Genomic DNA, 57453 nt, shown 5'->3' with positions numbered 1-57453 from the left:
GATGAACTCGTGCAGATTCTGGAACGGCTCGTTGCTGGCGCCGAGTTCGACGTTCCGTTCCGGCCGGATGCGGGGCGCTTCGTTCATCGTTGTCCTCCCGAGAATTTGAAGTCTTATCGCCATCGCCTATCGCGTCTGGTCCTCCAAAACCATCCTAAAATCGCATAGCTGCGAGGCGTGGACGGCCCGACCGGTTTCCGCTTTGCGCGACACAGTTTCGGAACGTTGCCAAAAGTTTAGCCCAAGGCGAAGGGATTTCTCCGGCGTAGCCGCCAGGACGGCATCCCGGCCTTGAAGAAACCGGAATGGTATTGTGAGAAGCGGGCTGGATCGCCATTTGCATGGCGCTTCCCAAGCCCCAAGAGTCAAGTCCCAAGAGAACCGCCAAGCAAAAGGCTACCTCATCCATGCGGAAAAACCTGCTGTTCCCCCTGGGCGCGCTCACCGGAGCGTGTCTGACCCTTCTGGTAGCGAGCCCGCACGGCGGAGTATGGGCGGCACGGGCGGCAGCGAGCGCGGATGATGCCTATTCCCAGCTCAACTTGTTCGGCGCGGTGTTCGAGCGCGTCAAGGCCAGCTATGTCGAGAAGCCTGACAATGCCAAGCTGGTCGAGGGTGCGATCACCGGCATGGTGACCTCGCTCGATCCGCATTCGCGCTACATGAACGCCAAGGCCTGGACCGAGATGCAGGAGACCACCTCCGGCGAGTTCGGCGGCCTCGGCATCGAGGTCACGATGGAGGACGGCCTGGTCAAGGTCGTCTCGCCGATCGACGACACGCCGGCGTCCAAGGCCGGCATCATGTCCGGCGACCTCATCAGCAAGATCGACGGCGAGGCCGTGCAGGGCATGACGCTCGAGCAGGCGGTCAACAAGATGAAGGGACCGGTCGACACCAAGACCAAGCTGACCATCGTGCGCAAGGGCGCGGACGCGCCGCTCGATGTCGCGATCACGCGCGAGATCATCCATGTGCGCCCCGTGCGCTTCCACGTCGAGAACGGCGACATCGGCTATATCCGGATCACCTCCTTCAACGAGCAGACCACCGATGGGCTGAAGAAGGCGATCGCGTCGATCTCCAAGCAGGTCTCGCCGGAGAAGCTCGCAGGCTACGTGCTGGATCTGCGCAACAATCCGGGCGGCCTGCTCGACCAGGCCGTGTCGGTCTCGAGCGCCTTCCTGCAGCGTGGCGAGGTGGTCTCGACCCGCGGCCGCAATCCGGAGGAGACCCAGCGCTTCACCGCGCATGGCGGCGATCTCACCAAGGGCAAGCCGCTCGTGGTGCTGATCAACGGCGGCTCGGCCTCGGCCTCGGAGATCGTGGCCGGTGCACTGCACGATCACAAGCGTGCGACGATCATCGGCACGCGCTCGTTCGGCAAGGGCTCGGTGCAGACCATCATTCCGCTCGGCGCCGGCAATGGCGCGCTGGCGCTGACCACGGCGCGCTACTACACGCCATCAGGCCGCTCGATCCAGGCCCAGGGCATCGCGCCCGATATCGAGATCCTCCAGGACGTGCCGCCCGAGCTGAAGGGCCGGATGGACACCATGGCGGAGTCCCAGATGCGCGGGCATCTGCAAGCCGCCGACGGCACCGAGCAGACCGGATCGCAGTCCTACGTCCCGCCGGAAGAGAAGGACGACAAGGCCCTGCACTCGGCCTATGACTTCCTGCATGGCGTCACCGCGAATGCGGTCGCCGCCAAGCGCGCGACGAAGGCTGCGGTTCCGAACTAATTCCTTGCGACCTCCAGACAATCGCCCGGGCGTGGATGACCACTCCCGGGCGAATTCGTTTGTGGCGCTGCCTCGAAGACCTAACCCGCCTCACGGCGGCGGCTCTCGCTGCCTTCGCGTCGGGCGAGCCGGCTGCGATGCAGCGCGAACAGCTCCAGCATCTTGTCGGCCGGCTTGGCGGCGCTGAACAGATAGCCCTGCATCTCGGAGCAGCCGAGCGTGCGAAGCAGGCGCTGCTGCTCCTCGGTCTCAACGCCCTCGGCCGTGGTGGTCATGCGGCGGGCGGCCGCCAGATTGACGACGGCCTGAACGATGCTGGCGGAGCCGTCGGGGCGGACGATGTCGTCGACGAAACAGCGGTCGATCTTGATCTTGTCGAAGGGGAAGCGGTGCAGATAGCTCAGGGATGAGTAACCGGTGCCGAAATCGTCGAGCGCGATGCGCACGCCGATGGCGCGGAGCTGGTGCAGGATCGCGAGCGCGGCATCGTCGTCGCGGATCAGGACCGCCTCGGTAATCTCGAGCTCGAGCCGGCTCGCCGGCAGGTTCGACGCGGCGAGCGCCGCCATGATCTTCAGCGCCAGCGTGCCGCTCTTGAACTGCACCGGCGAGACGTTGACGGCGAGGCGGATGTCGTCGGGCCAGGTTGCTGCGTCGCGGCAGGCGGTCGCCAGCACCCATTCGCCGATCTCGTTGATCAGGCCGGTGTCCTCGGCAATCGGGATGAATTCGGCCGGCGAGACCCAGCCGCGCTCGGGATGGCGCCAGCGCACCAGCGCCTCGCAGCCGGTGATGCGATCGTCCTTGAGGCCGAGGCAGGGCTGGTAATAGACCTCGAGCCCGCCTTCGAGCCCGCCTTGGACGATGGCGTGGCGCAGGTCGCTCTCGAGCTGGCGGCGCTCGCGGACCTTGGCGTCCATGTCCGGCTCGAAGAAGCGGTAGGTGCGGCGTCCGGCCGACTTGGCCGCGTACATCGCCATGTCTGCGTTCTTCAGGATCTGGTCCAGCGCCGTGCCATGTTCCGGCGCGAGCGCAATGCCGATGCTGGCATCGGTGGTGAGATGGTGGCCCATGCAGTCGAACGGCCTGCGGATGGATTCGAAGACCCGCGCAACGAGCTCGTCGACCTGGTCCAGCGACGTCACCGCGCTCTGGACGATGGCGAATTCGTCGCCGCCGAGCCGCGCCACGAAGTCCGCCGGGCCCGCACAGCGGCGGAGGTTCGCCGCGACCGATTTCAACAGCTCGTCGCCGACGAGATGGCCGAGCGCGTCGTTGACGCCCTTGAACTCGTCGATGTCGATGTAATGCACCGCGATCTGTTCGCCGCCGCCGACCGCAGCTAGCTCGTGGCGCAGATGCTCGTGGAACATGGCGCGGTTGGGCAGGTCCGTCAGCGCGTCGTAATGGGCGAGGTGGGTGATGCGCTCCTCGATGCGCCGGCGCTCGGTAACGTCCTCGTGCGTCGCCACCCAGCCGCCGTCCGCGAGCGGTTCGTTGAGGACCTGGATCGAGCGGCCGTCCGCGGTGTCCACCACCATGGAATTGCGTACATGAATGTCGCGCAGCACGCGTTCGACATACTGATCGACGTCGCCGGTGAACGAGCCGGTCGTCTTGCGATGGGCAATAATGTCGTGGAAGCTGGAGCCGGGCCTCACGATCTCTGCCGACAGTCCGTACATGTCGATGTAGCGCTGGTTGCAGACCACGAGCCGCTGGTCTGCGCCGAACAGCAGCAAGCCCTGGGTCATGTTGTTGACGGCGCGGTCGAGACGCTGCTTCTCCAGCGTCAGCCGTTCGCGCGACAGGCGGTGCTGCTCCAGCAGCTTGCGCACAATCGCGATCAGCACGCCGGCGATGGCGAGTGCCGAAGAGGCGGCGACCGAGATCAGGATGCCGATCTGCTCACGCCAGTCGGTCAGGGCCGCCGCGCGTGTCGTGGTGGCCATCATCAGGATCGGGAAGTGGGGCAGGGCGTGCGAGGCGATCAGGCGGTCCTCGCCATCGACCGGGCTCATGAAGCGTCCGGCGAAATGATCGAGCCCGAAGACCCGCTGCTGCTCGAACGGGCCGGTCTTGAAATTCCGTCCCATCAATTCGCTGGAATGGGGATAGCGGGCGAGCAGCGTGCCGTCCCGATGCAGCATCGAGATCGTCGCGCCTTCGCCGAGCACGACGGACTCGAAGAACTTCTCGAAATTGGCGGGCTCGATGCCGCGCCCGACCACGCCCATGAATTCGCCGTTCGGGCCTACGATCTTGCGAATGATCAGGATGGTCCAGGCGCCGGAGATGCGGCTGTGCAGCGGCTCGATCAGGACATCGGGCGAATAGGGGTCGTATTTGAAGGTGCGGAAATAGGCGCGATCGGCAAGATTCACCTTGGGGGCCGGCCACGCTGTCGACGAGTTGATCAGATTGCCGTCGGCATCGATGACGTTGACGCCGCCCATGTAGGGCAGCGCCTCGATTTTCGAGCGCAGCATCCGATGGATGTCCTGCCCGGAGAGGCGCTTGCGATAGTCATCCGCGCTCGCGATGCCGATCGCGCGGACGTGATCGACGAAATCCTTCTGGATGACCGCGAAATCCTGCAATTGCTGATCGAAATGGTGCGCGAGCAGCAGCACGGTGTTTTCCAGCTCGCGGCCGGAGTTGCGCAGCGCCCGCTCCCGGAAGTTCTGCGCCATCAGGACCGAACCTATGGCGATGGCCGCGATCAGCAGCGTGCCGCCTACCACCAGCCAGCGGATCGGTCCGCTGCGCACGAAGGCCTGGTCAAAGAGGCGACTGCCGAATCTCGTCATCATGCTGGGTCATTGCCGTGCACACCTCAGGATCAATTCTTGGCCCCGATAACATCCGTTGGTTTACGGGAACGGTGTGGAGGCAAAGTTAGGAATCGCGGTTAACGCAACGTAAATGGCTGCGCACAAAGGCAATCGATGTGCGCCGCGCAAGAGTGGTTCGTTGAAGCAAGCGCGCTTCAGGCGCGGTAATGGCCGGACTTGCCGCCGAGCTTCTCGACCAGATGGATGCCCTCGATGCGCACGCCGCGCTCGACCGCCTTGATCATGTCGTAGATGGTGAGGCAGGCGACCGAGACGGCCGTGAGCGCCTCCATCTCGACGCCGGTCGGGCCCGTGACCTTCACGCTGGCGCGAACGAGGCAGCCCGGCAGTTTTGCGTCCGGCTCGATGTCGACCGTGACCTTCGACAGCGCGAGTGGATGGCAGAGCGGGATCAGCTCGGAAGTGCGCTTGGCGGCCATGATGCCGGCGATGCGCGCGGTGCCGAGCACGTCGCCTTTCTTGGCGTTGCCGGACACGATCAGGTCGAGCGTTGCCTTGGTCATGACGACGCGGCCTTCCGCGACCGCGAGCCGCTCGGTCGCGGGCTTGTCCGAGACGTCGACCATCCGCGCCTCGCCGGAGGCACCGATATGGGTGAGGGCGGGGCCGGCCTTGGATTTGGCCGCCTTCGTCTTCGCAGGCTTGCGCGCCATGTCAGCGGGTGCCCGTCGCGCGCGCCGTCGTCTCGCGCGCGAGCAGTGCGCGGGTCGCCGCGGTGACGTCGGCCTGTCGCATCAGGCTCTCGCCGACCAGGAACGTCGACATGCCGACGCGCTCGAGCCGGGCGAGATCTTCTGGCGTGAAGATACCGCTCTCGCCGACCATCAGCCGGTCACCGGGGATCAGCGGTGCCAGCGCCTCGCTGGTCGCCAGTGTGGTCTCGAAGGTGCGCAAATTGCGGTTGTTGACGCCGATCATCGGCGACCGCAGCCTCAGCGCCCGGTCGAGCTCGGCGCGGTCGTGGATCTCGATCAGCACATCCATGCCACAGGCGATGGCAGCATCTTCGATATCCCTGGCAGCGGCGTCATCGAGCGCTGCCATGATGATCAGGATGCAGTCGGCGCCATGCGCGCGCGCCTCGACCACCTGATAGGTGTCGAACATGAAATCCTTGCGCAGCACCGGCAGCGACGTTGCCGCGCGCGCCGCCACCATGAAATCGAGATGGCCCTGGAACGACGGCGTGTCGGTCAGCACCGAAAGGCAGGCGGCGCCACCCGCCTCATAGGCTTTTGCGAGGGCCGGCGGGTCGAAATCGGCGCGAATGAGACCCTTGGAGGGCGAGGCCTTCTTGATCTCGGCGATCAGGGCGTAGTCGCCATCGGCAAGCTTGCTCTTGATCGCACGCAGGAAGCCACGCGGCGCGGAGGCAGCCTTGGCATGCGCCTCCACGGCGGAGAGCGGACGTGTCCGCTTCGCTGCCGCGATCTCCTCGCGCTTATAGGTCTCGATCTTGGTCAGTATGTCGGACATGCGCAATTCAGCTGTTGGAGACCGTGACCAGGTGCTTCAGCTTCGCCTTGGCCGCGCCGCTGTCGATGGAGCGGGCGCCGATCACGACGCCTTCCTTGAGGTCCTTGGCGCGGCCGGCCACGACCAGCGCGGCGGCGGCGTTGATCAGCGCCACGTCGCGATACGGGCTCGGCTTGCCGTCGAGCACGCTTTGCAGCGCGATCGCATTGGCATCGGCGTCACCGCCTTTGAGCGCACCAGCCTCGCAACGCGAGAGCCCGGCTTCCTCCGGCGTCACCTCGAAATTCCGGATCTCGCCATTGTGGAGCGCGGAGACGAAGGTCGGGCCGGTGAGGGTGATCTCGTCGAGACCGTCGGAGCCGTGCACCACCCAGGCGGATTCCGAGCCGAGGTTCTTCAGCACCTGCGCCAGCGGCTGCACCCATTGCCTTGAGAACACGCCGACCATCTGCCGCTTCACGCCGGCCGGATTGGACAGGGGGCCGAGCAGATTGAAGATCGTGCGCGTCGCAAGCTCGACCCGGGTCGGGCCGACATTCTTCATGGCGGGATGGTGGGCGGGGGCGAACATGAAGCCGATGCCGCATTCGCGCACGCAGCGTCCGACCTGCTCCGGCTTGAGATCGATCTTCACCCCGAGCGAAGCCAGCACGTCGGCGGCGCCCGAGCGCGACGACAGCGCGCGGTTGCCGTGCTTGGCCACGGGCATGCCGGCGCCCGAAACGATGAAGGCGGCGCAGGTCGAGACGTTGACCGAGCCAGAACCGTCGCCGCCGGTGCCGACGATGTCGACGGCATCGGGCGGCGCCGTCACGGTCAGCATCTTGGAGCGCATCGCCGCAACAGCACCGGTGATCTCGTCCACGGTCTCGCCGCGCACCCGCAGTGCCATCAAGAGGCCGCCCATCTGCGAGGGCGTGGCCTCGCCGGACATCATGGCATCGAAGGCGGAAGCGGCTTCGTCACGCGACAGGCTGGCGCCGGTCGCCACTTTTCCAATGATTGATTTCAGGTCGTCCATCGCGTGCTTTCAACTCACTGGTTCGCGCCGGTCACCTGCGCGAAGGCGGCCTGATTAATGGTGGTCCCGATGTCGGTTTCAAGCTTGTTGACGTAGGAAGCGACCTGCTCCTCGGTCTGGGCCCGGTCGAGGCTCTCCTTCAGCTTCTTGACCGCGTCGGAGGCAAAGTCGGCCGCGGGATCGACGATGTCGGTGACGCGGAAGACGATGACCTCGCTGCCGCCGCTCACTTGCGTCTGTCCGACGCCGTCCTTGGCTGTGCGGAACGCGGCCGACACGACGGTGGCGGGCACGCCGGCGGGCGAGTCGTCGCGCTTGAAGCCGGTCGCGGTCTCGACCTTGGCGCCGAGCGCGGCGGCCTCGTCAGCGAGCTTGCCGCCCGCTTCGAGCTTCTGCACCATCTCCGTCGCCTTGGCCTTCAGCTTGGTCGCGATCTGGTCCTGCCGCCAGCGCGCCTCGACTTGGTCGCGGACCTCGTCGAGATTGCGGTCGCGCGAGGGCGTGATGGCGAGCACGTCGTACCAGACATAGCCGCCCTTGAACGAGATGGCGTCGTTGTCGACACCGACATCGGTGTTGAAGGCCTGCGACACCACGTCGAGGCCTTGCGGGATGTTGGCGACCGGCTGGCCGTTCGGGGCGCGGCCGGAGCGGTCGACGGCGTCGATGGTCACCGCGGTGAGGCCGAGCTTCTGCGCCGCGTCGATCACGCTGGAGCCGCCGCCGCGCTCGTCTTCCATCTTGTCGCGGAGATCGTTGACCTTGACGCGCGCGCGCTCGGTCGCGATCTCGCGCTTGATGTCGCCGGCAAGCTTGGCGTAGTCGGCCTCGATGCCCGGCTCGATCTTGTCGACCTTGACGATGGAGGTGCCGAGAGCGCCCTGGATCGGCTGGCTGATCTCACCGGCCGGAAGCTTGAAGGCGGCATCGCCAACCGCGGGGTCGAGCGAAGACTTGGTCACGAGGCCGAGGTCGACGTCGGAGGCACTCAGCCCGCGCTCCTTGCCGAGATCCTCGAACGACATTCCGCCGGCGAGCCGCTCGCGCGCGGCCTGTGCCTCCGCGGCATTGGGAAATACGATCTGGTGGATCTGGCGCTTCTCCGGCGTGCCGAGCCGGTCCTTGCGCTGCTCGAACACCTTCTTTGCGTCCTCGTCGGAGACCTCGGTCCACTTGCCGATCTCTTCCGGCGAGATCACGACGAAGGCGATCTTGCGGTATTCGGGCGCGCGGAACTGGACCTTGTGATCCTCGAAATAGGTGGCGAGGGCTTCGGGCGAGGGTGCGTCGATGGTGCCTGCCTGCGCGGCGTCGAGCTTGACGAATTCAATCGCGCGCTGCTCGTTCTGAAAGCGTGTCAGCACGTCGATCATGGCCTTCGGCGGCTCCAGGCCGGCGCCGATCGTGCCGGTGATCTGGCGGCGCAGCGACACCTTGCGCTGCTCGGCGACGTAGCGCTGCTCGGTATAGCCGAAATTGCGGATCACAGCCTGGAAGCGGTTGGCATCGAAATTGCCGCCGACGCCCTTGAAGTTGGGATCGTTCATGATGACCTGGCGGATCTGCTCGTCGGATTGGCCGAGCCCGAGCCGGCGCGCCTCTTCGTCGAGGGCAGCTTCCGCGATGGTCTGCTGGAGCACCTGGCGGTCGAGGCCGAAGGCGCGCGCCTGGTCGGGCGTGAGCGGGCGGCCGAACTGGCGGCTGATCTGCTGCAGGCGGTCGGTGTAGATCTGCCGGAACTCGTTCAGCGAAATCTCCGTGCTGCCGACCTTGGCCACCGTGGACTGCCCGAACCCGCGGAAGATGTCGGCGATGCCCCAAATGCCGAAACTGACGATCAACACGCCCATCACCACGGCCATAATGGTCTTGCCGAGCCAGTTTGATGAGGCCTTGCGCATTCCTCGAAGCATTTGGTCCAACTTGTTTGGTCAGGAGGGGAACGGAGCGCGTCTTAATGCAGATTCCGCAAAAGCGCGTCACCAAATTGATAGATCATCATAAAGTGGCGGCTTTCCCCCCGCAACCTTGCCTCAGGTCCCACTTGAGACCTGCGGTTAAAGGCCTCTAGGTCTGGAACTGCCGCGACAGCTCTGCTAGCGCATGCACAAACCTCATTTTGCTGGACTCCGACATGACCGACGCCATCCGACCGCTGATCGCCGGCAATTGGAAAATGAACGGCCTGAAGGCCCAGGCTGCCGAATTCGACGCCATGCTCAACGGTGCGGCAGACGTGGCCGGCAAGGCCGACCTGCTGGTCTGCCCGCCGGCGACACTGATTGCGGCGTTCGCCGAGAAGGCACGTGGTAAGACGGTCGCCGTAGGGGCCCAGGACTGCCACCCCAAGGCCTCTGGCGCCCATACCGGCGATATCGCCGCCGAAATGCTGGTGGATGCGGGCGCAACCGCCATCATCGTCGGCCATTCCGAGCGCCGCGCCGACCACGGCGAGGGCGATGCGCTGATCCGGCAGAAGGCCGAGGCAGCCTGGCGCGCCGGGGCGACGGCGATCGTCTGCATCGGCGAGACGCAAGGCCAGCGCGACGCCGGCCAGACCCTGGACATCGTGCGCGGCCAACTCGACGGCTCACTGCCTGATAGCTCGACCGCGGCCAATCTGGTCGTGGCCTATGAGCCGGTCTGGGCAATTGGCACTGGGCTGACGCCCACAGCCAAGGATGTCGAGCAGATTCATGGCTTTATTCGGGAACTCCTGACCTCCAGGTTCAAGGGCGAGGGGGCCAAGATGCGGATTCTCTACGGCGGCTCGGTCAAGCCCTCGAATGCAGCCGAACTGATGGCGGTCAAGAACGTCAACGGCGCGCTGGTCGGCGGCGCTAGCCTGAAAGCGGCCGATTTCCTTGCCATCGCCAAAGGCTGTCCTTAGCTAACCCAAAGCGTTGATCCGGACCCGATCGGGGGTGGCAATACCCCTCCCGATCGTGTAACACCGCGCAACTTCAGGAAAACCCGCGAAGCGCGATTGGCCGCCCTCAGGCGCCGCCCGCTTGTGACGGAAGGATATTATGCAGACCGTTGTCATCGTCATCCACCTCATGATCGTCGCCGTCATGATCGGTGCCGTGCTGCTCCAGAAGTCGGAAGGCGGCGGGCTTGGCATGGGCGGAGGCGCGGGCTTCATGTCGAGCCGCGGCACTGCGAACCTTTTGACGCGGACCACTGCGATCCTGGCCGTCGGCTTCTTCCTCACCAGCCTGTTCTTGTCCTGGTACGCCGGCTACGACCGCAAGCCGTCGTCGATCATCGGCCAGCCGTCGCAGACCCAGCCGGCCGGCGGATCGCCAATCGCGCCGCCGACCTCGGGCGGCATCCTGGATTCGCTGAAGAAGGTCGACGAGCAGCAGCAGAACCAGGCGCCCGCCGGCCCGCAGGTACCGCGCTCGCAATAAAGCAGAGGGGCCATGCAGGGCGGCTTCTACCGCCCTGCATCAAAAATCCCCATCAAGGCACTGTCACCACTCTTAGTTTTGGCTCACCCACAGGCCCGCAAAATCTTTGGGGCGGAATACGAATCGCTTTGGCGAATCGTATTTAGGGGATTAGAGGTTAAGTCCCATGGCGCGGTACATATTCATCACCGGCGGCGTGGTTTCCTCGCTCGGCAAGGGTCTGGCTTCGGCGGCACTGGGTGCCCTGCTGCAGGCCCGGGGCTACAAGGTCCGCCTCCGCAAGCTCGACCCCTATCTCAACCTCGATCCCGGAACGATGTCGCCGTATCAGCACGGCGAAGTGTTCGTGACCGATGACGGCGCGGAGACTGATCTCGATCTCGGTCACTACGAGCGCTTCACCGGGCGGCCTGCGACCAAGGCCGACAACATCACGACCGGCCGGATCTACCAGGACATCATCTCCAAGGAGCGCCGCGGCGATTATCTCGGCGCGACCATCCAGGTGGTTCCGCACGTCACCAACGCGATCAAGGAATTCGTCCTCGACGGCAACGACGATTACGACTTCGTGCTGGTCGAAATCGGCGGCACCGTCGGCGACATCGAGGGCCTGCCGTTCTTCGAGGCGATCCGCCAGCTCAAGAACGAGCTGCCGCGCGATCATGCCGTCTACATCCATCTGACGCTGCTGCCGTACATCCCGAGCGCCGGCGAGCTCAAGACCAAGCCGACGCAGCACTCGGTCAAGGAGCTGCGCTCGATCGGCATCCAGCCGGACATCCTGCTCTGCCGCACCGACCGCGAGATCCCGAAGGAAGAGCGGCGCAAGCTCGGGCTGTTCTGCAACGTGCGCGAAAGCGCCGTGATCGAGGCGCGCGACGTCGACAACATCTATGCGGTTCCCGAGGCCTATCACAATGCGGGCCTCGACGACGAAGTGCTTGCCGCCTTCGGCATCGCCTCGCGGATTCCGCCGGAGTTGCGCAGCTGGCAAGAGATCAACGAGCGTATCCGCAACCCCGAGGGCAACGTCACCATCGCCATCGTCGGCAAATACACCGGCATGAAGGATGCGTATAAGTCGCTGATCGAGGCGCTGTCGCATGGCGGCATCGCCAACAAGGTGAAGGTCAATCTCGATTGGATCGAGAGCGAGATCTTCGAGAAGGAAGATCCAGCGCCATTCCTCGAGCACGTCAACGGCATCCTGGTGCCGGGCGGTTTCGGCCAGCGCGGGGCGGAGGGCAAGATCAAGGCGGCGCAGTTCGCGCGCGAGCGCGACGTGCCGTATTTCGGCATCTGCTTCGGCATGCAGATGGCGGTGATCGAGGCCGCGCGAAACCTCGTCGGCATCGAGGACGCCAACTCCACCGAGTTCGGCCCGACCAAGGAGCCGCTGGTCGGCCTGATGACGGAATGGTTGCGCGGCAACGAGCTCGAGAAGCGCTCGCAGGCGGGCGACCTCGGCGGCACGATGCGGCTGGGCGCCTATCCGGCGACGCTCAATCGCGGCAGCCGCGTCTCGCAGGTCTATGGCGGCGCCACCGAAATCTCCGAGCGTCACCGCCATCGCTACGAGGTCAACACCGCCTACAAGGACCGCCTCGAGCAGCATGGCCTGAAATTCTCAGGGCTGTCGCCGGACGGCGTGCTGCCTGAAATCGTCGAGTACGAGGATCATCCCTGGTTCATCGGCGTCCAGTTCCACCCCGAACTGAAGTCGCGGCCCTTCGAGCCGCACCCGCTGTTCGCCTCGTTCATTCAGGCGGCGATGGTGCAGAGCCGGTTGGTCTGACGGCTCAACGCGCGGCGGAGTGGTCGCGCGCGTGATGCATCGGCTTCAACGCCACCCGCGCTGACGGTTCGGGCGCAAGCGATCCCGTGATCAACTTCACCTGTGGCCGCCGCGTCAGCCTGTAGACAGCGGCCGGCGGGACGTTCAGCAGCGCCCGATCCACCAGTTTAGCGCGCAGGCCCAGCCGGTCGAGCACGGGCCGCGGCACCGGGCAGCTCATGCCGTAGGTGAACTGGTAGAAGGCGCCGCCTGGGCGGATGTAGCTGAATGCCCCACTGACGATCGAGACGACCTTGCGCATGGACATGTTGAGCAGAGGCAATCCGCTGACCACGGCCCCGACCGGGGCGCCGTCATAAAGGCGATGCGTGGTGAGCCTCGCCGCGTCCATCCACAGCACGCGTGCGCCGGGAAAGCGGATCTGCAGCAGCTTCATGAAATCGGAGCCGTATTCGACCAGCGTGAGGTCTTCTTGACGCACGCCGCGCTTCAGCAGCTTGTAGGTGAACGCGCCGGTGCCGGGCCCGAGCTCGAGGATGGGGCCGGTCGATGCGTCGATCTCGCGCGTGATGAGGTCCGCCAGTGCCGCGCTCGACGGTGCGACCGCGCCGACCCGACGCGGGGCCGACATCCAGGCGAGGAAGAACGAGAGAAAATCGTTGGGCATGCGCGCTCCGGCATTTTGATTTGCACCTCCAAGGAGGTGCGACGCATGCAGTGTTGCGGGAGCGCATTGCGACAGCATTGCGCCGGGGGAAGCGAATGCGGATTGAATCAATTCTGCCTGACTTCGGGTAGCGTCATCCGGAAGCAGGCGCCGCCCTCCGGTCCGTCCGCCACCGAAACGTGGCCGCCATGCAGTTGCACTATCTCGCGCACCATGTTGAGGCCGAGGCCGGCACCGCGATCGAGCGGCGCCAGCCGATAGAATGGCTCGAAGATTTGCTCGCGCTGATCGGCGGGAATTCCGGCGCCTTCATCCGTGACCTCGATGCTCGCGGGCCTGCCGACGCGAATCCCGATCGTGCCGCGGCGCGGGCCATGCTGGATCGCATTCTGCACGAGATTGGTCAGCGCGCGCTCCAGGGCCGCCGCATCGCCGATCGTCTCGACCGGTGTCGACGGCGCATCGAGCGCCAGCTCGTAGCCGGCGGCAATCGCCAGCGGCGCGAGGTCGGCGGCGACGCTTTGCGCAACGGCGGCGAGATTGACGCGCGTGAAAGGATGGCCGCAGCGGTCGAGTCGCTGGATATCGAGCAATTGCTCGGCAAGCGTCGCCAGCCGCGCGGCATCCTCCAGCAGGCGATTCTTGTCCGGCCCAGAGGCAAGTGACTCCAGGCGCGTGTTCAGGATTGCGATCGGCGTGCGCAGCTCATGCGCGGCGTCCGCGACGAAGCGCTTGTGGCGGGCATAGCCCTGGTCGAGCCGCGCCAGCGCGTCGTTGATCGCGGTCACGAGCGGCACGACCTCCAGCGGAATCCGTTCTATCGGGAGCCGCGCGCCGCGCTGATGGATGTCGATGCGCCGCGCCTCGTCCGCCGCGGTATCGAGCCCCCTGAACGCGCGCCGTACGATCATGGGCGTTGCGATGAACGTCGCCGTTCCCATCAGGAGCAGGCCGGGCAGGGCGATGCCGAGGAACGCAAGCGATGTCGTGACCAGTGCCTTGGCGCCGGTCAGGCGTCCTTGTGTCGCCGTGATCACCTGCACGTTGCCCACATCGGTGTCGACCCTCTTCATCCGCGCCGCCGGCTTGCGCGGATCGTCCTCGAACAGCTGCCAGCCGAGCCGCGCCTGGCTGATCTGGTCGAGGCCACCGCCGATCGCGGCAAATTCGGCCGGCACGGTGCCTTCGCTGAGGAAGCGACCCTGCCGGTCGCGCACCAGGAACCAGAGGTCCGGCGTCTCGCTGCGCAACTGCTGCAGCTCGGCCGTCGGCCGCAAGCCCAGTCCACCTTGCGCGTCGCGCGTGAGCGCGCGCTGGACGACATCGATGACGTGGTCCTCGTCGCGCTCGGCCAGCACGAAGCCGGAGGCGCAAAGCCCGGCCAGGACGACTGCAACCAGCGCGACCAGGATCGCGGCCTGAAGCGAGAGCAGCCGCCAGCTCAAGCGCGAGCGCAGGCAATAGGGATCGTCGTGTTTGCTCATATCAGCTTCTTCAGGCTGGCAGCTTCTTGAGGAGATAGCCGACGCCGCGAATACCGTGGATCTCGATGCCCGCGTCGGCTTCCGCGAGCTTTCGCCGCAGCCGGGAGACATGCGTGTCGAGCGCGTTGGACTGGATCTCGTCGTCGAAATTGTAGACCGCCTCTTCCAGCGCCGAGCGCAGCACGGTCCGGCCCATGCGACGGACCAAGGCTTCAAGCACCAAGAGCTCGCGGCGCGGCAGCTCGAACGGCTGGCCGTCGATGCTGGCTTCGCGATGACTGAGGTCGAAGGCGAGGCGGCCCGCGTGGATGACATCGGGGGAAAGGCCGGCGGGGCGGCGCAGCACGGCCCGCAGTCGCGCCAGCAGCTCCTCGACGGCAAACGGTTTTGCCAGATAGTCGTCGGCGCCGCCGTCGAGCCCGGCGATGCGGTCGGCAAGCTCCCCGCGCGCAGTCAGGACGATGATCGGCACGCCGTCGGCGCGCGCGCGGAGCTTTGGGATCAAGGCGAGGCCATCACCGTCAGGAAGCTGGCGGTCGAGCAGGACCGCGGCATGGACGTCCGCGGAGATGGCCTCCTCCGCCTCGGCGAGCGTCGGCGCGTGGTCCACCACCATGTCGTAGCGCTTCAGCGCCGAGGCCAGCGCGCCGGCCATCTCCGCTTCATCCTCGACCAGCAAAATCCGCATGTAAGGGCACCTGAACCGCAACCGAGCCTTTGTAGCGGCCCGATCATTGCGGCAGCATTGCGGGAGTCTGATGCAGCGGCGGAAGCTCAAGCCATGCACAGAACGCCACAGGGGGCCGACGGGTAGGGCTCAAGACACCGCCGGGGTCGCCAGCTATAACCCCCGGGCCTGTTCAGGGAGAAACATGAATGATCTACGAAATGCGCCAGTATCGCTGCGTGCCCGGCCGCCTGCCGGCGCTCTTGAAGCGGTTCGAGACCGCCACGCTGAAAATTTGGGAGAAGCACGGCATCAAGCAGGCCGGGTTCTTCACCACGCTGATCGGCGAATCCAACCAGGAGCTGACCTATTTCCTGGCCTGGGATTCGCTCGCCGAGCGCGAGAAGAAGTGGGGCGCGTTCGCGACCGACCCGGACTGGCTTGAGGCGCGGGCGAAGTCGGAGGCCGATGGCCAGATCGTCGCCAACATCGTCAGCCAGATCCTGGCGCCGACCGCCTTCTCGGCGGTGAAGTAGCGGCGGCGGGCAGGGAACCCTGGCGCAACCCTGATATTCGAACGGCCCGGGCCTAATAGGGTTGATCCGACCCTCATGGCGGCTATGGTCGCGCCGAAACGAGGGATTTGCCTTGAGCTCTTCGACATCAGCGGCGCCGGTCGTCACCATCGGCAGGGTCAAGTTCGGTAATGATCTGCCGATCTCGGTCATTGCCGGGCCCTGCCAGCTCGAAAGCCGCCAGCATGCGCTGGAGGTCGCCTCCGCACTGAAGGAGATCGCGGCGCGGCTCAAGATCGGCCTCGTCTACAAGACCTCGTTCGACAAGGCCAACCGCACCAGCGCGGCGGCGACGCGCGGGCTGGGCTTGGCGCAGTCGCTGCCGATCTTCGCCGAGATCCGATCCTCGCTCGGCCTGCCGGTGCTGACCGATGTGCACGAGGCCACGCAATGCGCCGAGGTGGCGCAGGCCGTGGACGTCTTGCAGATACCCGCTTTCCTGTGCCGGCAGACCGATCTGCTGCTGGCGGCGGCCGCGACCGGCAAGGTCGTCAATGTCAAGAAAGGCCAGTTCCTGGCGCCGTGGGACATGGCCAACGTCGTGAGCAAGATCACGAGCAACGGCAATCCCAACGTGCTCGTCACCGAGCGCGGCGCGTCCTTCGGCTACAACACGCTGGTCTCCGACATGCGCGCACTGCCGATCCTGGCGCGCACCACCGGCGCGCCCGTGATCTTCGATGCCACCCATTCGGTGCAGCAGCCGGGCGGGAAGGGGACCTCGTCGGGCGGCGAGCGCGAGTTCGTGCCCGTGCTGGCACGCGCGGCCGTCGCGGTCGGTGTTGCCGGCGTCTTCATCGAGACCCATCCTGATCCCGATCACGCGCCCTCGGACGGGCCCAACATGGTGCCGCTGCGCGAGTTCGAGGGACTGATCGCCAGGCTGATGGCGTTCGACGCGCTCGCAAAGAATCCGCGCTGATGCAGCAAGACGAGGCGCGGCCGCACGATCACGGCTTGCCGGCAGCGCTCTACGTCATATCAGGCGCAAGCTTCGCCGCGGCTCTGTCGGCGCGCGCGCTCGATCCGGTGCTGCCGCACGTCGCTGAGGATTTCGGCGTCAGCATCGCCACCGCCGCCGGCTTTGCGGCGGTGTTCGCCTTCACCTTCTCGATCATCCAGCCGATCATCGGCGCCGCCGCCGACCTGTTCGGCAAGACCCGACTGATGATCGGTTGCCTCGCGCTGCTCGGCCTCGCCAACATCCTCGGTGCGCTCTCGAGCTCGTTCTCGTTGCTGTTCGTCACCCGCATTCTGGCTGGCATCGGCTCCGGAGGCGTGTTTCCGGTGGCGCTCAGCCTCACCAGCGATCTCGTCGGCCCCGAGAAGCGGCAGGTCGCGATCAGCCGCACGCTTGCAGGCGCCATGACCGGAAATCTGCTCGGCGCCTCGGCCTCCGGCCTGATCGGCGATTTCCTCGGCTGGCGCGGCGTGCTCGCGGTGCTCGGTGCGCTCGTGATCGTCGCCTCGATCGCCGTTGCGGCCGGCTTCAAGGGCGCCAAGGTCAAGCATCCGCCGAAGACCAGCCTGTCGGCGCTGAAGGCCGGCTATCGCACCATCTTCACCAATCCGAACGCCTATGTCTGCTACTCGGCCGTATTCATCGAAGGCTGCTGCGTGCTCGGCCTGTTTCCCTACATCGCCTCGTTCCTGTTCGAGCTTGGGCAGACCTCGCTGTCGATCGCCGGCATCGTCATCGCCGGCTTTGCGGTGGGTGGACTGCTCTACACGCTGACGGTGTCGCGCATGCTGCCGCGGCTCGGCGTCAAAGGCATGATGATCGCAGGGATGACACTCGTCGCCTCGCAGCTCGTCGCTGTCGCCTTCGGCCCGCGCTGGGAGATCCAGGCGCTCAATCTCATCGTGATGGGCTGGGGCTTCTACATGGCCCATGGCTGCCTGCAAGTGTTTGCCAGCGAGCTTTCGGTCGAGGCGCGTGCCACCGCGCTGTCGCTGCATTCGTTCTTCTTCTTCATGGGGCAGACGGTGGGGCCGCTCGCCTACGGCTTCGGCCTCCAGCACGGCGGCAAGGTGCCGACGTTGCTTGCGAGCGCCGCGATCATGGTGGTGCTGGGCCTCGTCTGCGCCCGGCTGCTCAAGCCGCGTGCACCGGCGGATGCGCGCTGACGTGCTTCGGTGACCCAAGCGGGCGTCGCTCCCCGCCACGACACCGTCGGCCCAGTATACATGGCACACGAATTGCTTCGATTCTGAGCAAATTGAGGTGTGAGACCGTGGACGTCCAGACCAGCCATTCGGCCAGCGCAGCCGGCACGCCCCGCTCGACCGGATATCTCACCAAGCCGCCGCTGCGACGTTTCCTGGCCGATTGCCACGCCGAATTCCGAGCCGACAATTCCGGCGAGCTTGCCGACTACATTCCCGAGCTGAAGCGCGCCAACCCCGATCATTTCGGCATCGCGCTCGTGACCATCGACGGGCATGTCTACGAGGTTGGCGACAGCGCCGTGCCGTTCACGATCCAGTCGGTGTCCAAAGCGTTCGTCTTCGCGCTGGCGCTGGAGATGGTCGGTGAGGCGCGCGTCGCGGCCACCATCGGCGTCGAGCCGAGCGGCGAAGCCTTCAACTCGATCCGGCTCACCAACGACAACCGCCCGTTCAACCCCATGGTCAATGCCGGCGCGATCGCCTGCTCGGGCCTGATCTACGACGTGGACGGGAAGGGCGCTTTCGAGCGCGTCCGCGCCAAGCTCAGCCAATTTGCCGGCCGCGACCTCGGCGTCGACGAGGCCGTGCACGCTTCGGAGACCGCGACCGGCAACCGCAACCGCGCCATTGCCTGGCTGCTGCGGAATTACGCGGTGTTGCCGGACGATGTCGACGCCGTGCTCGACGTCTATTTCCGCCAATGCGCAATCCTGGTCACCGCGCGCGACCTTGCGGTCATGGCGGCAACGCTCGCCAATCGCGGCATCAATCCGGTCACGGGCGTGCAGGTGATCACGCCGCACATCGTCGCGCGCACGCTATCGGTGATGACGAGCTCGGGCATGTACGACTATGCCGGCGAGTGGACCTATCGCGTCGGCATTCCCGCCAAGAGTGGCGTCGGCGGCGGCATCGTCGCGGCGCTGCCCTCGCAGCTCGGGCTCGGCACCTTCTCGCCGCTGCTCGACAACCATTTCAACAGCGTACGCGGTCTCAAGGTTTGCGAGGCGCTGTCGGCGCGGTTCGACCTGCACATGCTCAACCGAAACGCCGACGTCCGCACCAGCATCATGGCGGATTATGACATCTACGGCATCTCCTCGCGCCGCAGCCGTCAGCCCCATGAGCAGCAGATCCTCGACGAGCGCCATCGCGACATCCGCGTTCTCGAGCTGGTCGGCGCGATGAATTTCGGTACCATCGACTATGTCACGCGACGGCTCACCAGCGAGCCGCCGAACGCGCCGCTCCTGATCATCGATTTCCGCCGCGTTCCCGACATCACCGCGGCCGGTGCTGAGCTGCTCGGTGAGACGCTGACCGCGCTCGGCAACGCCGGCGTTACCACCATTCTGTCCGGCTTCGAGGAGACCTCCGCAGTGTGGACCGCGATCGCCGCACGCACGGCCGAGCCGCGCCGGCTGCGGCGCTTCGCGCTGCTCGATGACGCCATCGAATGGGCCGAAGACCAGGTGATCTACCGTTTCGGCGGCTTCACCGATTTCAAAGAGAGCGCACATCTCGGCGAACAGGCGTTGCTGGCCGAGCTCGACTCCGACGAGATCGCCGCCATCGTCAAGCTGTCGACCACGCGGCACTACGCGGCCGGCCAGCGCATCATCGCTGCTGGCGAACCCGCCAATTCGCTATTCTTTCTTCAGAGCGGCATGGTCAGCGTGAAGCTGCGCAGCGGCGTACGGCTTGCCTCGCTTGGCCCCGGCATGGAATTCGGCGAGATGGCGATCCTGGAACAAAGCCGCAGCGCCGACGTCTTCGCCGACACGCCCATCACCTGCCTCGAACTGCCGCTCGACAGCTTTGCCGACTATCGCCGCCTGCACCCGGAGACGTCGCTGAAGATCATGCGCAATCTCGCCGCGATCCTGGCGCGGCGGCTGGTGCTGGCAAACGCGAAGGTCGATCTGCTGAGCGCATATTAGAGGTTGGGCGCATTGATGCGCCTCACGGCTGACCGAAATTCCAGTCCGATCTTGCCGGGTGCCCGGTAAATATGCAACCCTCTGTTGCTCTCCAATCACACCGCAGGGGAAATCGCCGACTCATTCTGCGACGAAACCGGTTGTCGATGGTTCGACGGTGGCGAAGCAGCTAGATATTTCCTGTTTTGATTATCTGGCAATTGAGGGTGGCGCAGGGGCCCAGCGGGATTTCAATGATCGGGGCAGGCGGGGTTGGACTCACGCGTGGGGCCGTCTTAACTAGGGCTTTGTTGGCCGGCACAGCTCTTGCGACGGTTCTATTGCTGCCGTCCCTGGCGCGAGCGCAGGTCTGGCAGGACGGCGGGGTCGACAACGGCAATTACAACGAGCCGACCAATTGGTCGACAGGCACCGTCCCCGCCAACGCGGGCGAAACCGCGACCTTTTCCGGCACGGGCACGACGGCCGTCACCGTTACCCTTGGCCCCATCGTACCCCAGTCCTGGATTTTCGACGCTGCGTCCCCGGGCTACACGATAAGCGGTCAGGCGGTGAATTTTTTCAGCGGCATCACCAACAATGCCGTCGGCGTCGGCACTTTCATCTCGATCAGCAACAACATGACGGGCGCCACGATCTCGCAGGCAGGGTCGAGCCGGTTGACGCTGTCCGGCACCAACTCGTTCAACACCACCAGCGTGACCGCCGGAACCTTCATCAACACCGGCACTCTGAACACGTCGCTGACCAACAGTGCGATCTCCAGCAATCAAGGCACCCTGACCGGCGACATCACCAACACCGGCAATTTCTCCAACATTCCCGCCGGCGTCGTCTCCGTGACCACGATTGCCAACAACGGTGGCACGATCTTCAACAACGGCTCGATCACGACGACCGGCGGCACGACCAATTCCGGCACCTTCAACACGACGGGCACGGTCAACGGCGGGCTGACGAATTCGGGCACAGCCAACGCGAGGGGCGTGTTCAACGATGGCATCACCAACCAGGGCAGCGGCTCCTTCGCGCTGATCGGCGATCTCACCACCAATGGTGCGGTGACCAACAACGGGACGTCGACCCTGGCCGTGCAGTTCGGCAGCTTCACCGGCATCACGGCGCTCACGAACAATTCGACCTCGGCCACCGCGGTCCAGGTCTCGGCAGGCCGGACGCTGAGCGCGACCAGCATCGCCAACAACGCCGGCACCTTCACCAACGGCGGTACGGTAACGACGACTGCCGGGACGACGAACGCAGCCGGCGGCACCTTCACGACGACTGGAACGGTCAATGGCGGACTGACGAATTCCGGCACCGCGAACGCAGCCGGCACGATCAACGGCAACGTCGACCATCAAAGCGGTACTTTCACGGTGACCGGTGCGCTCACCGTCAACGGGACCCTGACCACCGGTACCACATCAGACCTTTTTGTCTCAGGCGGCGATCTCACCGTCACGACGCTGATCAACCAGTCCAATGCGATGATTCACGCGACATCAATCGATGCCGGCCGGGCGGTCAATGCGACGAACGTGACCAACAACGGCAATCTCGGAGTCACGGGAACGCTGAATGCGACAAACACTATCAGCAACGCCATCGGCGCCAATATTGTCGTCGACCCCACCGGGACGATCAATGGATCGATCAACGCCGCTGGCGGATACATCCAGCTCTATGGGACGATCAACGGCAACGCGACACTGTCCGGCAGTCTCGCTTCGATGAACACCTATGGCGGGAGCGTCACGGGACGGGTGGATCTGACGGTTGCCGGCGCGAATGTCTACTCGACCTCCGGCGGTGCGACCTACGGCTCGCTCGCAGGCGTTGCCGGCACCCAGCTGAATACGGGCGCGTTTGTCTTCACCGTCGGGGGCGACAATTCGTCCTCGACCTTCGCGGGATCCTTGACCGGGAGTGGCGCCTTCGTGAAGACCGGCTCCGGCATCATGAGCCTGACGGGCGACGGCAGCGCCTATACGGGCACGACCACGGTCAACGGTGGCACGCTCGTTGTCGATGGCTCGATGGCGTCATCGAGCCTCACCACGGTGAATGCGACTGCAGCGCTGGCCGGCATCGGCACGGTGGGGGCGCTCCAGGTCACCGCGGGTGGCATTTTCTCGCCGGGCGGTGCGGGCGGGCCGGGAACGTCCATGACCGTGGCAAGCCTCGCGATGCAATCAGGGGCCCTGTTCAGTGTTTTCGTCGATCCCGTAACCTCCAGCTTTGCCAATGTGACGGGAAGCGCAACACTTGGCGGCGCCACCGTCGGTGCGCATTTTGTCGCTGGCTCTTACGTCGCCAAGCAGTACACGATCCTGAATGCGGGCAGCATCAGCGGCCATTTCGATCCCATCGTGGCGAACACCGGCCTGCCGTCGGGCTTCCACACGACGCTGAGCTATGACACCACCCATGCCTATCTGAATCTTGCGCTGAACTTCGTGCCCCCGTCCGGCAATCTCAACGGCAATCAGCAGAACGTCGGCAACGCGATCATCAATTATTTCAACACCAACGGCACGATCCCGGTCGCGTTCGGCGGCCTTACGCCTAGCGGCTTGACGCAGCTCTCTGGCGAGGTGGGCAGCGCGCCCCAGCAGGCGACGTTCAATGCCATGAACCAGTTCATGGGCGTGATGACGGACCCGTTCATCGCCGGGCGCGGCGAGCCCATCAGCGCCGATGGTGCTTCGAACGCTTATGCCGACGAGAGCCTGGCTTATGCGGCAAAGAGCGCAGGTCACAGCAAGACCGAGCGCGATGCTTTTGCCGCGATCTACACCAAGGCGCCGGTTGCGCCCTCGTTCGAGCAGCGGTGGAGCGTCTGGGCAGCGGCGTTCGGCGGGGCGCAGCAAACCGACGGAAACACCGGCATCGGTTCGAACACCACCACCAGCAACCTCTACGGCACCGCTGTCGGCGCAGATTATCGCATCTCCCGCGATACGCTGGTCGGCTTCGCGCTTGCCGGCGGCGGCACCAACTTTACCGTGGCGAATGCGCTCGGTGGCGGCCGGTCGGACCTGTTCCAGGCCGGCGCGTTCTTCCGGCATGTCGTGGGGCCAGCCTACATCTCCGGCGCGCTGGCCTATGGCTGGCAGAATATCACGACCGATCGCACGGTGACGGTTGCCGGCGTCGACCGCCTGCGCGCCGAGTTCGATGCCAACACATATTCCGGCCGGCTCGAAGGCGGCTATCGCTTCGTGGCACATGGCGTCGGTCTCACGCCTTATGCGTCGGCCCAGTTCACCACCTTCGACCTGCCGGCCTACGCCGAGCAGGCGATCGTTGGCAGCAGCCAGTTTGCGCTGACGTACGGCGCCAGAACCGTTACCGACACCCGGACCGAGCTCGGCCTGCGCACCGATAAGGCCTTTGCTCAGGCCGACGGCATCGTCACGCTGCGCGGGCGGCTTGCCTGGGCGCATGATTTCAATCCGGACCGTGTCATTGGCGCCACGTTCCAGACGCTGCCCGGTGCGAGTTTCGTCGTGAACGGCGCGGCGATGGCCTCGGACTCGGCACTGGTGACGGGATCGGTCGAGAAGAAGTGGCTGAACGGCTGGTCGGCCGCCGGCACGTTCGAAGGCGAATTCTCGGGCGTCACGCGATCCTACGCAGGCAAGGGCATGGTGCGGTACGCGTGGTGAACGCAGGCTCGAGCTAGCCCGCCCCCGATAGGGCGCGACGCCTTGCTCGGACACCCAGAGGCCTTTCGGCACGCGGCCGGTCTGCCAGAACACGTCGATCGGGATGCCGCCGCGCGGATACCAGTAGCCGCCGATGCGTAAGAACTTCGGTCCCGGGGAGAAGCCGCAGCGCCGATGTGCTTGCCGACACGCCCGTGGTCTGTCTCGAACTCCACATCGGCGCTCACCGACGTCCGCTCTGCTTGCAGCACTGAACGCCCGAGCTGATCATCGAGCTATATCCGGCGGCCTTGTAAATCCCCCGTACTCCCGTTCGAGCAATCGGGCGAAGGCAAGGGTGGTGCGGTCCTCGTACAGGGGGCCGATGATCTGGACGCCGATGGGAAGGCCGGTCTTCGATTGCCCGGCTGGTATCACCGTTGCGGGCAAGCCAGGCGGCGTCGCGAGCGTTGCCCATACGATGAGGGACAAATAGGGGTGGTGCGCGCCGTCGATATCGATCGTGCGATCCTCCTGATCCGGCCTGTGATCGTGCGCGAATGCAGTCACGGCAAACGGCGGACAGAGAACCACGTCGAACTCCCTGAACAGACCGGTCCATTGCTGGCGCAGACGGGCACGCGCGATTTCCGCTGCCATCACCTCGTGGTGACTCAGCAGCGGCGCGCGCGTCCGCCAGGCCTTCAGACTGTCGTCATCCGGCTTCAGCGCTGCGACCTTCTCCTGAATCTCCTTGAAGAACTCGGGAGGGCGGCCGAACGCGGTGAAATTGCGCACCAGGCGGGTATGCAAGCGAGCGGACTCGGCGAGGTCGGGTAACAGCGAGCTGGATCGTGCGACCGTCGCACCTGTCGCTGCCAGTCGGTTCGCGAGTTGATCGATCGTGTCCCGTATCTCCTGCGCCACCGGCAAAAGAGGATGACTGTCGAGCACCAGAACGCGAAATTCCTTCAGCATATCGTGTCGCGGGGGAGGAAGTTGGAGGCGGTAGGCCGCAGCCTCATAGTCATCCGGTCCGGCGATGACATCCAATGCCAACGACAGATCAGCGGCAGTGCGGGCCATTGGCCCGCAGACGCCCATTCCATTAGTCAAATCGGTCCCCAGGGCCGGCGAGCGCGGCGGCGCATGGCCGCGCTGCGGGACCAGATTGAAGGTGGGCTTGTGGGCGAACACGCCGCACAGATGCGCGGGCACGCGCAGCGAAGCACTGAGATCGGACCCTAGCTCCAGCGGCACATAGCCGGCCGCCAGCGCGGCAGCCGATCCGCCGGATGAGCCGCCGGGCGAGCGCTTGAGATCCCACGGATTGTTCGTCGTCCCATAGATAGGGTTGGAACTTTGCCAGTCGGCAATGGATAAGGCGATATTGGTCTTGCCCAGGATCACGGCTCCCGCCGCCTTTAGCCGGGTGACCGCCACAGCATCTTCGGCGGCCCGCCAATCGCGGCCGGTCGGTAAACCCCACGTGGTCGGCAGGCCGCCGACGTTGAAGGACTCCTTGACCGTCATGGGGATTCCGAGCAGCGGCCGGCGCTCACCACGCGTGAGCGCGGCGTCCGCGTCGCGCGCCGCCGCGCGGGCCCGCTCGAAGTCACGGACGACCACCGCATTGACGCGGGGATCAAGGACCTCGATCCGGCCGATCGCGTGCTCGACCAATTCCGTTGCCGATATCTTGCGTGCATCGAGCAATGCTCGCAATTGGCTAACATTAGCATAAGCCAGGTCGCGCCCCGAAGGGGACGGCGGCAGGGCCGCCTGGCCGGAGGCCGGGCTCGGCGCTGTCTCCGCCAGGGTCACGATGGTACTGGCGGCCACCCCGAGAAACGAACGTCGGTCCATGGTCATGGCTGGCTCCCTTTGGCCGATCCCACGTGCCAATTCCCCTCGATTTGGATTAGCATTGCGGGCAAGCGTGACGACGGCATCGTCGCCGTGGGAAAGATTAGGCGCGCTGGCGCCGCGACACCCGAAAGAGCGCCGAATGAACGCCGAAATTGGCACGAAAACCAAACCAGGCACGGCTGGTGGAGACGAATTGAGCCCGGCTTCTCGCCGGCCTTCTCTTGGCACGCTTCATTTCGCCGGTTTTGACGTCGACCTGGAGCGCGGCGAATTGCGTGTCCGCGGCGATCCGGTCGCCTTGCGCCCGAAGAGCTTTGCGCTGCTGGTTCATCTCGCCCGTCATCCCGGCCGGCTGTTGAGCAAGGATGAGCTGGCGGACGCGGTTTGGCCCAATGTGGCGGTCACCGACGATTCCTTGGTCCAGTGCATCAGCGAGCTTCGAGCGGCACTGGGCGGCGATCAGCGGTTGATCAAAACCGTACCGCGCCGTGGCTATTTGCTGGACGCAACGTTCCTCGATGCGCCACCTGCTCTTGATGCGCCCGCCGGCGGGGAGAATGCCGCCCGCACGCAGGCCTCGTCGCCACTCGTGGCGGCGCGCAGCCGATCATTGCCGTGGCTGGTTGCACTCGGGATCGCTTGCACCGTCTCACTTAGCGCCGCGCTCTGGTTCGGGCTTCCACACCGGGGACAAACCGGCGGCCTCGTCAGCAAGAACACGATCACGATTTTGCCGCTCGCGGGTGTCGGCGGCGAAAACGCCGCCGACCTCGCCGAGGCCATTAGTGACGATCTCATGATCGAAATCTCGCGCCTGCCCGACACGCTCGTGATCGGACCTCCGATGGGGCCTGGGCCCGATAGCGATGCGTCGCAGCTCGGCCGCCGATTGCACGTTGCTTATGTTTTGAGTGGCAGCGTGCAGCGCCAAGGCGAAGCCGTCTCGATCGCCCTGAAGCTGCAGGCGAGTGCCACCGACGCAGTGGTGTGGTCGGGTCGGTTCGACTACGCTGAACAAGCCGGATGGAATTGGCGGCGCGACGTCTCCGCACGCATCGCCAATGAGCTGAAGGTCCGCATCGACGAGGCCGGACCGTCTTTTGAGAGGCCTTATGCCGGGCGCACCTTCGCAGCCATCGATCCGACGCTGCAGGGCTGGCGCTCGCTGAAGCGCATGCGCACGCAGGCGGAGGCGCAGCGGGCCCGGGCTCTGTTCGAGCAATCACTGCAACTAGATCCCGATTCCGCGTCTGCGTTGACGGGACTTGCCCTCAGTTACATCACAGAGGTGTTGGCCAGATGGAGCGAGGCGCCAGAGAGCCAAACCACGCTTGCGGCCCAGGCGATCGAACGATCATTGGCGCTCCAGCCCAATGATCCCCGCGCAAACTACGTGCGCAGCCTCGTATTGTCCGTGCAAGGTCGGATCGATGACGCGGAACAGGCCATCCATCGCGTGCTTGCGCTCTATCCGAACCAGCCGCGCGCGCTCCAGCGACTTGGCTTTCTGAAACTGCAACAAGGCCGTCCGGAAGAGGTCGCCGAGCCGGTCATGCTCTCGCTCCGTCTCGATCCCCTGGACTCCGAGCAGGTGAGCCGAGGCTACTTTACGCTCGGAATGGCCGAATTCCATCTGCACCACGACGATGTTGCCTACGCGCATATGCGCCAGGCGACGATCAGCAGTCCACAAAATGGCTTTGCCTGGCAATGGCTCGCCGCCATCGATGCGCTGCACGGGCGCAGCGAACAGGCCAAAGCCAACCTGATCGAGTATCAAAAACGTAGTCCGGGCCACACTGTCAGCAGCTTGAAAGCATCCGAGTACTCGCGCAACCCGGCGTTCTGGCTGGAGCGCAATCGCTTCTATGACGGTTTGAAGCTCGCCGGGCTGCCCGAATAGATACCGCTTGCGACGCTTGCTTGCCCCGCGGCATTGCGCGCTCACGCCCGAGGCTCAACCCCGCCCGCGATAGGGCGCGACGCCCTGTTCTGGCACCCACAGGCCTTTCGGCACGCGGCCGGTCTGCCAGAACACGTCGATGGGGATACCGCCGCGCGGATACCAGTAACCGCCGATGCGTAGCCATTTCGGCTTGATCTCGGAAGCGATGCGCTTGCCGATCAGGACGGTGCAGTCCTCGTGGAAGGCGCCGTGATTGCGGAAGCTCGCGATGTAAAGCTTGAGGGATTTCGACTCCAGCAGCCACGCACCCGGCGCGTAGTCGATCATCAGATGCGCGAAATCCGGCTGGCCCGTGACCGGGCAGAGCGAGGTGAATTCCGGCACGGTGAAGCGCACCAGGTAATCGGTGCCCTTTTGCGGATTGCGCACGCGGTCGAGCTGGGCTTCTTCCGGTGTGTGCGGCCACTCGACCGCGCGGCCGAGCTGAAGGGACTTTTTCGCCATCGTCGTCACATCCTGTTTTCGGATGCCGGGATGGACGCAAATGCCGCTGCCGTCAACCGGCGGCGATTGTCTGGATCATGACGATCCGATCGTTGCCGGACTCGCAGCCCCAGAGCTCGCCCGGCCTGCCGTCGAGCTGGCGCACGGCGGCATTCGCCTTGTCGCTGACGAAGACGTTGAACTTTTCAGTGGCAGGATCGAAGCGGACGATGGCATTGGCAGAGAAATCGCTCAGCCAGACCTTGTCCTTATCATCAACATAGACCGCGTAGGCGCGGGGGCGTTCGCCCGGCAGCTTCCAGGTCTTCCAGGAGCCGTCGGCGGGATCATGCACCGACACATGGCCGCTGTTCCACTCGCTGACCCAGATCCGGCCCTTCGAATCCGACCAAACGCGGCGTGAGCCCGCATTCGGTGTCGGCGGCTGCACGACGCCGGCATTGCCGGTCGCAAGATCGACTTTGGCGATGTAGCTGCCGGCAAGCGAGGCGTACCAGATGTCGCCCTTGGGCGTCACGGTGATGCCATAAGGCCCGATGCCCTTTGGTGCCTTGAAGACCGTCATCTCTCCGGTCTTCGGCACAAGCCGGCCGTAATAACCGGACTGTCCTGTGAACCAGTAGGTGCCTTGCTTGTCGAAGACGCCGGTGTTGAGATTGGCCTGCGCGAATTTCTCGGGGAGGCGGAACAGCGTCACCTTGAGATCGCCGGGGTCGACCCGCGCGATCGCGTTCTGGCCGCCCTCGGTGATCCAGGGGGCGCCGTCGGGCCCGATGGTCACGCCGTGCGGCGCTGCGCCCTGGCCGAGGCTGACGGTCTTGAAAGTGCCATCTCGTGGATCGAGCCTGCCGAGCAGGCCCTTACCCTGTGCGGTGAACCAGACCATGCCGTCAGGGGCGGGCGTGAGATCATGCAGGCCGATGCCCGGGCTGATGGGATAGTATTTTGTCCGGAACGGGCCTTCCTGCGCAAAACCTGGGCGGGCGGCGAACAGTGCAGCGCCCGAAGCGAGAAACTGGCGGCGATTCATGGCGTTACCCCGACTGTTTCAGATTGAGGTTGGGCACGCGGACCAGATGCGGTCGAGCATAATCTGAGGCGCTTCACGCGTCAGTCGAAGCGGCTCGTCCAAGCGTTCACATTTGCTTGCGGCCCGTGTAAGACCCGCGGCACCGATCAGCCCTAACGAACGGAAGTAGACATCATGACCGCCATCATCGACATCATCGGCCGCGAAATTCTCGATAGCCGGGGCAATCCCACCGTCGAGGTCGATGTCGTGCTGGAGGACGGCGCGCTCGGCCGCGCCGCGGTGCCGTCCGGCGCCTCCACCGGCGCCCATGAGGCCGTGGAACTGCGCGACGGCGACAAGGCCCGCTATCTCGGCAAGGGCGTGACCAAGGCGGTCGGCGCCGTCAATGGCGAGATCTTCGAGGCCCTGAGCGGCCTCGACGTCGAGCAGCAGGCCCAGATCGACCAGATCATGATCGACCTCGACGGCACGCCGAACAAGAGCCGGCTGGGCGCCAACGCCATTCTTGGCGTCTCGCTGGCCTGCGCCAAGGCGGCCGCGAACTCGCTCGACATGCCGCTCTATCGCTACGTCGGCGGCACCTCCGCGCGCCTGTTGCCGGTGCCGATGATGAACATCATCAATGGCGGCGTGCACGCCGACAACCCCATCGACTTCCAGGAGTTCATGATCCTTCCCGTCGGCGCATCCTCTTTCGCCGAAGGCCTGCGCTACGGCGCCGAGGTGTTCCACACGCTGAAGTCTGAATTGAAGAAGGCAGGCCACAACACCAATGTCGGCGACGAGGGCGGTTTCGCCCCGAATCTGCCGTCTGCGGACGCGGCGCTCGACTTCGTCATGAACGCGATCGGCAAGGCCGGCTTCAAGGCGGGCACCGACATCATGCTCGGCCTCGACTGCGCCTCGACCGAGTTCTTCAAGGACGGCAAATACGTCTATGAAGGCGAGGCCAAGACCCGCTCGATCTCTGAGCAGGCGAAGTATCTTGCCGATCTGGTCGCGCGCTATCCGATCGTGACCATCGAGGACGGCATGTCGGAAGATGACATGGAGGGCTGGAAGGAGCTCACCGACCTGATCGGCAAGAAGTGCCAGCTGGTCGGCGACGATCTCTTCGTCACCAACGTCAAGCGTCTCGCCGAAGGCATCAAGACCGGCCGCGCCAACTCGATCCTGATCAAGGTCAACCAGATCGGCACGCTGACCGAGACGCTGGCCGCCGTCGAAATGGCGCACAAGGCCGGCTACACCTCGGTGATGTCGCACCGCTCGGGCGAGACCGAGGATTCCACCATCGCCGATCTCGCGGTCGCCACCAATTGCGGTCAGATCAAGACCGGCTCCCTTGCGCGGTCCGACCGAACCGCCAAATACAACCAGCTCCTGCGCATCGAGCAGCAACTCGGCAAGCAGGCGCTCTACGGCGGCAAGGCGGCACTGAAGGCGCTGGCATAAGCCGGCGCCTCGGCCGGGGAAAAGATGGACAGGGGAGGATCGAAATGAGCGACGGCAAGTCGGGACTGGAACTGCGTTCGCTGCTGAAGAAGAGCGGCGAGCTGGAATTGTCTCTCGTGAACGTCCCGACGCCGGAGCCGGCCGATGATGAGGTCGTGGTTCGCGTCGAAGCCACCCCGATCAACCCATCCGACCTCGGGCTCCTGATCGGGGCAGCCGACATGGCGGCCGCCAAGGCCTCCGGCACCAAGGAGATGCCGGTCATCACCGCCACGATGCCGGAGGCGGCGATGCGGACGATGGCGGCCAGGTTCGATCAGTCACTGCCGGTCGGCAATGAGGGCGCCGGCACGGTGATCCGGACCGGCTCGTCGGACGCGGCGAAAGCGCTGATGGGCAAGACGGTGTCGATGATCGGCGGAGCAATGTACACGCAGTACCGCGTGCTCAAGGTCCGCGACGTCATGGAGCTGCCGGCGGGCACCACGGCGGCGGACGGTGCCTCCTGGTTCGTCAATCCACTGACAGCACTCGGCATGACCGAGACGATGCGGCGGGAGAATCACAAGGCGCTCGTGCACACGGCCGCCGCCTCCAATCTCGGCCAGATGCTCAACAAGATCTGCATCAAGGACGGCATCGGCCTCGTCAACATCGTCAGGAGCAAGGAGCAGGCTGACATCCTGCACAAGATCGGCGCCAAATACGTCGTGGATTCCAGCGCGCCGAGCTTCATGGACGATCTCACCAACGCACTGGTCGAGACCGGCGCCACCATCGCCTTCGATGCCATCGGCGGCGGCAAGCTGGCGAGCCAGATTCTGACCGCGATGGAAGTTGCGGCCAACAAGACCGCGAAAGAGTACAGCCGCTACGGCTCCAACGTGTACAAGCAGGTCTACATCTATGGCAGCCTCGACACGCGGCCGACGGAGCTGAACCGCTCGTTCGGCCTCTCCTGGGGCGTCGGCGGCTGGCTGCTCACGCCATTCCTTCAGAAGATCGGTCCGGCCGAGATCGGCCGCCTGCGCCAGCGCGTGGCGTCCGAGCTGAAGACCACCTTCGCCAGCCACTACACCAAGGTGGTGTCGCTTGCCGAGGCGCTCGATCCCGCCAACATCGCGGTGTACGCCAAACGCGCCACCGGCGAAAAATTCCTCATCAACCCAAATAAATAATCCTGATGTGCGACGGCACGTCACCGAAGGAAGGTCTTGCCTTCTGAGCGAAGCCGGAGATTATTCCGCCGCCATTTGAAGCGGAAAAACCGCAAGGCGCTCAGAAGGGACTTTCCATGACCGATCTCAATCGCCGTCACCTGCTCGCAGGCGCGGCCGCCATGGGCGCGGCTGCCATTACCGGGCTTGGCCCCATCACTGCCAACGCCTCAGTGCCGCCAGCCGGGACGCAGGCGCCGGGCTTCTACCGCTACAAGGTCGGCAGCTTCGAGTGCACCTCGATCAATGACGGCGCGCGCACCTTCCCGATGCCGGACAAGTTCGTCGCCAACATTCCGAAGGACGAGGCTCTGGCCGCAGGCGAGGCGGCTTACATGCCGAAGGGCATGGTCAGGGTGCCGTTCAACCCGCAGCTCATCAACACCGGCTCCAAGCTCGTGCTGATCGATACCGGCAACGGCATTGCGAATTTCGAGGCGAGCAAGGGTGCGGTCGGCCGCACCTTGCAAAACCTTGCTGCCGCCGGCGTCGACCCGAAGAACATCGACGTCGTGCTGCTGTCGCATCTGCATCCCGACCATACCAACGGCATCCGTCTCGCCGATGGCGCGCTGGCCTTCCCGAATGCAGAGATCATGGTGCCGGGCAAGGACTGGGAGTTCTGGACCAGCGAGGACAATGCCGCCAAGGCCGAGTCCAACCCGATGATGAAGAACTACTTCGCCAATGTGAAGAAGACCTTCGCCGGCCTCGAGTCCAAGGTGACCAAGTACGAGTGGGGCAAGGAGGTCGCGCCCGGCATCACCTCGATCGCGACACCCGGCCATACGCCGGGGCACACCTCGTTCGCGGTCGCCTCTGGCGATGCCAAGGTGCTGATCCAGTCCGACGTCACCAACATCCCCGAATTCTTCCTGCGCAATCCGGACTGGCACGTGATGTTTGACAACGATGCCGCGATGGCGCAGGCGACGCGCCACAAGTTCTACGATTTGGCGGCAGCGGAGAAGGCGACCGTCATCGGCTTCCACTTCGCCTTCCCCTCGGTCGGCCATGTGGAGAAGGACGGCGCCAAATATCGCCTGATCCCGTCGGCGTGGAATCCGACGATCTGATTTGATTTGCAGACTTGCGCGAACGTTCGGGCCGCCGCTTGGCGGCCCGATTGTTTTGGAATCGTAGCCTGGATGGAGCGCAGCGAAATCCGGGACCTCTGTCGCTTGTGGCAAGACCCCGGATTTCGCTGTGCGCTCCATCCGGGCTACCGGCCACTTTCGCGAAACACAGCGTTTCCAAATCGAGCCAGTCCATGCACTTGCATCTATCGGCCCTGATGCCTTAAGTGCTTTCCCGGTATTCCCGCTCAAGCCTCAAGGACACTCAATGGCCTACAATATCGTCGTGATCGCCGGCAGCCTGCGCAAGGACGGCTTCTCGCTCAAGATCGCCAATGCGCTCGCCAAGCTCGCGCCTGGCTCGCTCAAGCTCGAGGTCATCACGCCGGCGGGCATCTCGTTCTTCAACCAGGACCTCGAGGGCGCGCCGCCCGCGGACTGGCTCGCCTTCCGCGAGAAGCTCCAGAAGTCGAACGGCGTCCTGTTCGTCACGCCCGAATACAACCGCTCGATCCCGGGCGTTCTCAAGAACGCCATCGACGTCGCCTCGCGGCCCTATGGCAAGAGCTCGTTCCTCGGCAAGCCGGTCGGCATCATCTCCAACTCGCCGGGGCCGCTCGGCGGCGTCAGCGCGGCCAAGCATCTGCAGACCATCCTGCCGGGCATTTCCGGTCCGATCCTCCAGCAGCCGGAGATCTACCTCAACGGTATCGGCGACGCCTTCGACGCCGACGGCAACCTGACCAAGGACTCGCTCAAGTCCGTGCTGCTGCAATACATCGAAGCCTTCGCTGCGCACGTGTCGAAACATCAAGGCTAAAAGGGTGGCGTCATTCCGGGGCGTGCGGAGCATCGAACTATGGTGCGCAATTGCGCACCTGAGAATCTCGAGATTCCGGGTTCGGCTCTTCGAGCCGCCCCGGAATGACCTCTATCTTGGAATTAGCACTCCCTTAACCAACCTGTCCCATCTTCCCAGGATGGTCTCCCGCGCGCGCCTGAAATCGATCCTGACCGGTCTTGCCCTCTACGCGATGGCGGCGGCGATCGTCGGCTATTTCGGCATCAACGCCTATACCGGCAAATACGGCCTCAACGCCCGCCAGGAGCTCGACCAGGAAATCATCGCGCTGACCAGCGAGCTGGCCCAGCTCAAGCGTGAGCGCGCCAGGAGCGAGCAGCGGGTGTCGCTGCTGCGGTCCGAGAAGATCGACCCCGACATGCTGGACGAGCGGGCGCGCTTCCAGCTCGATTATGTCAATCCGCGCGATCTCGTTCGGATGATCCCGGCGAATTAGCACATCCGCAGCTTTCGAAAGCGGCACCAAAAGCCGCTGCCGAAACCGATGCTCCTGCGAAGGTCGTAAGCCCGGAACCGGGCGGACACCTTGACGGCAGCACCGTCGCTGGCACATGGCTTCTATGGTGCATGCCGAAGTTGACGCAGATCAACCGGGCAGCACCGGCACGTTCTAGACTGCCCTCCGGAGGAAACAGTGGTGAATGGGTCAATGCCCCGGCATCACGCGGCCCGCGTCGAGGCCGCCATCGCGTCAGGCCAGGCGGCTCGGTCCGCGCTCGTGGCCTCGTGGCGCCGTTCCTCGAGATTGCATCATCTCGATCCCGGTGGCCACAGCGCGCCGATGCGGCTGACGGAAGCTGAGCTGCACCAGGCGCGCGAGCGCATCGCGCCGCTTCTGGCCGCCACGCAAGGCGCGATGGATCGGCTTTATCAGGCCGTCGGCGCCGCCGGCTGCTGCGTGCTGCTCGCCGACCGCGATGGCGTGCCGGTCGATCGTCGCGGCACGGTGGCGGACGATGCGACGTTTCAGTCTTGGGGCCTGTGGACCGGTGCGCTCTGGAGCGAGGAGCATGAGGGCACCAACGGCATCGGCACTTGCCTCGTCGAGCAGCGTCCATTGACGATCGATCGCGACCAGCACTTCTTTGCCCGCAATACGCTGCTGAGCTGCACGGCCGTTCCGATCTACGACCATGAAGCGGCGCTCGCGGGCGTGCTCGACGTCTCCTCCTGCCGCGCCGACCGCACCGACGCCTTCGCCAGCCTGATCGCTTTGGCGGCGGGCGAGGCGGCCAAGCGGATCGAGGCCGACCTGTTTCGAAAGGCTTTTGCCCATACCCGTATCGTGCTGACGCAAGCTGCGGATGGAAGTTGCGGCGGTCTCGTTGCGGTCGATGCGGACGACCTCGTGATCGGCGCCACCCGCTCCGCCCGGGTGGCGCTCGGAATCGCGCCCGGCCGGGCCTTGCAGCCGGTGCCTGCCGCCGACCTTCTCGGCGGCGATACCGCGCGCGATCACCTTGCCGGCGGCCAGCGCGCGGTGTTGCAGCGCGCGCTGCTCCGCGCCGGCGGCAATGTCTCGGCAGCTGCCAAGGCTCTCGGCGTCAGCCGCGCCACGTTGCACAGGAAGCTGAAGCGGTTCGAGCTGAACCACTGAGCCGCGCTATCTCCTCGATCGTCATTGCGAGCGCAGCCAAGCAATACAGAGTCCTTCCGCGGAAAGATTCTGGATTGTTTCGCTGCGCTCGCAATGACGATGTGGAAACCGCAGGCGCCCCAATCGCCCCTTGCTTGTAGCGGGCCAGTGCGACTGTCGCAGAACTGCGACAGGTCGGCCCCGCCATCGCTTCCCGCCGGGCTGACAGACAACACCTCCCACGACATCGTCGGCGCAAGTCGCGGGCCACGCGACGAATTGCGCAAACAGCAAACATCGGGAGTGATCAATGAACAAGGTGGAATTCCTCAGCGTCACCAAAGTTCCCTTTGCCGAACGCTACGACAATTTCATCGGCGGCAAGTTCGTGGCGCCGATCTCGGGCAAATATTTCGACAATGCCTCGCCGCTGACCGGCCAGGTCGTCTGCAAGATCGCGCGGTCCGACGCGCAGGACGTCGAGGCGGCGCTCGACGCGGCGCATGCCGCCAAGGCCGCCTGGGGCCGCACCAGCGTCGCCGAGCGCGCCGCGATCCTGAACAAGATTGCCGATCACATGGAAGACAATCTCGAGCGCCTTGCCATCGCCGAGACCTGGGACAACGGCAAGCCGATCCGCGAGACCCGCGCCGCCGACCTGCCGCTCGCCATCGACCATTTCCGCTATTTCGCCGGTGTCGTCCGCGCCCAGGAAGGCTCGATCGGCGAGATCGACCACGACACCATCGCCTATCATTTCCACGAGCCGCTCGGCGTGGTCGGCCAGATCATTCCCTGGAACTTCCCGCTGCTGATGGCGTGCTGGAAGCTCGCGCCGGCGCTCGCTGCCGGCAATTGCGTCGTGCTCAAGCCCGCCGAGCAGACCCCGGCCTCGATCATGGTCTGGGCCGAGATCATCGCCGACATCCTGCCGCCTAGCGTGCTCAACATTGTCAACGGTTTTGGCCTCGAGGCCGGCAAGCCGCTGGCGTCCAGCCCGCGCATTGCCAAGATCGCCTTCACCGGCGAGACCACGACGGGCCGGCTGATCATGCAGTACGCCAGCCAGAACCTCATCCCTGTTACGCTGGAGCTCGGCGGCAAATCGCCGAACATCTTCTTCAAGGACGTCACCGCCGAGGACGACGACTTTTTCGACAAGGCGATCGAAGGCTTCGTCATGTTCGCGCTGAACCAGGGCGAGGTCTGCACCTGTCCGAGCCGGGCGCTGGTCCACGCCGACATCTACGACCGCTTCATGGAGCGGGCGCTGAAGCGCGTCGCAGCGATCAAGCAGGGCGATCCGCGCGATGCCATCACCATGATCGGCGCCCAGGCCTCCAGCGAGCAGCTGTCCAAGATCCTCTCCTATATCGACATCGGCAAGCAGGAGGGCGCCAAGGTGCTCGCCGGTGGCGGACGCGCCGAGCTCGGCGGCGATCTCGCCGGCGGCTTTTACGTCCAGCCGACCGTGTTCGAGGGTCACAACAAGATGCGAATCTTCCAGGAGGAGATTTTTGGCCCCGTCGTCTCAGTCACGACCTTCAAGACCGACGAGGAGGCGCTCGCGATCGCCAATGACACGCTCTACGGCTTAGGTGCCGGCGTCTGGAGCCGCGATGCCAATCGCTGCTACCGCTTCGGCCGGGCGATCCAGGCCGGCCGGGTCTGGACCAACTGCTATCATGCCTATCCCGCGCATGCGGCCTTTGGCGGCTACAAGCAGTCGGGCGTCGGTCGCGAGACCCACAAGATGATGCTCGATCACTACCAGCAGACCAAGAACCTCCTGGTCAGCTACAGCCCGAAGAAGCTCGGCTTCTTCTGATCGAGGATGTCGCACTCAGGAGGTCGTTATGCCCGGGCTTGTCCCGGGCACCCACGTCCTTCGTGCCGCGGGGCGAGGCGTGGATGGCCGGGCCTTCGCCACGCCGAAACGGCTTCGGCCGCGCAGGCGGGACAAGCCCGGCCATGATGCTGCGGAAACGTCAGTCCTTCTTGACGTGGTCACGAATCTCCGAGTGCGGCAGCCCTGCATCGATTTGTTGCCCGATCAGCGCCAAAGATTTTCCAATATTTCGATCACGTTGCAGTGCGGCATAATGAAAGTCGTGCCATGCCGCCGCGGTGCTTTCGCGCGCGATTGAGTTGGGTTAGAGAGGGCGAAAGTTTTCTCTGACCCGGAATTCCTATGGCCGCACCCAAGAAAGCCGCCGCAAGCACTCCACAGGACAAGACCGACGGCGGTTCGCCACCGGAATTCACCAGGGAGCAGGAGCTCAAGGCGCTCCGCGACATGCTCCTGATCCGGCGGTTCGAGGAAAAGGCCGGCCAGCTCTACGGCATGGGCGCGATCGGCGGCTTCTGCCACCTCTATATCGGCCAGGAGGCCGTGGTGGTCGGCATGCAGATGGCCCTGAAAGAGGGCGATCAGGTCATCACCGGCTATCGCGATCACGGCCACATGCTCGCCACCGGCATGGACGCCAACGGCGTCATGGCCGAGCTCACGGGCCGCCAGGGCGGCTATTCCAAGGGCAAGGGCGGCTCCATGCATATGTTCAGCAAGGAGAAGCACTTTTACGGCGGCCATGGCATCGTCGGCGCCCAGGTCTCGCTCGGCACCGGTCTCGCGTTCGCCAATCACTATCGCGGCAACGGCAATGTCAGCGTCACCTATTTCGGTGACGGCGCGGCCAACCAGGGCCAGGTCTATGAGAGCTTCAATATGGCCGAGCTCTGGAAGCTGCCGGTGATTTTCGTCATCGAGAACAACCGCTACGCCATGGGCACCTCGGTCTCGCGCGCCTCCGCCCAGCAGGATTTCTCCAAGCGCGGCGCCTCCTTCAACATTCCCGGCAAGCAGGTCGATGGCATGGACGTCCGCGCCGTGAAGGCTGCGGGCGAGGAGGCGGCGGCCTGGTGCCGTGCCGGCAAGGGCCCCTACATCCTGGAGATGCAAACCTACCGCTACCGCGGCCATTCGATGTCCGACCCTGCAAAATATCGCACGCGCGAGGAGGTCGAGAAGGTCCGCCACGACCAGGATCCGATCGAGCAGGTGCGCAACCGCCTGCTGGACGCCAAGGTCAGCGAGCAGGATCTGAAGGCGATCGATGCCGAGGTACGCGATATCGTCAACGCGTCCGCCGACTTCGCCCAGCATGATCCCGAGCCGGATGCCGCCGAGCTTTGGACCGACGTTTACCGCTGAACGCGCGCAAGCTTTCTTTTGGAGAAGATATGCCAATTCAAGTGCTGATGCCCGCGTTGTCGCCCACGATGGAGAAGGGCAACCTCGCCAAATGGCTGAAGAAAGAGGGCGAGCCGATCAAGTCCGGCGACGTCATCGCCGAGATCGAGACCGACAAGGCGACGATGGAGGTCGAGGCGACCGACGAAGGCACGCTCGGCAAGATCCTGGTCCCCGAGGGCACCGCCGACGTCGCGGTGAACACGCCGATCGCAACGATTCTCGCTGACGGCGAGAGTGCGGCTGATCTTGCGAAAGCACCTGCACCGGCCGCGAAGGCTGCGGAGTCCGCGCCGCCCGCCGCTGCAAAGGCCGAAGCGCCTGCGCCCAAAGCCGCGCCAGCGCCGCAGGTCGTTGCCGAACCCGAGCCGGAAGTCCCCGCCGGCACCGAGATGGTGACGCAGACCATCCGTGAAGCCTTGCGCGACGCCATGGCCGAAGAGATGCGCCGCGACGCCGATGTGTTCGTGATGGGTGAAGAGGTCGCCGAATATCAGGGCGCCTACAAGGTTACCCAGGGCCTGCTGCAGGAGTTCGGCGCCAAGCGCGTGATCGACACCCCGATCACCGAGCATGGCTTTGCCGGCGTCGGCGTCGGTGCCGCGATGACCGGATTGAAGCCGATCGTCGAGTTCATGACCTTCAACTTCGCCATGCAAGCGATCGACCAGATCATCAACTCCGCGGCCAAGACGCTCTATATGTCCGGCGGCCAGATGGGCTGCTCGATCGTGTTCCGCGGGCCCAACGGCGCGGCCGCGCGCGTTGCCGCCCAGCACAGCCAGGACTATTCGGCCTGGTACTCGCACGTTCCGGGGCTCAAGGTGGTCGCGCCCTATTCGGCGGCCGATGCCAAAGGTCTTCTGAAGGCTGCGATCCGCGATCCCAACCCGGTGATCTTCCTCGAGAACGAGGTGCTCTACGGCCACACCGGTGAAGTGCCCAAGCTCGACGATTTCGTGATCCCGATCGGCAAGGCGCGCATCGTGCGCGCAGGGACGCACGTCACCATCATCTCCTGGTCGAACGGCATGACCTATGCGCTCAAGGCCGCCGACGAGCTCGCCAAGGACGGCATCGAGGCCGAGGTGATCGATCTGCGCACGCTGCGCCCGATGGACACCGAGACCATCATCAACTCCGTCAAGAAGACCGGCCGCGCCGTCACGGTGGAAGAGGGCTGGGCCCAGAGCGGCGTCGGCGCCGAGATCGCCGCGCGCATCATGGAGAACGCCTTCGATTATCTCGACGCGCCGGTGACCCGCGTCTCCGGAAAGGACGTGCCGATGCCCTATGCGTCGAACCTGGAGAAGCTCGCGCTGCCTTCGGCGGCAGAAGTCGTCGAGGCCGCAAAAGCCGTTTGCTACAGGTAGACCATGGCGGGCCCCAAGGAGCAGCCACTGCCGCCCGACGTCATGACCCGCGACGACGCGGTCGAGATCCTGCGCGTGTTCGTGCTGGACGGCGGGCTGTCGATGGCATTCCAGCGCGCCTTCGAGGAGCCTGACATGTGGGGCCTCCTGCTCGTAGATCTCGCCCGCCACGCCGCGCGCGCCTATGCGCGCGAGAGCGAATACACCGAGGAGGACGCGCTGAACCGGATCCTCGACATGTTCCAGGCTGAGATCGAGCGTCCCACCGACACCGGCACCACGACGCCGCGCGGCAAGGGACACTGAAAGTGGCGATCGAATCCTATCATTACGATTTCATGCTCGAGGCGATCCGCGAGGCTGAAGCCTCGATCGCGCAGGGCGGCCTGCCGATCGGCGCGGTGCTGACGCGGGACAACAAGATCATCGCTCGCGGCCACAACAACCGCGTGCAGGAGAACAACGTGATCCTGCACGGCGAGATGAGCTGCCTGCGCGAGGCCGGCGCGATCAAATTCCACGATACCGTCATGTATACCACGCTGTCGCCATGCTCGATGTGCGCCGGCGCGCTCGCGCTGTTCAAGGTCAAGCTGGTGGTGATCGGCGAATCCGTCACCTTCGAGGGCTCCAAAGACATCCTCGACAAGTTCGGCATCCCCTGGATCGACCTTGCCGACGACCGCTCCATCACCATGATGAAGAATTGGCGTTCCATCCCAGCCAATGAGCGCCTGTGGCAGGGCGACATCGGCAACTAAACCTGGTCTGTTCGTCTTCGCTGTCGGAGACGACGTTTTGCAAAGTTCTTCTTGAGGTCAGCATGCCCATCAACATCCTGATGCCCGCTCTCTCGCCGACGATGGAGAAGGGCAACCTCGCCAAGTGGCTGAAGAAGGAAGGCGACAAGGTCAAATCCGGCGACGTCATCGCCGAGATCGAGACCGATAAGGCGACCATGGAGGTCGAGGCGATCGACGAGGGCACGATTGCCAAGATCCTGGTGCCCGAGGGTACGCAGGACGTTCCGGTCAACGACGTGATTGCGGTGCTCGCCGGCGAAGGCGAGGACGTGAAGGCTGCGGGCGCTGCGAAGCCGACCGCCTCGGCTGCGCCGCCCAAGGCCGCTGAGGCACCTACTGCTGCTCCGGCACCTGCTCCGGCCGCACCGAAGGCGGCACCGGTACCTGCCGCCGCACCGGCCCCGCAGGCTGCAGCTCCTGCCGCGCTGGGCAATGGCCATGGCGGCCGTGTGTTCTCATCGCCGTTGGCGCGCCGCCTCGCCAAGGAAGCCGGCATCGATGTTGCAATGGTCACCGGCACCGGCCCGCACGGTCGCGTGGTGGCGCGCGATGTCGAGCAGGCCAAGTCCGGCAAGGGCCTCAAGGCACCTGCCGCGGCGCCGTCAGGCGCGCCCGCGATCGCGCCGACCATGTCGGACAAGCAGATCCTGTCGCTGTTCGAGCCGGGCTCCTACGACATTGTCCCGCATGACGGCATGCGCCGCACCATCGCGCAGCGCCTGACCGCGTCGATCCAGAATGTCCCGCACTTCTACCTCACGATCGACTGCGACATCGGCAAGCTGCTCACTGCCCGCGAGGAGATCAACGCGGCTGCTCCCAAGGACAAGGAGAAGAAGCCGCTCTACAAGATCTCGGTCAACGACTTCGTCATCAAGGCGATGGCGGTCGCGCTGCAGAAGATCCCGAACTGCAATGTGAGCTGGACCGAAAGCGGCATGGTCAAGCATCACCATTCCGACGTCGGTGTTGCCGTGGCGATGCCCGGCGGCCTGATCACGCCGATCATTCGGAAAGCGGAGACCAAGACACTCTCGACCATCTCCAACGAGATGAAGGACTTTGCCGCGCGCGCACGTTCCCGCAAATTGAAGCCCGAGGAATATCAGGGCGGCACCACCGCCGTCTCCAATCTCGGCATGTACGGCATCAGCCACTTCACCGCTGTGATCAACCCGCCGCATGCGACGATTCTCGCGGTCGGCACCAGCGAGGAACGTCCCGTGGTGCGCGGCGGCAAGATCGAGATCGCGAACATGATGAGCGTGACCTTGTCGTGCGATCACCGCGCCATCGACGGCGCACTCGGCGCCGAGCTGATCGGCGCATTCCAGCAGCTGATCGAAAATCCTGTGATGATGATGGTCTAGAGCCGCCGCATGACGACGCGCTGGCCCTGGATCTCGATGCTGCTGTCGATCATCATCCTCGTCAGCCCGCTCGGCACCGGCGTTCTGCGCGATGCCTTCTTCAGCGGCGAGCTGCTCTCGCGCAGCATTGCCCAGCCGATCGTCTTCATCGGTCTTGCGATCCTGATCTCGATCTGCGTCATCGAATGGCTGGTCAGGTCGATCATTTCAAAACGCCGCTCCGGCGGCGCAACGACCTCTTGAGTTGAACGGGAGCCGCCATGGCCGATACATCCTTCGACGTCATCATCATCGGCTCCGGTCCCGGCGGCTATGTCACCGCGATCCGTGCCGCCCAGCTCGGCTTCAAGACCGCGATCGTCGAAAAGTCGTATCTCGGCGGCATCTGCCTGAACTGGGGCTGCATTCCGACCAAGGCGCTCTTACGTTCCGCCGAGATCTATCACTACATGCAGCATGCCAAGGATTACGGCCTCTCGGCGGAGAAGGTCTCGTTCGATCCGAAGGCCGTGGTGCAGCGCTCGCGCGGCGTCTCCAGCCGCCTCAACGACGGCGTCGGCTTCCTGATGAAGAAGAACAAGGTCAGCGTGATCTGGGGCGCGGCCTCGATCGATGCGCCCGGCAAGGTCACGGTGAAGAAGTCCGACGTCGAGGGCCCGAAGGGCGCGCTAGGCGAGGGGACCTATCAGGCCAAGCACATCATCGTCGCGACCGGCGCACGGCCGCGCGTGCTGCCCGGCCTCGAGCCCGACAAGAAGCTGGTCTGGACCTATTTCGAGGCGATGATACCGGACCGCATTCCGAAGTCGCTGCTGGTGGTCGGCTCCGGCGCCATCGGCATCGAGTTCGCGTCCTTCTTTCACACCTTGGGCTCTAACGTCACCGTGGTCGAGGTACTGCCGCAGATCCTGCCCGTGGAGGACGCGGAGATCGCAGGGCTCGCGCGGAAGCGCTTTGAGAAGATGGGCATGAAAATCATGTCCTCGACCAAAGTCACAAAACTCGAGAAGAAGGCCGACAGCGTCGTCGCCACCATCGACGACGGCAAGGGCAAGCCCGTCACCACCGAGTTCGAGCGCGTGATCTCGGCGGTCGGCGTCGTCGGCAATGTCGAGAATCTTGGCCTCGAAAAGCTGGGCGTGAAGACCGACCGCGGCATCATCGTCGTCGACGGCTACGGCAAGACCAATATCCCCGGCATCTATGCCATCGGCGACGTCGCCGGCCCGCCGATGCTGGCGCACAAGGCCGAGCATGAGGGCGTGATCTGCGTCGAGGCGATCAAGGGCTTGCATCCGCATCCCATGGACAAGAACATGATCCCGGGCTGCACCTATTGTCAGCCGCAGGTCGCCTCGGTCGGGCTGACGGAAGCCAAGGCCAAGGAGAACGGCCGAGAGATCCGCGTCGGCCGCTTCCCCTTCGTCGGCAACGGCAAGGCCATCGCGCTCGGCGAGGACCAGGGCCTAGTCAAGGTCATCTTCGACAAGAAGACCGGCCAGCTGCTCGGCGCCCACATGGTCGGCGCCGAGGTCACCGAGCTGATCCAGGGCTACGTCGTCGCCATGAACCTGGAGACCACGGAAGAAGAGCTGATGCACACGGTGTTCCCGCATCCGACGCTGTCGGAGATGATGAAGGAAGCCGTACTGGATGCGTATGGGCGAGTGTTGAATATTTGACGATTGGACGGCGGTTCGGTCCTCGACCCGTCATCCTGAGGTGCGAGCCTTGCGGCGCGATTGCGCCGCTGGGCGAGCCTCGAAGGATGCACGGCCCAGATCGAGCCGCGGGGCCCGTCGCCCTTCGAGGCCTTCGCTTCGCTCCGGCACCTCAGGGTGACGGGATCGAATAGGGAATGACAACAGAACAAGAAGAGGGACGACCCCATGCACGACAACGACAACCTCACCATCGAACGCCCGACTTTCGTCACCCATCTCGAATGCGCGATGGAAGGCGATCACTACGCTGCCGATCAGGTCCACAACCTCTCCAAAGCCGGCAAGCCGCTGCTCGTCCGCTACGACCTCGCGGGCGTGAAGAAGGCGCTGACCAAGGACGCACTCGCTCAACGCCCCGGCGACATGTGGCGCTACCGCGAGCTGCTGCCGGTGCGCAAATGCAAGGACATCGTCTCGCTCGGCGAAGTGACGACGCCCCTGATCCGGCTGCCGAAGCTCGGCAAGAAGCTCGGCGGCGGCGAGATCATCGTCAAGGACGAGGGACGCCTGCCGACCGGCTCGTTCAAGGCGCGCGGCCTCGTGATGGCGGTGTCGATGGGCAAGGCGCTCGGTATCAAGCACATGGCGATGCCGACCAACGGCAATGCCGGCGCAGCGCTGGCGGCCTATGCGACGAGTTGCGGCATCAAGACCACGATCTTCTGCCCGGCCGACACGCCCGAAGTGAATGTCAGCGAGATCGAGCTCCAGGGCGCGACCGTCTACCGCGTCAACGGCTATATCGACGATTGCGGCAAGATCGTCGGCGAGGGCAAGGCCAAGGTCGGCTGGTTCGACACCTCGACCTTGAAGGAGCCGTACCGCATCGAGGGCAAGAAGACGATGGGCCTCGAGCTCGCCGAGCAGCTCGGCTGGGACGTGCCCGACGTGATCTTCTACCCGACCGGCGGCGGCACCGGCCTGATCGGCATGTGGAAGGCCTTTGACGAGCTCGAGAAGATCGGCTTCATCGGCTCAAAGCGCCCGCGCATGGTCGCGGTGCAGGCCTCCGGCTGCGCGCCGATGGTGCGCGCTTATGACGCCGGGACCGAGCATGCGACGCGTTGGGAGGACGCCCACACCATCGCCTCCGGCATCCGCGTGCCGCAGGCGATCGGCGATTTCCTCATCCTGCGCGCGGTGCGCGAGAGCAAGGGCTTTGCCATCGCGGTCGACGACGACAAGATCTCGTCGGCGCTGAACGAGGTCGCGCGCGAGGAGGGGCTCTTGCTGTGCCCCGAGGGCGCCGCCACCTACGCCGCCTACAAGCAGAGCCTCGCCGACGGCCGCGTCAACAAGACCGATCGCGTGATGCTGTTCAACTGCGCGACCGGCCTGAAATATCCGCTGCCGCCGGTTACCCGCACGCTCGATCGCCACAAGCCGATCGACTACGCGCAGTTCTAGAAATCTCTCCCTCTCCCCGTTCTTACGGGGAGAGGGCTGGGCTGAGGGGCCCAGCTCCGCGAATAGGATATTCGTGAGACCTGTACCCCCTCACCCGAAAGCTTCGCTTTCGACCTCTCCCCGCAAGCGGGGAGAGGTGAACAAACAAAAGACATCGCTGGGGAGAAGACAATGAAGAAGGCCGTCTGGGCTGCACTGATTGCTATTCTCGCTGTTGCAGGCGCCGCGCACGCCGACGATTATCCCTCGCGTCCCATCACCATCATCGTGCCGTTCGCGGCCGGCGGACCGTCGGATGCGATGGCGCGCGTGCTTGCCGAGCGGATGCGGGTGACATTGGGGCAGCCTGTGGTGATCGAGAACGTCACCGGCGCGGGCGGCTCGATCGGCGTCGGCCGCGCCGTGCAATCGCCGCCGGACGGCTACACCATCTCCTTCGGCCACCTCGGCACCCACGTCGCCAACGGTGCCGTCTACAAGCTCAAATACGACCTCGTCGCCGACCTCGAGCCGGTGGTGCTGCTGCCGAGCAACCCGATGATCGTGGTCAGCAAGAACGCAGTGCCCGCGAGCTCGCTGAAGGAGCTCATCGAGTGGCTCAAGTCGCGGCCGTCGCCACCGACCGCGGGTACCGCCGGCGCGGGCTCCGGCAGTCACATCGCCGGCGTCTATTTCGAGAGCGTCTCCGGCATCAAGCTGCAATACGTGCCGTATCGCGGCACCGCGCCCGCGCTGAACGATCTCATCGCCGGCCAGATCGATATCATCGTCGACCAGACCTCCAACTCCATCAACCAGGTCCGCGCCGGCACCATCCGCGCTTACGCCATCACCGATGACAAGCGTCTTGCATCCGCGCCCGAGATTCCGACCGCGGAGGAGGCGGGTCTCAAGGGCTTCAACATGACGCTATGGTCCGGCATGTGGGTGCCGAAGGGGACGCCGAAAGAGATCGTGACCAAGCTCAACGCCGCGGCCGTGGAGGCGTTGAACGATCCCGCGGTGAGGAAGCAGCTCGAAAGCCAGGGCCTGGAGATGACACCCAAGGATCAGCTCACGCCCGAAGCGCTTGGCACCCGTCAGAAAGCCGAGATCGCCAAATGGTGGCCGATGATCAAGGCGGCGAATATCAAGGTGGATTGAACCGGGCGGCGCTTGCCTCGTGCTGCGCCGCCAGGTCCTTCGACTCATTCTGAGCAGGCCGGAACGCGATCACCTCGCGAGAAAGCGGGATTGTCCTGCTCGCTGTCGCCGCCGCGGTTGCCGGCCGCCGCGTGCTCACTGAATGGTTTCGTGACCTGCTGCCAGCGCGCGGTTCAGGCACTGCATCAGATCCGAGGCGGCGAACGGCTTACTGAGAAAACAGATTGCGCCGGCATTGAGCGCACGCACACGTACGCTCTCATCCGGGAAAGCTGTGATGAAGATGAACGGCGTGTCCGAACCCTGCGCGCGCATCCGCGTCAGCAGATCGATTCCGGTCATCAGCGGCATCTGCACGTCGGCGATCACGCACGAGGTGTCATTCGAATCGGTCGAGCTCAAAAACTCCTCGGCCGAGGCGAATGTGTGGACGATGTATCCACGCGATTCCAAGAGATTGTTGATCGCGGCCCGAACGGAAGGGTCGTCGTCAAGCACCGAGATGACCGAAGCCACTGACAAGACGTCCGCTCCTCGCCGGGAATTACGCTTGCCGTCGCCACGGCTACACATAAAGACGCAAGGTGGACCTGCCAGTCACGATTGGAAACTCATACTTAGGTTTGTGCGTCGGACTTGTTGGACCCAATCCCGAGTGCTTCGCTCATTCTCACCAGATCGGCCAGCGACTTCGCGCCCATTTTCCGCATGATCTGGCCGCGATAGATTTTGACGGTGATTTCAGCCAATCCGAGCCGGGCGGCCACTTGTTTGTTCATCAGGCCGGACGTCACCAGCGACAATACGTCTCGCTCCCGCGACGACAGTGACTCGAAACGAGATCTGACGGTCGAGACCGTCCTGTTGAGGTCGCGGCGCTTGCGGTCTCGCTCGATCGCGGCCTGGACCGCGTCCAGAATGTCCTGGTCGCGAACCGGCTTGGTCAGGAAGTCGATCGCGCCGCCCTTCATGGCCCGAACGGACATCGGAATATCACCATGGCCGGTGATGAAGATGATCGGCGTATGGATATTTGCCTTGGCAAGATCGGCCTGCAGGTCGAGACCGCTGACTCCCGGCAGGCGGATGTCGAGCACGAGGCAACTGGGGACATCTGGCGGCTTGGCCTGCAGCAGTTGCGGCGCCGAGCCGAATGCTTCGACCTTGAGGCCGACCGATTCGAACAGATTGGTAAGCGCGCGGCGCATGGACGCGTCGTCGTCGACGATGAAGACGATCGGCTGATCGCCATCCTCCCTGGGAGGCGAAGGCTGCGCGCGCTCGGTCACGATGCGTCCTCGCGATGGAGCGGCAGGGTGATCTGAAAAGTCGCTCCGTGCTCCCCGTTCGGCATGGCGGAAAGTCGTCCGCCATGGGCCTCGATGATAGAGCGGCAGATCGACAGGCCCATGCCCATGCCGCTGGACTTCGTGGTAAAGAACGGCATGAACAGGCGGTCCATTGCCTGCTCATCGATGCCGGCGCCGCAGTCGGATACGCTCACCAGCACCGCGCCATTGTCATCGGCCACTGAACGGATCGCCAGCTCGCGCGGGCGGTCATCGATGCCTTCCATGGCCTCGATCCCGTTCTTGATCAGGTTGATCAGGACCTGCTGCAATTGAATTCGATCGCCAAAGATCCTGGGCAGGGCCGACGACAGTTCCATGCGAACCGACACGGCGTGGCTAGCCATCTCGCGCTGAACGAGCGCCACAGCCTCGCGCACGACCACGCCTACGTCGAGCGGAGCCATCTCGATATCGGAACGCTTGGCGAGCGCCCGAACGTGACGGATCACGTCGCTGGCGCGCTTGCCGTCCTCGATGATCCACTCCACGGAGCGGCGCGCCGCCTTGAGATCGGGCGGATTGCGCTGCAGCCAGGCGAGGCAGGCGTCGGCGTTTGCGATCACTGCGGCGAGCGGCTGATTGATTTCATGGGCAATAGAAGCGGTCAGCTCACCCAGTGTCGTGACGCGCGTGACATGGGCGAGCTCGGCCTGGGCCTTGCGCAGCGCGTCTTCGGCTTGATTGGCCCGGATGGCCGCGGTTACGTCGGTGCAGACGCCGCGATAGCCCAGGAAAGTGCCGTCGGCGTCGAAGAACGGCTTGCCGCTGGTCCGGACGTAGATCGGCTGACCGTTGCGGTCCTTGCTGCGATATACCAAGTCGCGGAACGCGACGTGGGCATCGAGCGCCGCCCGATGTTGTCGCCATTTGTCGGGTTCGAGATCGGCGTCCGGAGCGATGTCCCAACGTGTGTGCCCAACCAGGCCCGCGGGGGCGGTGTTGGTATCGGAGTGTTCCGATATCCGAGTAACGCGGTGGTCCGGCCCCGTCTCCCAGAACCAGTCAGAGGCGGTTTCGGCATAGTCGCGAAAGCGCTGCTCGCTGTCACGAAGTCTACGCTCAGCCTCTTTGGTCGCCGTGATGTCGCTGACCGATCCGACGAACTCCAAGTGACCGCTGGCATCTCGCACCGCCCGGGCCACCGCTCGGACGTATTTGATGGAACCGTCGGGCATCACCAGACGGTATTCGTGATCGTAATTTTTCCCCTCGCGCGCCGCCCGGCCTGTCGTCTGCTGCACGGCGAGCCGGTCCTCCGGATGGATCCGCTGGAGCATGAAGGAGATCTCTGGCTTGGTCCCCTCGTCGCATTGGAAGATGCGATAGGTCTCCTTGGACCAGGTGATCTCGCGGGTTGCGGCCTTCCAGCCGAAACTGCCGGTGTGGCTCAATTCCTGCGCCTGGGCGAGATAAGCCTCGCTCTGTCGCAGCGCATTCTCCGCTTGCTTGCGCTCGGTGATGTTCTCGCAGGCGACCAGCACGATTGGCCCGCCATTCGCCCGCAGCATGGCCTTGGCGTTCTCGCGCACCCATAGCATCGAGCCGTCCTTGCGAACCTTCCGGATTTCCCAGGTATGTGACTGATCAACGGTCTCAAGGCACAGCGCGACACAGGCGCGGACAGTGGCGCGATCTTCCTCGAAGAAGACATCCAGCACCGATCGGCCGATCAACTCCGCGGGCGTATAGCCCAGCTGCGCGGCGCCAAACGTGTTCACGTTGATGACAGTTCCGGCCGGGTCGACCATGAAGTACATGACCGGATTGTGCTCGAAGACTTGCTGCCACTGCTTGACCGCCTCCAGCAGACCGGCGTAACCGGGCTCAACGCGCGGCTTGGCAGTAACAGTGTGCCTGACGCAGCCGACGAGGTATTGCGCGGCTGACTTCCCGAACGCTACTGCCCGGCCCGGCTTCATCGCAGACGCTCCCGGCGCTCTCTGCGTGAACGCGAGTAGAGCACGTTGCCGCCGGAGGAGCAATTCCAGCCAAAGTCGGACGGGCGGTTACGACGGTCGCCTTGGAATGGACTGCGCGCCGCCTTGTCCATTGCGGCGCATCAAGCACGCCATGCCGGGCAAGTTTTTCGCGGTGACCGTGCAGTCCGCACGTCGTGCGCCATCTCGTTGAACGCGGGCCGGTGCAAGAGTCCACCCGGGCAAGTACGGGACAAACCTAGGTATAGCTTCTCCAATCCTAGTCATGTCGGCGATTTACCTCCGTACAATTGAGCGCTTCGTGCCCGGGGGACTAGCCTCATGATCATCGGGAGTGTCGACCAGCCAATCGCAGCGGTCGTACGGGTAGCGGTCTCAGACCTGCGGGCCGAAGCCTCTCACCGACGGGCATCGACCGAGCATCAGGCCGGTTCATTTCTCGACGCACTGCGATCGCGGCAATTCACGACCCGTGCGAGGTCGAACTGGCAAAAGCAAGCAACAGAGGGAGAGAACAATGTGCGATACATCGGTACTTCCTGCGCGTCGCCTATCGGAGTCCGAACGCTGCTCTTCAATCAACGGCTGTGCGGTGTGCGGCGGCAAGTTCGGCCTGATCCGCCACTATTCGTGGCGCACCGCGCTCTGCTCCAAGAAGTGCGTCGATCGCTTCCGCACACGCCGCGAGCGTGACCGCCGGTGGTTGTTCCAGGCTCAGGTCGCGTGAGGCCGGGCTGGAGAGCTGACTTCGTTCCGAAGGTCTGATCCGGGAGCCCCTGCGTTGAACCGCTTATGCAAGCTCTTGTGCTCGATGGTTCTCCTCGGCTCCATTGCGACGGTCCAGGCACAGGAGACGGGACACGGTGCCGTTCATCGCCAGCATCCATCCCAGGACCAGGCGCTGCACGAAAAATTCTATTCGACCTGGCACATGCCGGACAATCCGAGCCTCAGTTGTTGCAACAGCGCCGACTGCTATCCGACCGATATCAAATACATCGACGGCCAGATCTATGCGCGGCGCCGGGAGGACGGGAGATACATTCTGATCCCACCGCAAAAGGTGGAGCGAAACAGGGATAATCCGGACGGCCGAAATCATCTTTGCGCTCCACCGCCCGCACTGTCTCCGCTCGACAGCGTCTACTGCTTCGCTTTGGGAGGTGCCACATGAGATTCGCGTTCGTGCTGGTCAACGGCCGGACCCCGTTCCGGCAGACCTGGTGCATGCAGTGCTGCGAGCCGATCAGCGGCGGCTATCTCCGCGAGATCGCGACCCGGCTGCCTTACTGCGACCATCAGTGCTACGCGCTGTTCTGCGAGGCCCTCGCGAAAGATGGCGTGAGAGCGGTTTCATGAAGTTCGTGCTCGTCAATCATGAGCCCCCGTTGCACGCGGCCACGTGCAGCACATGCTCGCGGTCTCTCGGCTCCGGCTATGTGCGGCATGCGCGGACACAGCGCCGCTACTGTGACTACGATTGCTACCGGCGCGGCGAGCTCGTCACGTTGTTGATGCAATGGTCGGTGCCCGGGCGGACGGAGCCGGCCGCCGGCAACGTCGAGCTCGCCGCCGGCAGCATGATCGAGACGTTGACGGTCCTGAATGCCGTCTGGTGCTGGAGCTGCACGATCAACGCCTGGACCTTCGCGAGAGCCTTGACCGGCGTATATTTGGACAGCCGCGATCTGATCACGATGGAAGGAGGTGACAGCTAGCTGCGCGACTGCACGCGCGTGGAAGCCGCAGCACCGCATCCCCGCAGGCGCCGCGTCCAGCCCCGGCGGCGCGTCGGCTAGGGAGCGGGTGCTGCGGCCGCCACCGGTGCCGCTGCACCGGCTTCGTGCGTGACCACGCGCTGGTCGCTCTTGCCGGCGACCATGCCGCTGCCCTCGAACCTTGCGCGGTAGACCAGCACGTTCTCCATCACGCGCTGGACGTAGTTGCGGGTCTCCGACAGCGGAATGCGCTCGACCCAGTCGACCGGATCGACATTGGGATCCCTGGGATCGCCGCGGGCCTGCACCCATTCGCGCACCCGGCCGCGGCCGGCATTGTAGCCGGCGAAGGCCATGATCTGGTTGCCGCGATATTCCGAGAAAAGCGCACTGAGCTCGGCCGCGCCCATCTGCGTGTTGTAGACGGGATCGGAGACCATCCTGTCCCAGTCGTAAGTTAGGCCGAAGCGTTTTGCGGTATCTCGGCCCGCTTCCGGCGTCACCTGCATCAGCCCGACCGCATTGGCCGGCGACTTGTCGCGCTGATCGAACGAGCTCTCGGTGCGCGCCACCGAATAGATCACGCTGGTCTCGATCGCAGGCGCGACCTGCCTGTGCTCGGGAATCCCGATGGTGGGGAAGGCGTAATGGTCGAGCGCGAGCCCGCGCGCCAGCGCGGACTTGCCGACCTCCAGCATCACGCGCGCATCGTTGCGCCGGCCGGCAAGCTCGGCGAGCGCCTCGAGCGCCGCGACATCGGTGCTCTCCTTGGCAAAATCCTCGGCGTAATAGAACACCATGTCGCGCTCGCCGATGGCGTAGAGCATGTCGGCCGCGCGCACGCGTTCGTCCGCGGGGGGCGTATCGGCCGAAGCCAGCACAGGCGAGGGCGGACGCAGCTCGATCCGGTCGAGGCCGAGCTTTGCGCGGGCGAGCTGGCCGTAATAGGCGGTCTGATAGCGCGCCGCCGCCCGATAGCTCATGCGCGCATCGGCCATCGCGCCCATGGCCTCGGCGGCGCGGCCGCGCCAGTAATGGGCCCGCGACAGCGCGATCGGATTGGCCGAGCCCTCGTCGATCGCGGCGAAGTGCATCATCGCCGTCCTGGGATCGTCGAGAAAGCGCAGCGCGATCCAGCCGCACATGAAGTGGTAGTCGACGCGATAGACTTCCTTTTCCGGCACCGCGGCCGTGCGCACCACATCATAAGCGGTCCTGGACTTGCCCTGGTCGAGCAGCTTGCGCGCGAGCAGGCGGCGCTCGCGCCACCAGGCATCGGTGTCCTGGGCGGCCATGGTGTCGGGTGCGGCGGCGAGGATCACCTCGGCAGCGTCGTCGATGCGGTCCTTCTGGAGGTGCCATTGCGCGCGGCACAGCACGTAGCCGAGATCGCGGCGGGCGTCAGCGGAGACGTCATCGAGATAGTCCTTGGCCTTGCTCGCCTTGCCGGTGACCGCGGCGCAGGCTTTCACGATCGCGAGCGCATCCTCGCCGAGCCGTTTGGCCGCGCGCCTTGCGCCGGCATAGTCCTTGGCGCCGAGGCGTTTGTCCATGCGGGCCCGATGATCGTCCGCCGTGAGGAGATCACGGAACGCCTCGTAGGCGTCCTCCTCACTGCGCTCCGACAATTCGTCGGTGCGCCAGGCTTCGCGCACGAGCCGCGCAGCCCTGTCGGCCTCGCCTTCAGTGAGCAGCACGCGGGCGAGCGCGAACTTGCCCTTGGCGCTGGTCGGGCGATCCATCGTGAACTTGTGCACGCTGGGCGCGTCGGCCTTCTCCTGCCACAGCCGCGCCTCCGCGCGGCGGCGGAGCAGGGCGCTGCTCGGCCAGTCGGGATTAACGGCGAGGAAGGCGGCGTAGCGCCGGAAATTCGCGGTGCTCTCGGAATGGCGCAGCATGAACCAGTCGGCGAGCTTCTGTCCGGCGGGGTCAGCGATGCGGTCGCGCGCCGCGCTGGCGTCATCCGTCTTGCCCTTGCGCGCAAGATCGATGGCATCCTTCAGCGCGGCGAGATCGCCGGTCAGCGGCGGCGGTGCCGGCTTGTCCGCGGGCTCGTCGACCGTCTTCTTGGACTTGCGCTTGGCCTCGGCGTGCTTGCCGTGTCGCGCTCTGCCGGCGGAGGCATGGCGGTGCTTGCCGGCTTTCGCCTCATGCGTCTTCTTCGGCGCGGACGATTTGTGACTGCTCATCGCTGCCAGATCGGTGGGAAGGAAGGCCATCGCGGCCACGGCAACGACACACGCGAGCGAGCGTAGGCACTGGTTCATTGGATGGTCCCCCCTGCGAAACCACTACAAACCAAGGTCCGCGACGACATGCGGCTTGCGAATCAAAACATCGAACGATGCATCAGCATCGTGTCGCATCCTCAAGCTGTCGCAACAATGCGGCAAAATACGGATTGGAACTCGGGAACTTCCGAGATGGCGGAAGAGGTGGCGGCTTTAACCTTTGTTAATGATGAGGACTCGCGCGACGGTTGCCCCGGGTTCACCGCGTCAAGAGGACCAGATTGCACGTGTTCCCGCGGCCAGTCCGGTGTATGGAGTTCCCTCGCTTTCGTCCGTTTAGCCTTTGCCTCCGCACCTATGCCGATTTTCAACCAGTCGATCCGGCGCAAGATCGTCGGCATCGCCCTCGGATTGATCGTCCTGATGCTGGTCACCTCGATCCTGTCGATGGTGATGTCGAGCCAGGTCGGCGTCCTTCTCGACGAGCTCACCAACCGTTACATCCCGGCCTACAGCCATCTGGCGCGTGCCAACATTCGCTCGCTGGAGCGGGGTCTGGCGCTGAGGCGGATGGTCATGACCAGGATGGAGGCACCGTCGGACGAGGAGGCCTATGCGGCGCGCCTTCGCGACTTCGAGGCCTCGGACCGCAAGATCGAGGAGGAGGCGGAGGCCGCGCGCAAGCTGATCAACGCGATCATCGACGACCCCAGGACGTATTCCGACAATGCTGCGCTGGGGCGGATCGATATCCGCATCGAGACCGCCGTTACCGAGCTGCGCCGCGACCTGAGCGAGGACCACGCGAAGCTCCTGAAGCAGGTCGACGCCAAGCAGATGACCGAGGCCCGCGGCACGCTCGAGCACATCGACGTGCTGCGCGACCAGTTCAACCGGAAGATCGATGCGATCCGCTCCGACATGCTGACGCAGGTCTTCTTCTCGACATCGCAGGTCATCAGCCGCCAGCATCAGGCGATTATCATCTCGGGCATCGTGACCTTGCTCGCGGCGATCGTCGGATTTGCCTTTGCGCTCTTGGTGTCGAGCGGCATCACGCGCCCGGTACGGCTGCTGCTGGCCGGCACCCGCGAGGTCGAGGCAGGCCGGTTCGACAAGCCCATCACCGTCTCGACGCAGGATGAGATCGGCGAGCTCGCTGCGGCCTTCAACCGCATGATCGAGCAGTTGCGCCGCAACGAGCGTATCCGCGAGACCTTCGGTCGCTACATCGACCCGAAGGTGGTGCAGGGGCTGATCGACCGACCGGAGGTCGCCATCGACGGCGAGCGCCGGGTGATGACCATCATGTTCTGCGACATGAGCGGCTTCACCTCGATGAGCGAGGGCATGACCCCGCGCGGTCTCGTCAAGGTGATGAACCACTATTTCACCGTGATGTCCGCTCCCATCAGAAGCAATCGCGGCGTCATCGACAAATATATCGGCGACGCCATCATGTCCTATTGGGGCCCACCCTTCATCGAGGAGGGCGAGCAGGCCCTGCTTGCCGGGCTTGCCGCCGTTGAGATGGCCGACCAGGTGCCCGCGCTGCAGAAGCAGCTGCCGGATCTGCTCGGCATCCGCGCCATGCCGGCGCCGTGCGATCTGCGCATCGGCATTGCCACTGGCGAGGTCCTGACCGGCAGCATCGGTTCCGAGCTGATGATGAGCTTCACCGTGATGGGCGACGCCGTGAATCTCGCCTCGCGGCTCGAGGCGGTCAACAAGGTCTACGGCACCCGCATCCTGATCTCGCAGCCGACTGCGGATGCGATTGGATCGCGCCTCGAATTGCGCGAGATCGATCGCCTGGCGGTCGCGGGTCAAAGCGCCCCGCAGGTGATCTTCGAGGTGATGGCGAGAGCGGGCGCACTCACCCATGCGCAAGTGAGCCTGCGTACGCGCTATGCCGAAGGTCTCGCCGCCTATCGCGCCCGGCGCTTCGACGAGGCACGTGCCGCCTTCGACGCGGCACTCGAGGCGGTGCCTGGCGACGGCCCCTCGCGCGCGATGCTCGGGCGCATCACCCAGTTCGCGCGCAATCCGCCGGATGCCAATTGGGATGGCGCCTGGCGGCTGGAGCAGAAATAGCCTTGGCTGCGGTCCGTCATGCCGGTCCGGAAAAAAAGATGCTACTCCATAACGATGTTCGCCGTGACCTATTTCCCGGGCTTAGGTTTGACGTCCCTGAGGCGTCAGATGGGGACACGCCGATGACACATCTTGAGGACAGGCTCGAACGGTTCGAGACGCTCACCGCCGAATGCGAGCTGATTGCCAAGCTCGCCACCGACAGCACCAAGCGCGAGTTCTATCTGAGGCTCGCGGAGCAGTACCGCCAGCTGGCGGCAGATATGCGGCACGCGATCGCGAACAGGGCTGCGGCCTAAGCCGTCTGCAATCCGTTCTTAACGTTTGGCGCGCATCCTTGAAGCATGCGGGCGCCGCTGATCGGCGATCGCTCGTTGTGGGAAGGCCGGGGTTCGTTGCAATGCGGCGCGCCTCGCGAGTGTCACTTGGCATGCCTGACAGGCAATCCCATGCGCCTCGTTGCTGTGATCATATTCGCGCTCATGACGGCGGCCTGCGATCAGGAGCAGGACATCACCGGCACGACGAATTCGACCTGTCCGATGCGAAGCTACAGCTACAATCCACGCGACATGAACCAGTGCGTCAACGCCTGCAAAGCTTGCGACCGCGGCACAACGGTCACCTGCACGACCTCCTGCACCCTCAAGGGGGCTCGCTGAGCGGGACCGCCTTCTGCCTTGCAGGGATCGCAACCCGCGACGAGGTCGGTGAGGTCGCAACGCAATCGACCACGAGACCCTGACGCTTGCGGATGCGGGGAACCGGTAGCGGCCCCGAGGTCAAAGGCTGGCGGTGCTTGGGCACCGGAACGATTCACATGGATCAATCATTGAAGGGGGCGGGCAGGACGCGGAGTCCGATGGAATGGGTATGCTCGATCCCGGTCGATTTCTGGTGTCGTGCTCACATTGCGATGCCTGGCCGATGGCGGCCAATGTGAAGCGGTCGAGCTGGTCGGCGTCCCCGCACGAGGTCCGCTTCGTCTGCACGCGCTGCCGCCGCGAAGAGACCGCGATCGTCTCCGCCTCCGGCGAATTGACACCTATCAAGCGTGTCGATGCCCCGCCACACGATGTCGCTGTCGCCTGGGCCCAGGCCCAACGTTCGCGAGGGCGGACATAACTCGTTGGGTTCCTTTCAGCAGAACGGCCTTCCGCAAACGTGCTAGAGTAGCCGCCGGGAGATCGTCCATGCCTCGTCAATTCCTCTCGCCTCATGCCGACGTTCGTCGACTTCATTTTGTGGCGCCGCGCCTTTCACCGCTGTACTGCCTTGCGCTGCTGACCGCGTCATGCGCGCTCGCAAGTCTTGCGTTCGCCTGTGCGACGCCGTTCGCGGCCTTCGCCGTCGTCGCGGCCGCGATGCTGCCGCTGCGGCCCGCGCTGCTCGTCGTCACCGGGACCTGGCTCGTGAACCAGACCATCGGCTTCGGCGTGCTGCATTATCCCATCGACGGCGGCACAATCGCTTGGGGTTTTGTCATCGGCGCGGCCACGCTCGCTGCGACCGCAGCGTCGTCGGCCGTGCTCCGCATGCTGCCACGCACGCCGCTGGTATTGGCGCTCACGCTCATCGCTGCCTATGCGGTCTATGAGATCGCGTTGCTGGCTGCAACGTCGGCCCTGGGCGGAGAGGGGGCCTTCACAGTCGCCATCGTGACGCGCATTGGGCTGACCAGTGCCGCCTGGCTCGCCGGCCTTGTCACAGCCTCTGAGATCATCCGCCCGTTCGATCCGCTCGAGCGCAAGGGGCGATGTCGGCTTGAGCAGTCCTCTTGCGGGACCGGGCTGTGTCGCCGCCTGTCAACGCGCTCGCGCAAAAATATTCCGCTTTACCGAAATTCGGAATTGTCGTATGTGTCGCCCATCCCGGCTCATCCTTGAGGGGCGATCATGAGGTCGTCATTGTCGCGAGCCGGGCTTGCGGTGGACGCAGCAGCGTCGGGCGCGAAAAGCTGAGGGCAGGGCGGATTGCTCTCCGTGAGCCCCAAGGCTTCGTGCGGACGAACGGCGCTGTCAGGTTCGTCGTGCCAGTATTTCGATGGCAACGTGCACAACGCCGTCGAACCCTGTGGCGCCAACGAACCG

At 64.7% G+C, this 57453-nt stretch carries 50 protein-coding genes and 3 pseudogenes (1 of these 53 only partly in view); 35 read left to right on the top strand and 18 right to left on the bottom strand.

Annotated features, from left to right (window positions below; genetic code table 11):
- Positions 1-87, bottom strand: partial view of an alpha-hydroxy acid oxidase gene (locus tag YU9_RS0119735; RefSeq protein ID WP_027574379.1) — the start only. The gene continues 1047 nt to the left of window position 1, outside the view; 87 of the gene's 1134 nt are visible here — the first part of the coding sequence; it begins with the start codon at positions 85-87; its stop codon lies beyond the left edge, outside the window.
- 320 nt (positions 88-407) lie between these two features.
- On the opposite strand from YU9_RS0119735, the gene YU9_RS0119730 reads away from it, so the two are divergent.
- Positions 408-1745 carry a S41 family peptidase gene (locus tag YU9_RS0119730; protein ID WP_027574378.1) on the top strand — a complete coding sequence of 446 codons (1338 nt, stop codon included), beginning with the start codon at positions 408-410 and terminating at the stop codon, positions 1743-1745.
- 80 nt (positions 1746-1825) lie between these two features.
- Here the strand turns inward: YU9_RS0119730 and YU9_RS0119725 are convergent, their stop codons facing one another.
- The 5 genes from YU9_RS0119725 to YU9_RS0119705 all read right to left on the bottom strand — a co-directional run bounded on the left by YU9_RS0119725 (position 1826) and on the right by YU9_RS0119705 (position 9010).
- Entirely contained in the window at positions 1826-4558 is a 2733-nt protein-coding gene (locus tag YU9_RS0119725; protein WP_027574377.1) for an EAL domain-containing protein, read from the bottom strand.
- A 176-nt stretch (positions 4559-4734) separates the two neighbouring features.
- Positions 4735-5253 carry a cyclic pyranopterin monophosphate synthase MoaC gene (gene moaC / locus YU9_RS0119720; RefSeq protein WP_027574376.1) on the bottom strand — a complete coding sequence of 173 codons (519 nt, stop codon included), beginning with the start codon at positions 5251-5253 and terminating at the stop codon, positions 4735-4737.
- Position 5254: 1 nt separating this feature from the next.
- Entirely contained in the window at positions 5255-6076 is an 822-nt protein-coding gene (trpC, locus tag YU9_RS0119715) for an indole-3-glycerol phosphate synthase TrpC (protein ID WP_027574375.1), read from the bottom strand.
- A 7-nt stretch (positions 6077-6083) separates the two neighbouring features.
- The gene (gene trpD / locus YU9_RS0119710) at positions 6084-7097 is read right to left on the bottom strand and encodes an anthranilate phosphoribosyltransferase (protein ID WP_027574374.1); all 1014 of its coding nucleotides are present in this window, start codon (positions 7095-7097) and stop codon (positions 6084-6086) included.
- 14 nt (positions 7098-7111) lie between these two features.
- Positions 7112-9010: a peptidylprolyl isomerase gene (locus YU9_RS0119705; RefSeq protein ID WP_027574373.1), complete on the bottom strand. Its 1899-nt coding sequence runs from the start codon at positions 9008-9010 to the stop codon at positions 7112-7114.
- Positions 9011-9231: 221 nt separating this feature from the next.
- Between YU9_RS0119705 and tpiA the strand changes: the two genes are divergently transcribed.
- From tpiA to YU9_RS0119690, 3 genes are all read left to right on the top strand, one after another.
- Complete coding sequence (tpiA, locus tag YU9_RS0119700) at positions 9232-9987, top strand: triose-phosphate isomerase (RefSeq protein ID WP_027574372.1); 756 nt, start codon at positions 9232-9234, stop codon at positions 9985-9987.
- A gap of 139 nt (positions 9988-10126) precedes the next feature.
- A complete protein-coding gene (secG, locus tag YU9_RS0119695) occupies positions 10127-10510 on the top strand; it encodes a preprotein translocase subunit SecG (protein ID WP_027574371.1) in 384 nt (127 codons plus the stop codon).
- A gap of 166 nt (positions 10511-10676) precedes the next feature.
- Positions 10677-12308 carry a CTP synthase gene (locus YU9_RS0119690; RefSeq protein ID WP_027574370.1) on the top strand — a complete coding sequence of 544 codons (1632 nt, stop codon included), beginning with the start codon at positions 10677-10679 and terminating at the stop codon, positions 12306-12308.
- A 4-nt stretch (positions 12309-12312) separates the two neighbouring features.
- Here the strand turns inward: YU9_RS0119690 and YU9_RS0119685 are convergent, their stop codons facing one another.
- From YU9_RS0119685 to YU9_RS0119675, 3 genes are all read right to left on the bottom strand, one after another.
- On the bottom strand, positions 12313-12975 hold the full coding sequence (locus YU9_RS0119685) for a class I SAM-dependent methyltransferase (protein ID WP_027574369.1): 663 nt from the start codon (positions 12973-12975) through the stop codon (positions 12313-12315).
- 107 nt (positions 12976-13082) lie between these two features.
- Positions 13083-14459 carry a HAMP domain-containing sensor histidine kinase gene (locus YU9_RS0119680; RefSeq protein ID WP_027574368.1) on the bottom strand — a complete coding sequence of 459 codons (1377 nt, stop codon included), beginning with the start codon at positions 14457-14459 and terminating at the stop codon, positions 13083-13085.
- A gap of 10 nt (positions 14460-14469) precedes the next feature.
- Entirely contained in the window at positions 14470-15147 is a 678-nt protein-coding gene (locus tag YU9_RS0119675; protein WP_027574367.1) for a response regulator transcription factor, read from the bottom strand.
- Positions 15148-15335: 188 nt separating this feature from the next.
- Here YU9_RS0119675 and YU9_RS0119670 point away from each other — a divergent pair, with 188 nt between their 5' ends.
- The 5 genes from YU9_RS0119670 to YU9_RS45890 all read left to right on the top strand — a co-directional run bounded on the left by YU9_RS0119670 (position 15336) and on the right by YU9_RS45890 (position 23481).
- On the top strand, positions 15336-15662 hold the full coding sequence (locus YU9_RS0119670) for an NIPSNAP family protein (protein WP_027574366.1): 327 nt from the start codon (positions 15336-15338) through the stop codon (positions 15660-15662).
- 112 nt (positions 15663-15774) lie between these two features.
- Positions 15775-16623 carry a 3-deoxy-8-phosphooctulonate synthase gene (gene kdsA / locus YU9_RS0119665; RefSeq protein ID WP_027574365.1) on the top strand — a complete coding sequence of 283 codons (849 nt, stop codon included), beginning with the start codon at positions 15775-15777 and terminating at the stop codon, positions 16621-16623.
- Positions 16623-17828, top strand: a complete 1206-nt coding sequence (locus YU9_RS0119660) for an MFS transporter (protein ID WP_027574364.1) — start codon at positions 16623-16625, stop codon at positions 17826-17828. The genes kdsA and YU9_RS0119660 overlap by 1 nt, the downstream gene beginning before the upstream one ends.
- A 107-nt stretch (positions 17829-17935) precedes the next feature.
- Positions 17936-19810: a glutaminase A gene (glsA, locus tag YU9_RS0119655; RefSeq protein ID WP_027574363.1), complete on the top strand. Its 1875-nt coding sequence runs from the start codon at positions 17936-17938 to the stop codon at positions 19808-19810.
- Positions 19811-20130: 320 nt separating this feature from the next.
- Complete coding sequence (locus YU9_RS45890) at positions 20131-23481, top strand: autotransporter domain-containing protein (protein ID WP_245266446.1); 3351 nt, start codon at positions 20131-20133, stop codon at positions 23479-23481.
- A gap of 18 nt (positions 23482-23499) precedes the next feature.
- On the opposite strand, the pseudogene YU9_RS45885 reads toward YU9_RS45890, so the two are convergent.
- A pseudogene (locus YU9_RS45885) lies at positions 23500-23631 on the bottom strand (NADPH-dependent 7-cyano-7-deazaguanine reductase QueF); the annotation flags it as partial.
- Between the two features lie 117 nt (positions 23632-23748).
- Positions 23749-25332: an amidase gene (locus YU9_RS0119645; protein ID WP_245266445.1), complete on the bottom strand. Its 1584-nt coding sequence runs from the start codon at positions 25330-25332 to the stop codon at positions 23749-23751.
- A gap of 136 nt (positions 25333-25468) precedes the next feature.
- Here YU9_RS0119645 and YU9_RS0119635 point away from each other — a divergent pair, with 136 nt between their 5' ends.
- The gene (locus YU9_RS0119635) at positions 25469-27232 is read left to right on the top strand and encodes a transcriptional regulator (RefSeq protein ID WP_198028270.1); all 1764 of its coding nucleotides are present in this window, start codon (positions 25469-25471) and stop codon (positions 27230-27232) included.
- 54 nt (positions 27233-27286) lie between these two features.
- On the opposite strand, the gene queF is transcribed toward YU9_RS0119635, so the two are convergent.
- Positions 27287-27739: a preQ(1) synthase gene (queF, locus tag YU9_RS0119630; RefSeq protein WP_036017561.1), complete on the bottom strand. Its 453-nt coding sequence runs from the start codon at positions 27737-27739 to the stop codon at positions 27287-27289.
- A gap of 52 nt (positions 27740-27791) precedes the next feature.
- The gene (locus tag YU9_RS0119625) at positions 27792-28769 is read right to left on the bottom strand and encodes a lyase (protein ID WP_027574357.1); all 978 of its coding nucleotides are present in this window, start codon (positions 28767-28769) and stop codon (positions 27792-27794) included.
- Positions 28770-28943: 174 nt separating this feature from the next.
- Between YU9_RS0119625 and eno the strand changes: the two genes are divergently transcribed.
- The 16 genes from eno (at position 28944) to YU9_RS0119545 (ending at position 46031) form a co-directional block, all read left to right on the top strand.
- Positions 28944-30227, top strand: a complete 1284-nt coding sequence (gene eno / locus YU9_RS0119620; RefSeq protein ID WP_027574356.1) for a phosphopyruvate hydratase — start codon at positions 28944-28946, stop codon at positions 30225-30227.
- Between the two features lie 44 nt (positions 30228-30271).
- On the top strand, positions 30272-31405 hold the full coding sequence (locus YU9_RS0119615) for a zinc-binding dehydrogenase (RefSeq protein ID WP_027574355.1): 1134 nt from the start codon (positions 30272-30274) through the stop codon (positions 31403-31405).
- Between the two features lie 116 nt (positions 31406-31521).
- A complete protein-coding gene (locus tag YU9_RS0119610) occupies positions 31522-32520 on the top strand; it encodes an MBL fold metallo-hydrolase (RefSeq protein ID WP_027574354.1) in 999 nt (332 codons plus the stop codon).
- 268 nt (positions 32521-32788) lie between these two features.
- Positions 32789-33340 carry an NADPH-dependent FMN reductase gene (locus YU9_RS0119605; RefSeq protein ID WP_027574353.1) on the top strand — a complete coding sequence of 184 codons (552 nt, stop codon included), beginning with the start codon at positions 32789-32791 and terminating at the stop codon, positions 33338-33340.
- Between the two features lie 160 nt (positions 33341-33500).
- The gene (locus YU9_RS0119600; protein WP_027574352.1) at positions 33501-33818 is read left to right on the top strand and encodes a septum formation initiator family protein; all 318 of its coding nucleotides are present in this window, start codon (positions 33501-33503) and stop codon (positions 33816-33818) included.
- 201 nt (positions 33819-34019) lie between these two features.
- Entirely contained in the window at positions 34020-34979 is a 960-nt protein-coding gene (locus YU9_RS0119595; RefSeq protein ID WP_027574351.1) for a GAF domain-containing protein, read from the top strand.
- 289 nt (positions 34980-35268) lie between these two features.
- Positions 35269-36786 carry an aldehyde dehydrogenase gene (gene adh / locus YU9_RS0119590; RefSeq protein WP_027574350.1) on the top strand — a complete coding sequence of 506 codons (1518 nt, stop codon included), beginning with the start codon at positions 35269-35271 and terminating at the stop codon, positions 36784-36786.
- A 363-nt stretch (positions 36787-37149) separates the two neighbouring features.
- The gene (gene pdhA, locus YU9_RS0119585) at positions 37150-38172 is read left to right on the top strand and encodes a pyruvate dehydrogenase (acetyl-transferring) E1 component subunit alpha (protein WP_027574349.1); all 1023 of its coding nucleotides are present in this window, start codon (positions 37150-37152) and stop codon (positions 38170-38172) included.
- 29 nt (positions 38173-38201) lie between these two features.
- Positions 38202-39584 (top strand): pyruvate dehydrogenase complex E1 component subunit beta, encoded by a 1383-nt coding sequence (locus tag YU9_RS0119580; RefSeq protein ID WP_027574348.1) that lies wholly within the window; start codon positions 38202-38204, stop codon positions 39582-39584.
- 3 nt (positions 39585-39587) lie between these two features.
- Positions 39588-39890, top strand: a complete 303-nt coding sequence (locus YU9_RS0119575) for a DUF5076 domain-containing protein (RefSeq protein WP_008547332.1) — start codon at positions 39588-39590, stop codon at positions 39888-39890.
- 2 nt (positions 39891-39892) lie between these two features.
- On the top strand, positions 39893-40345 hold the full coding sequence (locus YU9_RS0119570) for a nucleoside deaminase (RefSeq protein WP_027574347.1): 453 nt from the start codon (positions 39893-39895) through the stop codon (positions 40343-40345).
- 62 nt (positions 40346-40407) lie between these two features.
- Positions 40408-41757, top strand: coding sequence for a pyruvate dehydrogenase complex dihydrolipoamide acetyltransferase (locus YU9_RS0119565; RefSeq protein WP_027574346.1), 1350 nt, complete (start codon positions 40408-40410; stop codon positions 41755-41757).
- Positions 41758-41766: 9 nt separating this feature from the next.
- On the top strand, positions 41767-42000 hold the full coding sequence (locus YU9_RS0119560) for a hypothetical protein (RefSeq protein WP_027574345.1): 234 nt from the start codon (positions 41767-41769) through the stop codon (positions 41998-42000).
- A gap of 17 nt (positions 42001-42017) precedes the next feature.
- Positions 42018-43439 (top strand): dihydrolipoyl dehydrogenase, encoded by a 1422-nt coding sequence (gene lpdA / locus YU9_RS0119555; RefSeq protein WP_027574344.1) that lies wholly within the window; start codon positions 42018-42020, stop codon positions 43437-43439.
- Positions 43440-43646: 207 nt separating this feature from the next.
- On the top strand, positions 43647-44888 hold the full coding sequence (locus tag YU9_RS0119550; protein ID WP_027574343.1) for a threonine synthase: 1242 nt from the start codon (positions 43647-43649) through the stop codon (positions 44886-44888).
- A 171-nt stretch (positions 44889-45059) separates the two neighbouring features.
- Positions 45060-46031: a tripartite tricarboxylate transporter substrate binding protein BugD gene (locus tag YU9_RS0119545; RefSeq protein ID WP_027574342.1), complete on the top strand. Its 972-nt coding sequence runs from the start codon at positions 45060-45062 to the stop codon at positions 46029-46031.
- A gap of 135 nt (positions 46032-46166) precedes the next feature.
- Here YU9_RS0119545 and YU9_RS0119540 read toward each other — a convergent pair whose 3' ends face one another.
- The 3 genes from YU9_RS0119540 to YU9_RS0119530 all read right to left on the bottom strand — a co-directional run bounded on the left by YU9_RS0119540 (position 46167) and on the right by YU9_RS0119530 (position 49302).
- Positions 46167-46553 carry a response regulator transcription factor gene (locus YU9_RS0119540; protein ID WP_027574341.1) on the bottom strand — a complete coding sequence of 129 codons (387 nt, stop codon included), beginning with the start codon at positions 46551-46553 and terminating at the stop codon, positions 46167-46169.
- A gap of 95 nt (positions 46554-46648) precedes the next feature.
- Entirely contained in the window at positions 46649-47320 is a 672-nt protein-coding gene (locus tag YU9_RS0119535) for a response regulator transcription factor (RefSeq protein WP_027574340.1), read from the bottom strand.
- Complete coding sequence (locus YU9_RS0119530; protein ID WP_027574339.1) at positions 47317-49302, bottom strand: PAS domain S-box protein; 1986 nt, start codon at positions 49300-49302, stop codon at positions 47317-47319. Before YU9_RS0119530 ends, YU9_RS0119535 begins: the two co-directional genes overlap by 4 nt.
- Positions 49303-49837: 535 nt before the next feature.
- On the opposite strand from YU9_RS0119530, the gene YU9_RS41880 reads away from it, so the two are divergent.
- The 4 genes from YU9_RS41880 (at position 49838) to YU9_RS41870 (ending at position 51038) form a co-directional block, all read left to right on the top strand.
- Positions 49838-50047, top strand: a complete 210-nt coding sequence (locus tag YU9_RS41880) for a hypothetical protein (protein ID WP_036017549.1) — start codon at positions 49838-49840, stop codon at positions 50045-50047.
- 84 nt (positions 50048-50131) lie between these two features.
- Complete coding sequence (locus YU9_RS0119520; protein ID WP_245266443.1) at positions 50132-50494, top strand: hypothetical protein; 363 nt, start codon at positions 50132-50134, stop codon at positions 50492-50494.
- Complete coding sequence (locus YU9_RS41875) at positions 50491-50679, top strand: hypothetical protein (protein ID WP_036017547.1); 189 nt, start codon at positions 50491-50493, stop codon at positions 50677-50679. The genes YU9_RS0119520 and YU9_RS41875 overlap by 4 nt, the downstream gene beginning before the upstream one ends.
- A complete protein-coding gene (locus YU9_RS41870) occupies positions 50676-51038 on the top strand; it encodes a hypothetical protein (RefSeq protein WP_036017544.1) in 363 nt (120 codons plus the stop codon). Before YU9_RS41875 ends, YU9_RS41870 begins: the two co-directional genes overlap by 4 nt.
- A 77-nt stretch (positions 51039-51115) precedes the next feature.
- Here the strand turns inward: YU9_RS41870 and YU9_RS0119505 are convergent, their stop codons facing one another.
- Entirely contained in the window at positions 51116-53305 is a 2190-nt protein-coding gene (locus YU9_RS0119505; RefSeq protein ID WP_027574337.1) for a lytic transglycosylase domain-containing protein, read from the bottom strand.
- Positions 53306-53626: 321 nt separating this feature from the next.
- Here YU9_RS0119505 and YU9_RS0119500 point away from each other — a divergent pair, with 321 nt between their 5' ends.
- The 5 genes and pseudogenes from YU9_RS0119500 to YU9_RS41865 form a co-directional block, all read left to right on the top strand.
- On the top strand, positions 53627-55363 hold the full coding sequence (locus YU9_RS0119500) for an adenylate/guanylate cyclase domain-containing protein (RefSeq protein WP_027574336.1): 1737 nt from the start codon (positions 53627-53629) through the stop codon (positions 55361-55363).
- Positions 55364-55485: 122 nt separating this feature from the next.
- Positions 55486-55662 (top strand): hypothetical protein, encoded by a 177-nt coding sequence (locus YU9_RS49085; protein ID WP_198028268.1) that lies wholly within the window; start codon positions 55486-55488, stop codon positions 55660-55662.
- A 150-nt stretch (positions 55663-55812) separates the two neighbouring features.
- Positions 55813-56025, top strand: coding sequence for a hypothetical protein (locus YU9_RS0119490; protein ID WP_027574335.1), 213 nt, complete (start codon positions 55813-55815; stop codon positions 56023-56025).
- A 205-nt stretch (positions 56026-56230) separates the two neighbouring features.
- Complete coding sequence (locus YU9_RS0119485; RefSeq protein ID WP_027574334.1) at positions 56231-56488, top strand: hypothetical protein; 258 nt, start codon at positions 56231-56233, stop codon at positions 56486-56488.
- A 68-nt stretch (positions 56489-56556) separates the two neighbouring features.
- A pseudogene (locus tag YU9_RS41865) lies at positions 56557-57117 on the top strand (hypothetical protein); the annotation flags it as partial.
- Positions 57118-57239: 122 nt separating this feature from the next.
- Here YU9_RS41865 and YU9_RS49575 read toward each other — a convergent pair.
- Positions 57240-57453 (bottom strand): annotated as a pseudogene (locus tag YU9_RS49575) (hypothetical protein); the annotation flags it as partial.

Origin of the sequence: Bradyrhizobium sp. WSM1743 (assembly GCF_000473065.1) — a bacterium.
In the GTDB taxonomy this organism is placed as follows: Bacteria; Pseudomonadota; Alphaproteobacteria; order Rhizobiales; family Xanthobacteraceae; genus Bradyrhizobium.
Note: the sequence above shows the minus strand (reverse complement) of the source record. Positions and strands in the feature narration are given on the sequence as shown.

What these genes read in the sequence shown, in the direction of transcription:
- YU9_RS41870 (WP_036017544.1), top strand. Translation starts at nt 50,676, where the DNA reads ATGAAGTTCGTGCTCGTCAATCATGAGCCCCCGTTGCACGCGGCCACG.
- YU9_RS0119520 (WP_245266443.1), top strand. Translation starts at nt 50,132, where the DNA reads ATGGTTCTCCTCGGCTCCATTGCGACGGTCCAGGCACAGGAGACGGGA.
- YU9_RS0119725 (WP_027574377.1), bottom strand. Translation starts at nt 4,558, where the DNA reads ATGATGACGAGATTCGGCAGTCGCCTCTTTGACCAGGCCTTCGTGCGC.
- queF (WP_036017561.1), bottom strand. Translation starts at nt 27,739, where the DNA reads ATGGCGAAAAAGTCCCTTCAGCTCGGCCGCGCGGTCGAGTGGCCGCAC.
- YU9_RS0119610 (WP_027574354.1), top strand. Translation starts at nt 31,522, where the DNA reads ATGACCGATCTCAATCGCCGTCACCTGCTCGCAGGCGCGGCCGCCATG.
- YU9_RS0119675 (WP_027574367.1), bottom strand. Translation starts at nt 15,147, where the DNA reads ATGCGGATTTTGCTGGTCGAGGATGAAGCGGAGATGGCCGGCGCGCTG.
- YU9_RS0119615 (WP_027574355.1), top strand. Translation starts at nt 30,272, where the DNA reads ATGAGCGACGGCAAGTCGGGACTGGAACTGCGTTCGCTGCTGAAGAAG.
- YU9_RS0119605 (WP_027574353.1), top strand. Translation starts at nt 32,789, where the DNA reads ATGGCCTACAATATCGTCGTGATCGCCGGCAGCCTGCGCAAGGACGGC.
- YU9_RS0119545 (WP_027574342.1), top strand. Translation starts at nt 45,060, where the DNA reads ATGAAGAAGGCCGTCTGGGCTGCACTGATTGCTATTCTCGCTGTTGCA.
- YU9_RS0119660 (WP_027574364.1), top strand. Translation starts at nt 16,623, where the DNA reads ATGCAGCAAGACGAGGCGCGGCCGCACGATCACGGCTTGCCGGCAGCG.
- YU9_RS0119500 (WP_027574336.1), top strand. Translation starts at nt 53,627, where the DNA reads ATGCCGATTTTCAACCAGTCGATCCGGCGCAAGATCGTCGGCATCGCC.
- YU9_RS0119560 (WP_027574345.1), top strand. Translation starts at nt 41,767, where the DNA reads ATGACGACGCGCTGGCCCTGGATCTCGATGCTGCTGTCGATCATCATC.
- YU9_RS49085 (WP_198028268.1), top strand. Translation starts at nt 55,486, where the DNA reads ATGACACATCTTGAGGACAGGCTCGAACGGTTCGAGACGCTCACCGCC.
- YU9_RS41880 (WP_036017549.1), top strand. Translation starts at nt 49,838, where the DNA reads ATGTGCGATACATCGGTACTTCCTGCGCGTCGCCTATCGGAGTCCGAA.
- YU9_RS0119580 (WP_027574348.1), top strand. Translation starts at nt 38,202, where the DNA reads ATGCCAATTCAAGTGCTGATGCCCGCGTTGTCGCCCACGATGGAGAAG.
- YU9_RS0119625 (WP_027574357.1), bottom strand. Translation starts at nt 28,769, where the DNA reads ATGAATCGCCGCCAGTTTCTCGCTTCGGGCGCTGCACTGTTCGCCGCC.
- YU9_RS0119565 (WP_027574346.1), top strand. Translation starts at nt 40,408, where the DNA reads ATGCCCATCAACATCCTGATGCCCGCTCTCTCGCCGACGATGGAGAAG.
- YU9_RS0119550 (WP_027574343.1), top strand. Translation starts at nt 43,647, where the DNA reads ATGCACGACAACGACAACCTCACCATCGAACGCCCGACTTTCGTCACC.
- eno (WP_027574356.1), top strand. Translation starts at nt 28,944, where the DNA reads ATGACCGCCATCATCGACATCATCGGCCGCGAAATTCTCGATAGCCGG.
- YU9_RS0119575 (WP_008547332.1), top strand. Translation starts at nt 39,588, where the DNA reads ATGGCGGGCCCCAAGGAGCAGCCACTGCCGCCCGACGTCATGACCCGC.
- moaC (WP_027574376.1), bottom strand. Translation starts at nt 5,253, where the DNA reads ATGGCGCGCAAGCCTGCGAAGACGAAGGCGGCCAAATCCAAGGCCGGC.
- YU9_RS0119600 (WP_027574352.1), top strand. Translation starts at nt 33,501, where the DNA reads ATGGTCTCCCGCGCGCGCCTGAAATCGATCCTGACCGGTCTTGCCCTC.
- YU9_RS0119680 (WP_027574368.1), bottom strand. Translation starts at nt 14,459, where the DNA reads ATGAGCAAACACGACGATCCCTATTGCCTGCGCTCGCGCTTGAGCTGG.
- trpC (WP_027574375.1), bottom strand. Translation starts at nt 6,076, where the DNA reads ATGTCCGACATACTGACCAAGATCGAGACCTATAAGCGCGAGGAGATC.
- YU9_RS41875 (WP_036017547.1), top strand. Translation starts at nt 50,491, where the DNA reads ATGAGATTCGCGTTCGTGCTGGTCAACGGCCGGACCCCGTTCCGGCAG.
- YU9_RS0119645 (WP_245266445.1), bottom strand. Translation starts at nt 25,332, where the DNA reads ATGACCATGGACCGACGTTCGTTTCTCGGGGTGGCCGCCAGTACCATC.
- pdhA (WP_027574349.1), top strand. Translation starts at nt 37,150, where the DNA reads ATGGCCGCACCCAAGAAAGCCGCCGCAAGCACTCCACAGGACAAGACC.
- YU9_RS0119730 (WP_027574378.1), top strand. Translation starts at nt 408, where the DNA reads ATGCGGAAAAACCTGCTGTTCCCCCTGGGCGCGCTCACCGGAGCGTGT.
- lpdA (WP_027574344.1), top strand. Translation starts at nt 42,018, where the DNA reads ATGGCCGATACATCCTTCGACGTCATCATCATCGGCTCCGGTCCCGGC.
- secG (WP_027574371.1), top strand. Translation starts at nt 10,127, where the DNA reads ATGCAGACCGTTGTCATCGTCATCCACCTCATGATCGTCGCCGTCATG.
- YU9_RS0119690 (WP_027574370.1), top strand. Translation starts at nt 10,677, where the DNA reads ATGGCGCGGTACATATTCATCACCGGCGGCGTGGTTTCCTCGCTCGGC.
- YU9_RS0119635 (WP_198028270.1), top strand. Translation starts at nt 25,469, where the DNA reads ATGAACGCCGAAATTGGCACGAAAACCAAACCAGGCACGGCTGGTGGA.
- YU9_RS0119485 (WP_027574334.1), top strand. Translation starts at nt 56,231, where the DNA reads ATGGGTATGCTCGATCCCGGTCGATTTCTGGTGTCGTGCTCACATTGC.
- YU9_RS0119490 (WP_027574335.1), top strand. Translation starts at nt 55,813, where the DNA reads ATGCGCCTCGTTGCTGTGATCATATTCGCGCTCATGACGGCGGCCTGC.
- YU9_RS0119705 (WP_027574373.1), bottom strand. Translation starts at nt 9,010, where the DNA reads ATGCTTCGAGGAATGCGCAAGGCCTCATCAAACTGGCTCGGCAAGACC.
- trpD (WP_027574374.1), bottom strand. Translation starts at nt 7,097, where the DNA reads ATGGACGACCTGAAATCAATCATTGGAAAAGTGGCGACCGGCGCCAGC.
- YU9_RS0119670 (WP_027574366.1), top strand. Translation starts at nt 15,336, where the DNA reads ATGATCTACGAAATGCGCCAGTATCGCTGCGTGCCCGGCCGCCTGCCG.
- YU9_RS0119685 (WP_027574369.1), bottom strand. Translation starts at nt 12,975, where the DNA reads ATGCCCAACGATTTTCTCTCGTTCTTCCTCGCCTGGATGTCGGCCCCG.
- YU9_RS0119505 (WP_027574337.1), bottom strand. Translation starts at nt 53,305, where the DNA reads ATGAACCAGTGCCTACGCTCGCTCGCGTGTGTCGTTGCCGTGGCCGCG.
- YU9_RS0119530 (WP_027574339.1), bottom strand. Translation starts at nt 49,302, where the DNA reads ATGAAGCCGGGCCGGGCAGTAGCGTTCGGGAAGTCAGCCGCGCAATAC.
- adh (WP_027574350.1), top strand. Translation starts at nt 35,269, where the DNA reads ATGAACAAGGTGGAATTCCTCAGCGTCACCAAAGTTCCCTTTGCCGAA.
- tpiA (WP_027574372.1), top strand. Translation starts at nt 9,232, where the DNA reads ATGACCGACGCCATCCGACCGCTGATCGCCGGCAATTGGAAAATGAAC.